General features: G+C 46.1%; 52 protein-coding genes and 2 pseudogenes (1 of these 54 only partly in view). 5 read left to right on the top strand and 49 right to left on the bottom strand.

Going from position 1 to position 57,671, the window contains the following annotated elements:
* Positions 1-87: 87 nt before the first annotated feature.
* A pseudogene (locus tag MHB80_RS05890) lies at positions 88-399 on the bottom strand (glycoside hydrolase family 127 protein); the annotation flags it as partial.
* Between the two features lie 601 nt (positions 400-1,000).
* Here MHB80_RS05890 and MHB80_RS05885 point away from each other — a divergent pair.
* Positions 1,001-3,007 (top strand): M6 family metalloprotease domain-containing protein, encoded by a 2,007-nt coding sequence (locus MHB80_RS05885; RefSeq protein WP_341281302.1) that lies wholly within the window; start codon positions 1,001-1,003, stop codon positions 3,005-3,007.
* Positions 3,008-3,391: 384 nt separating this feature from the next.
* Here the strand turns inward: MHB80_RS05885 and MHB80_RS05880 are convergent, their stop codons facing one another.
* The 7 genes from MHB80_RS05880 to MHB80_RS05850 all read right to left on the bottom strand — a co-directional run bounded on the left by MHB80_RS05880 (position 3,392) and on the right by MHB80_RS05850 (position 13,376).
* Entirely contained in the window at positions 3,392-3,736 is a 345-nt protein-coding gene (locus tag MHB80_RS05880) for a rhodanese-like domain-containing protein (RefSeq protein ID WP_341281301.1), read from the bottom strand.
* Between the two features lie 52 nt (positions 3,737-3,788).
* Positions 3,789-4,433, bottom strand: a complete 645-nt coding sequence (locus MHB80_RS05875) for an SDR family oxidoreductase (protein ID WP_341281300.1) — start codon at positions 4,431-4,433, stop codon at positions 3,789-3,791.
* 471 nt (positions 4,434-4,904) lie between these two features.
* On the bottom strand, positions 4,905-7,172 hold the full coding sequence (locus tag MHB80_RS05870) for a glycoside hydrolase family 95 protein (protein WP_341281299.1): 2,268 nt from the start codon (positions 7,170-7,172) through the stop codon (positions 4,905-4,907).
* Positions 7,173-7,493: 321 nt separating this feature from the next.
* Positions 7,494-7,886: a nucleoside 2-deoxyribosyltransferase gene (locus MHB80_RS05865; RefSeq protein ID WP_341281298.1), complete on the bottom strand. Its 393-nt coding sequence runs from the start codon at positions 7,884-7,886 to the stop codon at positions 7,494-7,496.
* 213 nt (positions 7,887-8,099) lie between these two features.
* Positions 8,100-8,903 (bottom strand): Cof-type HAD-IIB family hydrolase, encoded by an 804-nt coding sequence (locus tag MHB80_RS05860; RefSeq protein WP_341281297.1) that lies wholly within the window; start codon positions 8,901-8,903, stop codon positions 8,100-8,102.
* A gap of 604 nt (positions 8,904-9,507) precedes the next feature.
* Positions 9,508-10,143, bottom strand: coding sequence for a hypothetical protein (locus MHB80_RS05855; RefSeq protein WP_341281296.1), 636 nt, complete (start codon positions 10,141-10,143; stop codon positions 9,508-9,510).
* A 131-nt stretch (positions 10,144-10,274) separates the two neighbouring features.
* Positions 10,275-13,376 (bottom strand): glycoside hydrolase family 2 TIM barrel-domain containing protein, encoded by a 3,102-nt coding sequence (locus MHB80_RS05850; RefSeq protein WP_341281295.1) that lies wholly within the window; start codon positions 13,374-13,376, stop codon positions 10,275-10,277.
* A 141-nt stretch (positions 13,377-13,517) separates the two neighbouring features.
* On the opposite strand from MHB80_RS05850, the gene MHB80_RS05845 reads away from it, so the two are divergent.
* On the top strand, positions 13,518-14,357 hold the full coding sequence (locus MHB80_RS05845) for an AraC family transcriptional regulator (protein ID WP_341281294.1): 840 nt from the start codon (positions 13,518-13,520) through the stop codon (positions 14,355-14,357).
* Positions 14,358-14,464: 107 nt separating this feature from the next.
* Here the strand turns inward: MHB80_RS05845 and MHB80_RS05840 are convergent, their stop codons facing one another.
* From MHB80_RS05840 to MHB80_RS05750, 19 genes are all read right to left on the bottom strand, one after another.
* Positions 14,465-15,175, bottom strand: a complete 711-nt coding sequence (locus MHB80_RS05840) for a helix-turn-helix domain-containing protein (RefSeq protein WP_341282871.1) — start codon at positions 15,173-15,175, stop codon at positions 14,465-14,467.
* Positions 15,153-16,925: a histidine kinase gene (locus MHB80_RS05835; protein ID WP_341282870.1), complete on the bottom strand. Its 1,773-nt coding sequence runs from the start codon at positions 16,923-16,925 to the stop codon at positions 15,153-15,155. The genes MHB80_RS05840 and MHB80_RS05835 overlap by 23 nt, the downstream gene beginning before the upstream one ends.
* A gap of 117 nt (positions 16,926-17,042) precedes the next feature.
* On the bottom strand, positions 17,043-19,394 hold the full coding sequence (locus tag MHB80_RS05830) for a glycoside hydrolase family 95 protein (protein ID WP_341281293.1): 2,352 nt from the start codon (positions 19,392-19,394) through the stop codon (positions 17,043-17,045).
* Positions 19,395-19,462: 68 nt separating this feature from the next.
* Entirely contained in the window at positions 19,463-21,028 is a 1,566-nt protein-coding gene (locus MHB80_RS05825; protein ID WP_341281292.1) for an extracellular solute-binding protein, read from the bottom strand.
* A gap of 63 nt (positions 21,029-21,091) precedes the next feature.
* A complete protein-coding gene (locus MHB80_RS05820; RefSeq protein WP_057304608.1) occupies positions 21,092-21,973 on the bottom strand; it encodes a carbohydrate ABC transporter permease in 882 nt (293 codons plus the stop codon).
* A 15-nt stretch (positions 21,974-21,988) separates the two neighbouring features.
* Positions 21,989-22,972: an ABC transporter permease subunit gene (locus tag MHB80_RS05815; RefSeq protein WP_341281291.1), complete on the bottom strand. Its 984-nt coding sequence runs from the start codon at positions 22,970-22,972 to the stop codon at positions 21,989-21,991.
* Positions 22,973-23,332: 360 nt separating this feature from the next.
* A complete protein-coding gene (locus MHB80_RS05810) occupies positions 23,333-23,632 on the bottom strand; it encodes a glycoside hydrolase family 95-like protein (RefSeq protein WP_341281290.1) in 300 nt (99 codons plus the stop codon).
* A 48-nt stretch (positions 23,633-23,680) separates the two neighbouring features.
* A complete protein-coding gene (locus MHB80_RS05805) occupies positions 23,681-23,941 on the bottom strand; it encodes a DegT/DnrJ/EryC1/StrS family aminotransferase (RefSeq protein WP_341281289.1) in 261 nt (86 codons plus the stop codon).
* A gap of 7 nt (positions 23,942-23,948) precedes the next feature.
* The gene (locus tag MHB80_RS05800; RefSeq protein WP_341281288.1) at positions 23,949-24,758 is read right to left on the bottom strand and encodes a TIM barrel protein; all 810 of its coding nucleotides are present in this window, start codon (positions 24,756-24,758) and stop codon (positions 23,949-23,951) included.
* 11 nt (positions 24,759-24,769) lie between these two features.
* Positions 24,770-25,723, bottom strand: coding sequence for a phosphotransferase (locus MHB80_RS05795; protein WP_341281287.1), 954 nt, complete (start codon positions 25,721-25,723; stop codon positions 24,770-24,772).
* Entirely contained in the window at positions 25,716-26,684 is a 969-nt protein-coding gene (locus MHB80_RS05790) for a hypothetical protein (RefSeq protein ID WP_341281286.1), read from the bottom strand. The genes MHB80_RS05795 and MHB80_RS05790 overlap by 8 nt, the downstream gene beginning before the upstream one ends.
* Positions 26,685-26,731: 47 nt before the next feature.
* Complete coding sequence (locus tag MHB80_RS05785) at positions 26,732-27,025, bottom strand: hypothetical protein (protein WP_341281285.1); 294 nt, start codon at positions 27,023-27,025, stop codon at positions 26,732-26,734.
* A 411-nt stretch (positions 27,026-27,436) separates the two neighbouring features.
* On the bottom strand, positions 27,437-27,643 hold the full coding sequence (locus tag MHB80_RS05780) for a hypothetical protein (RefSeq protein WP_341281284.1): 207 nt from the start codon (positions 27,641-27,643) through the stop codon (positions 27,437-27,439).
* A 268-nt stretch (positions 27,644-27,911) separates the two neighbouring features.
* A complete protein-coding gene (locus tag MHB80_RS05775; protein WP_341281283.1) occupies positions 27,912-28,340 on the bottom strand; it encodes a hypothetical protein in 429 nt (142 codons plus the stop codon).
* A 44-nt stretch (positions 28,341-28,384) separates the two neighbouring features.
* Positions 28,385-28,732 (bottom strand): DoxX family protein, encoded by a 348-nt coding sequence (locus tag MHB80_RS05770; RefSeq protein WP_341281282.1) that lies wholly within the window; start codon positions 28,730-28,732, stop codon positions 28,385-28,387.
* Between the two features lie 58 nt (positions 28,733-28,790).
* On the bottom strand, positions 28,791-29,354 hold the full coding sequence (locus tag MHB80_RS05765; RefSeq protein ID WP_341281281.1) for a thioredoxin family protein: 564 nt from the start codon (positions 29,352-29,354) through the stop codon (positions 28,791-28,793).
* 28 nt (positions 29,355-29,382) lie between these two features.
* Positions 29,383-29,811, bottom strand: a complete 429-nt coding sequence (locus tag MHB80_RS05760) for a MarR family transcriptional regulator (RefSeq protein ID WP_341281280.1) — start codon at positions 29,809-29,811, stop codon at positions 29,383-29,385.
* Positions 29,812-30,061: 250 nt separating this feature from the next.
* The gene (locus MHB80_RS05755; protein ID WP_341281279.1) at positions 30,062-30,919 is read right to left on the bottom strand and encodes an IS3 family transposase; all 858 of its coding nucleotides are present in this window, start codon (positions 30,917-30,919) and stop codon (positions 30,062-30,064) included.
* Entirely contained in the window at positions 30,868-31,212 is a 345-nt protein-coding gene (locus MHB80_RS05750) for a helix-turn-helix domain-containing protein (protein ID WP_341281278.1), read from the bottom strand. Before MHB80_RS05750 ends, MHB80_RS05755 begins: the two co-directional genes overlap by 52 nt.
* Before the next feature lie 422 nt (positions 31,213-31,634).
* Between MHB80_RS05750 and MHB80_RS05745 the strand changes: the two genes are divergently transcribed.
* Both MHB80_RS05745 and MHB80_RS05740 read left to right on the top strand, forming a co-directional pair.
* Entirely contained in the window at positions 31,635-33,038 is a 1,404-nt protein-coding gene (locus MHB80_RS05745) for a DHA2 family efflux MFS transporter permease subunit (protein ID WP_341282869.1), read from the top strand.
* 483 nt (positions 33,039-33,521) lie between these two features.
* Positions 33,522-33,824, top strand: a pseudogene (locus tag MHB80_RS05740) (excinuclease ABC subunit UvrA); the annotation flags it as partial.
* Between the two features lie 91 nt (positions 33,825-33,915).
* Here MHB80_RS05740 and MHB80_RS05735 read toward each other — a convergent pair.
* The 15 genes from MHB80_RS05735 to coxB all read right to left on the bottom strand — a co-directional run bounded on the left by MHB80_RS05735 (position 33,916) and on the right by coxB (position 48,517).
* Positions 33,916-34,707 carry an IS3 family transposase gene (locus tag MHB80_RS05735; protein WP_341281277.1) on the bottom strand — a complete coding sequence of 264 codons (792 nt, stop codon included), beginning with the start codon at positions 34,705-34,707 and terminating at the stop codon, positions 33,916-33,918.
* Positions 34,708-35,325: 618 nt separating this feature from the next.
* Positions 35,326-36,645 carry an ABC transporter permease gene (locus MHB80_RS05730; protein WP_341281276.1) on the bottom strand — a complete coding sequence of 440 codons (1,320 nt, stop codon included), beginning with the start codon at positions 36,643-36,645 and terminating at the stop codon, positions 35,326-35,328.
* A complete protein-coding gene (locus tag MHB80_RS05725; protein ID WP_341281275.1) occupies positions 36,638-37,540 on the bottom strand; it encodes an ABC transporter ATP-binding protein in 903 nt (300 codons plus the stop codon). The genes MHB80_RS05730 and MHB80_RS05725 overlap by 8 nt, the downstream gene beginning before the upstream one ends.
* A 19-nt stretch (positions 37,541-37,559) precedes the next feature.
* Complete coding sequence (locus MHB80_RS05720; RefSeq protein ID WP_341281274.1) at positions 37,560-38,471, bottom strand: ABC transporter ATP-binding protein; 912 nt, start codon at positions 38,469-38,471, stop codon at positions 37,560-37,562.
* Between the two features lie 14 nt (positions 38,472-38,485).
* Positions 38,486-38,881: a GntR family transcriptional regulator gene (locus tag MHB80_RS05715; protein WP_341281273.1), complete on the bottom strand. Its 396-nt coding sequence runs from the start codon at positions 38,879-38,881 to the stop codon at positions 38,486-38,488.
* Between the two features lie 38 nt (positions 38,882-38,919).
* Positions 38,920-39,633, bottom strand: coding sequence for a hypothetical protein (locus MHB80_RS05710; protein ID WP_341281272.1), 714 nt, complete (start codon positions 39,631-39,633; stop codon positions 38,920-38,922).
* Between the two features lie 207 nt (positions 39,634-39,840).
* Complete coding sequence (locus MHB80_RS05705; protein ID WP_338554749.1) at positions 39,841-40,467, bottom strand: FMN-dependent NADH-azoreductase; 627 nt, start codon at positions 40,465-40,467, stop codon at positions 39,841-39,843.
* A 155-nt stretch (positions 40,468-40,622) separates the two neighbouring features.
* Positions 40,623-41,342 carry a response regulator transcription factor gene (locus MHB80_RS05700; RefSeq protein WP_341281271.1) on the bottom strand — a complete coding sequence of 240 codons (720 nt, stop codon included), beginning with the start codon at positions 41,340-41,342 and terminating at the stop codon, positions 40,623-40,625.
* Between the two features lie 3 nt (positions 41,343-41,345).
* Positions 41,346-42,929 (bottom strand): GAF domain-containing sensor histidine kinase, encoded by a 1,584-nt coding sequence (locus tag MHB80_RS05695; protein WP_341282868.1) that lies wholly within the window; start codon positions 42,927-42,929, stop codon positions 41,346-41,348.
* 121 nt (positions 42,930-43,050) lie between these two features.
* A complete protein-coding gene (locus MHB80_RS05690; protein ID WP_341281270.1) occupies positions 43,051-43,515 on the bottom strand; it encodes a DUF420 domain-containing protein in 465 nt (154 codons plus the stop codon).
* Between the two features lie 126 nt (positions 43,516-43,641).
* Complete coding sequence (gene ctaG / locus MHB80_RS05685; protein WP_341281269.1) at positions 43,642-44,538, bottom strand: cytochrome c oxidase assembly factor CtaG; 897 nt, start codon at positions 44,536-44,538, stop codon at positions 43,642-43,644.
* Between the two features lie 80 nt (positions 44,539-44,618).
* Positions 44,619-44,939, bottom strand: coding sequence for a cytochrome C oxidase subunit IV family protein (locus MHB80_RS05680; RefSeq protein WP_341281268.1), 321 nt, complete (start codon positions 44,937-44,939; stop codon positions 44,619-44,621).
* Between the two features lie 4 nt (positions 44,940-44,943).
* Complete coding sequence (locus MHB80_RS05675) at positions 44,944-45,561, bottom strand: cytochrome (ubi)quinol oxidase subunit III (RefSeq protein ID WP_341281267.1); 618 nt, start codon at positions 45,559-45,561, stop codon at positions 44,944-44,946.
* On the bottom strand, positions 45,558-47,399 hold the full coding sequence (gene ctaD, locus MHB80_RS05670) for a cytochrome c oxidase subunit I (RefSeq protein WP_341282867.1): 1,842 nt from the start codon (positions 47,397-47,399) through the stop codon (positions 45,558-45,560). Before ctaD ends, MHB80_RS05675 begins: the two co-directional genes overlap by 4 nt.
* Positions 47,400-47,467: 68 nt before the next feature.
* Entirely contained in the window at positions 47,468-48,517 is a 1,050-nt protein-coding gene (gene coxB / locus MHB80_RS05665) for a cytochrome c oxidase subunit II (protein ID WP_341281266.1), read from the bottom strand.
* 323 nt (positions 48,518-48,840) lie between these two features.
* Here coxB and MHB80_RS05660 point away from each other — a divergent pair, with 323 nt between their 5' ends.
* Positions 48,841-49,548, top strand: coding sequence for a YhcN/YlaJ family sporulation lipoprotein (locus MHB80_RS05660; protein WP_341281265.1), 708 nt, complete (start codon positions 48,841-48,843; stop codon positions 49,546-49,548).
* Between the two features lie 81 nt (positions 49,549-49,629).
* Here the strand turns inward: MHB80_RS05660 and MHB80_RS05655 are convergent, their stop codons facing one another.
* The 7 genes from MHB80_RS05655 to MHB80_RS05625 form a co-directional block, all read right to left on the bottom strand.
* Complete coding sequence (locus MHB80_RS05655) at positions 49,630-50,778, bottom strand: MFS transporter (protein ID WP_341281264.1); 1,149 nt, start codon at positions 50,776-50,778, stop codon at positions 49,630-49,632.
* Positions 50,779-50,890: 112 nt separating this feature from the next.
* Positions 50,891-51,736, bottom strand: a complete 846-nt coding sequence (locus MHB80_RS05650) for a DUF421 domain-containing protein (protein WP_341281263.1) — start codon at positions 51,734-51,736, stop codon at positions 50,891-50,893.
* A gap of 535 nt (positions 51,737-52,271) precedes the next feature.
* Complete coding sequence (locus MHB80_RS05645) at positions 52,272-53,579, bottom strand: arabinan endo-1,5-alpha-L-arabinosidase (protein WP_341282866.1); 1,308 nt, start codon at positions 53,577-53,579, stop codon at positions 52,272-52,274.
* 110 nt (positions 53,580-53,689) lie between these two features.
* Complete coding sequence (locus tag MHB80_RS05640) at positions 53,690-54,532, bottom strand: carbohydrate ABC transporter permease (RefSeq protein WP_341281262.1); 843 nt, start codon at positions 54,530-54,532, stop codon at positions 53,690-53,692.
* A 33-nt stretch (positions 54,533-54,565) separates the two neighbouring features.
* Positions 54,566-55,456, bottom strand: coding sequence for a sugar ABC transporter permease (locus tag MHB80_RS05635; protein WP_341281261.1), 891 nt, complete (start codon positions 55,454-55,456; stop codon positions 54,566-54,568).
* A 144-nt stretch (positions 55,457-55,600) separates the two neighbouring features.
* On the bottom strand, positions 55,601-56,950 hold the full coding sequence (locus tag MHB80_RS05630) for a sugar ABC transporter substrate-binding protein (protein ID WP_341281260.1): 1,350 nt from the start codon (positions 56,948-56,950) through the stop codon (positions 55,601-55,603).
* A 286-nt stretch (positions 56,951-57,236) separates the two neighbouring features.
* On the bottom strand, positions 57,237-57,671 hold the 3' end of the coding sequence (locus tag MHB80_RS05625) for a family 43 glycosylhydrolase (RefSeq protein WP_341281259.1). It continues 543 nt past the right edge of the window; only the last 435 of its 978 coding nucleotides appear in the window; its start codon lies beyond the right edge, outside the window; the stop codon is at positions 57,237-57,239.

Genomic DNA, 57,671 nt, shown 5'->3' with positions numbered 1-57,671 from the left:
GATACGCTCTCCTGTCCTTTTCCTCCTCGTTACCTTGTATCCTTATCGCAAGCTGTATCGGTCCTGCAGCCTATACATTCACCTATTTCAGCTCTGCAGCCAGACGCTCATTTCGCCAGGCTGGCGCTTGCCCCATAAATAATATGGAATGGACTTGAAGCGAACCGCGTTCCTCTGCTTCGTGTAAGGGCGGTAAGGCTTAACATCGGACCATGAAGCTGGATCTGTCATTACTCCATCACCTTCTACAATAACGCAGCCTCCAAGAAGATTTTGAACGGCATACTCTGTCAAGTTTGGTTCCTCGGCCAATTCAAGCGAGGTAATCGGAGCTCCATTGTCGGCTTCCTCCAGGCAATAGACGAGCGGACCACGCTGAATGGCCACTTTGCCAGCATCTGCCCGAAGTCGGCAATACTCCTATCGCAATAGAAAGCGCTAACAACTTTGCGAACTTAACATAATGAACCATGTTTTACCCCATTTCTATACATTGATGGTACAAAGCTAATTATAGGGTCATAGAGCGGCTGTTTATATATTCGGTTTTTAACCTTATATCGAAAATCGTACATTCCTCTTTCCGGTCAGGCTTTCTTTGATGGAATCTAAACGGGCCCCTGCTATAGTTCGAAAAAAGGCTCAACCTATTATACAAAACTAATAGATTGAGCCTTTCGATTTATTAGATTCTTTATACTTGAGCATGCATGGCTAGATGAAATCCTGGGAATCCGGCTATTCATCTGCCCACATTAAGATTATTTCATAAAAATAGAATATACACAAAAAATTAGACATATTGTAAAAATTTACTCATATTGTGATAGGAGGTATTGCAGTCTTCTGTTAGATGCATCTGTCGATTTAATCTATCTATGAATCTGGTGCGATTATCAACAGAATATTCCTCATATCAATGAAAGGGAGGGACGACCTTTATGAATCTATAAAGAAAACGATTTTATCACCAACAAAAAAATCTAAAGGAGGAATATTTATGAAGAATAGTTTCAAGTTTCTGTTCACATCCGTTTTTTCTTTGATTTGTGTTTTGTGCATTCATACGAGCGTTTTTGCCGCACCAGCATACAATGGGGTTGTCGAAATGGAGCAACCGTCAGGCGAGTCGTTTCAAGCTACGTTGCATGGAGATGAATGGTTCCATTGGGCAAGTACAAGCGATGGCGACGTACTTATACAAGATCAGCAGGGGTATTGGAATTACGCTGAACTTACATCAAACGACCTGAAATCGACGGGAGAAAAATATAAAATTGACAAGAGGCCTGCAAAAGCAGTAGATGAGAACCATTTAACCACATGGGTAAACAAATACAATCCTCAAGCTCAGAAAAAACAGGAGCTGATAAATGAGCTGCAAAAGGAATCCTCATCTTCTCTTGAACGTTCAGAATCGAAAGAGTTTACGGGATCACTACAAAATATTGATGGAACTGTCACTTCAGTTTCAGGAACCAAAAAATTACTAGTTTTGTTAATTGAGTTTACAAATATTGATATCGCATATAGCGACAACGATTGGAGCAACAAATTCTTTTCAGCAAATCAAAAGTCAATTAAAGATTACTATAATGAAGTGAGTAATGGAAAAGTGCAGCTCACTCCAGCGTCCGATTTATATGGCACGCAAAATGACGGGGTAGTAAAGGTAAAACTAGACTACGATCATCCGGATACATCGGGAAAAAGCATGGGAACAGTTATAACAGATGCACTTACTAAAGCTGATCTTGCGGTGAATTATGCTAGTTTCGATACCAATAATGATCAGGTCATCGATTCTAAAGATGGTTTCTACATTGTAACTATTCTTGCTGGTAATGAAGAGGCTAGTGGTGGTTCAGCACCAAATGTTTGGGCACATCAGTCGTTTGCTCCCGACACCAATCACGATGGTGTTACAGTATCAGGTATGTTTACGGCACAGGGCGAAAAACAATATGGTCATATGGCAACGATTGGTCTCCTTGCTCATGAATTAGGGCATTCCTTTGGTCTTCCAGATCTCTATGGTTCTAATAATCATGTGGGTGAGCTAAGTATAATGGCTAATGGATCCTGGAATAGTCTTCAAGGAGAAGATTATGGAGCTACACCCACTCATATGGATGCCTGGTCAAAAGTAAAATTAGGATTTGTAACACCTGTTGTAGTAAATACAACAAACAATGTTACTCTGAATAGCATCCTTAATAACTATAATGTTATAAAGATTCCTTTAGCGGATAATTCATATTTTTTAGTTGAGAATCGCCAAAAAGTTGGATATGATGCAAGCTTGCCAACCGTTTCTGGCGGCATCGCGATTTGGCATATTGATGAATCCATGAATAATTTCCAAAATGATCCTCACCCTTTCATCGATATTGAGCAATCCGTCAGTGAATATCAGGACTCGTTCTATTACACGAATAATAATCATGCTGCTTCCTTTGGTCCAGGTACCAATCCAAACAGTAATACCTACACTGGAAATAATTCAGGAGTTACAATTACGACGACAAGTACAAGTAATTCCGCTATGAATACGACAGTAACAGTAGGAGGAGCCCATCTGATTCCGCAAACGAATTGGACGCTAAAATATGTAGACAGCGATGAATTGTACAATGAAGCCCTGAAAGCCTTTGATGGGAACAACAGCACGTTGTGGCACACGAAATGGTCCCCAGTAGCTCCAATGCCGCACGAGATTCAAATTGATCTGGGTGCATCCTATACTCTCTCCAAATTCAGCTATCTGCCAAGACAAGATGGCCAAGTGAACGGAACGATCAAGGACTATGAGTTCTACGTCAGCACTGATGGGGTAAACTGGGGAACATCTGTAGCCTCAGGTGCCTTTACAAATGATACCACTTTGAAAGAAGTCAGCTTTGCAGCCAAGACAGGTCGATATATTAGACTGCGAGCCTTAAGTGAGGTAAACAATAACCCATGGACAAGTGTGGCTGAACTTAATGTATTTGGAGTGACGCAATAATGTATTTGTGAGGGCAGCTATTGAAATGATTGTACGCTAATGCTACCCGAAAGGTTATCATCTGCTGAGAGGTTCGTTCAGCATTTGATAACCTTTTTAAAACAGCATATATCGACTGGGACCAGACTACTCAAATCCTGTTTCTTAACAGAATTGCCAATATGCTGGGGATATAAGTTGTCACTATGCATTTTACTATTTATAGAGGGTGGGAAATGACAAACCGATAACGCACATTGTACGTTCAAGCTAGAGCTGTCGACATTTTTTCTTCTATTCGTTCAGCTCTTAGAATCCAGAAGAATACTGTTTAGGGATATCGGTTTCTTTGCCCAGATTTGATGCGGCTTCCAATGCCCAATAAGTTGAGAAAGACTCCTCTCTTTATTTAACTACATAGAGAAATTCAAATCCTCGCTTTCGCAAAATCCGCGCAGCTTTTTTTGATTTAAATGCCCTAGTAGACAATATGATGACATTATCCTCACGGATAAGATGATTTTTCCATACGTAAGGAAGGCGGCCTAGCGAGATATTGATCGTCCCAGCTGTAGGATCGGCCAAATACTCGAGTGAATCTCGAATATCAATCACTTTATATTCACGAAATTCATCCCGCCGTTTCAAAAAATCTTGATAATCGATATGTTTAAGGTTTGGCATGGGCCATAACTGACGTATAACAACGAACATTGTGATTATAACGGCTAAAAAAATCAACCAGAACATCCCGAAGCCCTCTCTTATTTCATTCGGATTTATACGGTACGGCAGCTGCTTTTTAGACTTTTTTCAATGCATCGGCAATTAAATCGTCACCAGCAATTAAGTCAAACGCACGCTTGTAGGTATGCTTCTCATCCAATGCGGCCAAAATAGCATGAGCTGCATCTTCACGAGGAATACTGCCAGAAGTGATATTCTCAGCAGCAAATACTTTTCCTGTACCCGGTTCATTCAAAAGAATGCCTGGCCGTATAATCGTGTATGTCAACTTGCTGCTTTCCAGTAGTCTGTCTGCATAATGCTTTGCTGCGTAATACGGAACAATCTCAGTGTGCCAGTTCTCACGGTTATTCGCCTGAATGGCACTAATCATAATAAATCTGCCAATGCCTGCTTTTTCAGCCGCTTCAATCGTTTTCACAGCACCATCCAAGTCAATCAACAATGTTTTATCATGACCAGTCTTGCCTCCTGAGCCCGCGGTAAACACAATGGCGTCACAGCCCTCAGCGACTGCGGCAATGGAATCTACCGTTCCTTCCAAATCTGCAAGCACCGTTTCGACGCCCTGCTTCTCATAGGCATCGGCTTGTTCTTTTTTTCGCACCATCGCCCGGACGGTGTGCTCTTGGCTTGCTCTCAACAGTTGAATAAGGCGCTGTCCGATTTGTCCATTCGATCCGACTACTAGCACCTTCATATTCAAACCCTCCTCGTTATGAAATATTGCCAGTCTATTGCGATAGCTCCTACGGATACCAGCAATGCTTGAGTATTGTGGGTAAAGGACGCTTTTGTGCGCAAACGATCTGTGATCAGTTAACAACATGATTGATCCTTACGCCAAATTAATTAAAAGCATGCGCATGCATTTAATTTAGCGTAAAAAACAAATGGTGTCAAGTCATGTATACCATTCATATAATCAGTCATAAATGGAAAATAAGCATTTCTTATCCAATATGGTTCAATGCTCGCAAAGAAGCCAAACAACGATTCCCTCATACACAAGCGTAAATGGCTGTCGCCGTCCTCTGGCGGCAAAGCTACCGTTTCGCGTAGAAATATAGAGAAGGATCGAAAAATCACATCCTTTCTCTATATTTGAGAAATCGCCGTTTGGCTTACTGATTATTGAATTTTGAGGATATGTTTGAGGTTATATACAAGACTATAAATTAATTTCCTTATTCGAGGAGAAGGAATAGGTCTGTCCTGCTTCAGCCATAAATTCAACCCTCGCGAGACCCGGCCCGCTTATTCTGCATAGGCCAGCTTCTGTGCACTCTACCCTGGCCTCTACCACCTTCATTTCCGACCACTGCAGGCTTACAGTAAATCCTCCACGCGCTCTAAGACCACGGACGAATCCACTATCCCAGGCTGCCGGCAGTGCTGGCAGGAGCAGGATTTCTCCGATATGACTCTGCAAAAGCATCTCGGCGATGCCTGCAGCTCCACCAAAGTTGCCGTCTATTTGGAACGGGGGATGATTGTCGAACAAATTAGGCAGTGTCGAATGATCTAATAATGCTAGCACATTGGAGAAAGCTTTCTCCCCATCCTGAAGACGCGCCCAGAAATTAATAATCCAGGCACGGCTCCATCCCGTGTGCCCGCCGCCTGCGCTCAGCCTTCGCTCCAGTGTTACACGGGATGCAGCCGCAAGCTCTGGCGTCTGCTCCAGGTTAAACTCGTCGCCAGGATAGAGGGCAAACAGATGGGATATATGACGGTGACCCGGTTCCGGCTCCTCATAATCCTCCATCCATTCCTGAACCTGTCCATATTGGCCGATCTGCGGCCTCGGCAGCCGTTCCAGCGTCGCGGCAAGCTCTTCAGCGAACGGCTGATCCCGGTTTAGAATTTCGCAGCTTGTTATGCAGGCGCCGAACAGCGCCCTAATGATTTGAAAATCCATAGAGGCACCTACACAGAGTACACCGCTCTCTCCCCCGGGAAGGGTATATCGGTTCTCAGGAGATACAGACGGACAGGTGACCAGCCTTCCTTCTGTATCTTCTATTAAATAATCCAATAAAAACTCTGCCGCCTCCTTCATCGTCCCATAGGCCTGTTCCAGAAAGAAGCGGTCCTTTCCAAAACGATAATGCTCCCAGAGATGCAGGCAGAGCCATGCTGCGCCCATCGGCCAGAAGGAAGCCGGCAAATAAGTATCCTGCGGGGCAGTATCCGCCCAAATGTCTGTATTATGATGGGCTGTGAAGCCTCGGCAGTTATACATTACCCTGGCAGTTCGGCTGCCCGGTTCTCTCATCCGCTCAATCAGCTCAAATAAAGGCTCGTGACACTCCGCTAAATTACAATTTTCCGCCAGCCAGTAGTTCATCTGAGTGTTAATATTAATCGTAAATTTACTGTCCCATGGCGGCAGAAAACTGTCATTCCAGATGCCCTGCAAATTGGCCGGCAAAGAACCGGGACGGCTGGAGGAGATCAGCAGATAGCGCCCATATTGAAAATACAGAGCGACTAAACCATTGTCCTCCTTCCCTTCTTTGATCCTTCCTAGCCTTTCATCAGTTGGCAGCTCGCCCATTTCCCCACCATTACCCGGGAGCTCCAGCTCCACCCGATTGTATAGGGCTCTGTAATCCTGAGTGTGTCGCACAAGTAATTCATTATAGGACAGCTTCTCCAATGTGCTCAGCTGTGATTTGCAGTGTGTCTCGGGGTCGCTGTAACGAAAAGTAGTAGCTGCCATCAGCAATAGAGTTACACTGTCCGCCTTCTCAATAAGGAGATGTTCACCAAGCGTCCGGCAGCTCCCCCCTTCAAGGACAGCCTTAAGCACCACCCGGAACTGACTTCCCCCTTCACCTCCACATTCGCCTCTCATGACCAGTCCGTTATGACCCCATTTTTCTGTCTTCTCCATATACTTCCACTGCTTGCGGTTGAATCGGGCCTTCAGTGATATAGCTCCTGGTGTATCGGCAGTAAACCGCAGCACGATCGTCTGGTCAGGATGGCTGGCGAACAGCTCCCGGGTGCAGCTTACATCACCTAAACGATAACTGACCCGTGCCACTCCGTCAGACAGATCCAGCTCCCGCCGGTAATCCGCAGCCTCTTGGTCATGTCCACCCATAGTAAGGAGCAGGTCACCGAGCGGCAAATAATGCCGCTGGGTTTCCGGCATACCCGGCAGTGTCAGTGCTGCAAGCTCCTCGGCATCCTTCAACCTTCCTTGCATTAGCAGCTCCCGCAGCTGCGGCAAATGAGGAAGCGCGTCTTCATTATTTCTATCCCGTGGTCCGCCGTACCATACCGTATCCTCATTTAGCTGAAGCTTCTCTTCGTATATGCCGCCGAAAATCATCGCACCAAATCGACCATTACCAATAGGAAGTGCCTCATTCCACTCTGAGGCTGGCTCTTTATACCACAATTTATTCTTTTGTTCGTTATTCAACAAAATCCCTCCCTTGTAAATATGGTTGTCTCCGATTATGTATATAGACATTATATAAATAAACGGGATAGAAATAAGCTTGTAATTTACACTTGTTACCGTGTATAAACCTCTCTTTTCAGAAGTGTAAAGCCTATTCACTCCTTAAATGAACGTGCTATAGCTTCTATTAAAATGACTCTTTCATTCTAAGTGAAGCTCCGTAAACAAAGAATGTAGTAAATTAACTTTTGCATGAACAATTCTATCCTCTTGTATGCTGCACTGAGCCTAAACTTGAAAAGCCCTGATAAGATCAACGTTCTTGATCTTATCAGGGTATATTTAAGTCTCATTTATGTTTTTTGGCCATGGTGTCAACTTTATTGAATCAGGGGTAGGAATAAGAATGCCATCAATATGATAAAACGTACAAGTGTTTCCAATTTCATTCAGTTCATTTGTTGAGGAGTATAAATAATTTTTCTTACCAGCCCCCAGCGCAATTCCTAACTCAACATGACTCCCTTTCCCTGCTGGGAACATGACAATTACAACATCTGCATCCATAACCCCTGCTACTTCTTCTTGGCCAATGTTACGGAGTTTTGTTAAGGTGTCTATGCTTGAATGAGTTGTCCAGTCATAAGTATGTTGAAAACCACGTGCCTTCAAACTCTCTGCTACTCGTCGTACATTTTCTATATTTTTGAGACTAGACGCTATGTAAAATTTCATAAAACCCCCCGGCTCAAGCTTTAATCAGAGCAGTTTTATACTAACACATATTGGAAGTATCCTGCCCTTTACTTGAACAAAAGCTGCAGTAGATCCTTCGATCCGCCGCAGCTTTTTTGATTGAACTATCGTTCCTCGTTTGCTTAATTTAAGTTAGAAACGTACTTACTGTTGAAAGAAAATAAAGTATTAGACTGCCGTTGCTTTGTTGATCTAACTGTTTACACCCACCAATCTCTCTAGAGTAATAGCAACACCATCGTTATCATTTGAATCGGTTACATGGGCTGCGCAATTCTTAAGTTCGATAATTGCGTTCCCCATGGCGATCGGGAATCCGCACAATTGGAATAATCCCAAATCGTTATAATCATCCCCGAACACCATTGCATTTTCTGGCTTCACCCCGATCTCGTCAAGTACCCATCGCACTGCTTCTTCCTTTGAAGCTGATTTTTGCATGATTTGAATCAATACTCCTCCATCAGTTGCGATTACGTTCACATGATTACCGAATTGCTCGATAACATCCATCCATGTGCTGTAACCATGAACCAATATTTTGGTTGGGGATAGTGATCTAATAAAATTCTTATCAACAACCAGGGGTTTAGGATCATTTGAACGGATACCGAAATGAGTAAGTTGCGAGTCAGGAACTGGTGTACACGTATAGCATGAGTCATAGACCTCGTAATTAATTATCGATTGAGGTGCATGTAACTCAATGAAATTGTTGATCTGGTGGCTAATCTCCATTGGGATACTAATGTGCCGTTGTGTTTGCTTAGACTTGCATATTGTTTGAGCACCATTGTAATAGACCAAGTAGTCTACAAAAGGAAAATTCTTTACAAATTGATTGGCCGCTCTGGGTGGTCGCGCCGTGGCGACGATAATATGGATTCCGGAATCATAACACCGTTTAACAGCCTCGTAATTTCTAGGCGATATGAATTTGTCGCTGCCGAGCAATGTTCCATCCAGGTCTAATACAATTGCCTGTATGTCCGACATCTGCATCTCTCCTCAAAGCAATTCTTCCAATAATAACCTAATTCCAGGAGAGATGCTAGACTCATTATTGAATTAATCAGCCCGTTACTTTCATAAAAATAGCAGCCGCTTACTTGCGGCTGCTGCTGGCAAGCTCGGCCTCGAATTGGTCGGCAACCAGCCGCAGTTCATCAACCGGGGAGTCGGCGGCAATCGGGTCGCAGATTTTTACGCCCGCTGGGACGATGACGCGATCAGCTTAAATCCGGATCTGATCAGCATCCTGATCGGCGTCAACAACGTTTGCGGATGATGTCGGAGCGTCCGGGCAACCGCATAGAGAGAGCGTACCGGCATTTGCTTGCGGAAACGAAGAAGTTGTTGCCTTCCCAGAATTGGTGCTGTACGAGCGTTTATATTGAAAGTCGGGGAGACAGAGGAAAATGGGAGGAGTGGCTGGCGAGAACGGATCGATGACTGCCGCCGTATCGTTTGTCAGTTGGCCGAGGAAGTAAAAAATTCCGCGAGCCAGTTAGGCTCACGGAATTTAACTTTCTCCAAATCGTACTGACCCGATCCGGTCCCGATGGACTAGATCTTGGCTGCGAATAATCTTAACTAGTTCCTATTCGTTCCAAAGCTTGACGCGATCCTGGATGTATTTCGAAAATCCTTTTTCCATTCTCTCTACACCGGTACTGATCAGTTCTTGTTGATATTCATCCCAAATTTGGTCGAATTTCTCCGGCTTAGCCATAATGGCCTGGGGGAGCCGACTCCAGGTAATATCCTTCACCTTGGTTTGCAGGATCGAGACCTCGTCGTCGGCCGGTAAGGAGAGATTCCAGGCCGCTCCCCAAGGCTTCGCCGGCATGTCGTTCACTGGCGTGAAGAAATCCGCCCAAACCGTGGCGCCATAGGCCTTCAAAGTTTCCTTGTCCGCGGCCGTATACTTGTTCTGAATTTCTTCAGGGTTCTTCTTCGTGAAGAAATTGCCGGTAGAATCCTTGACGCCATCGCCATAGTGGAGTCCCATGGTGACATAGGATTCAACGCCGGATTCCTTCTTGAACGCCTCGTTATCCTCGATGATACGCTTCTGCACGTCTGCCGGAACGACGCGTTTGCCGTTCTCTATTACATAATGCTTTCCTTCAACGCCCCAGTTGATCAGGACTTGAGCCTGTTCGGACGCCAGGTAGTCAAGGAATTGCTTCAGCCCATATCCTTCCCCGTAAGTCAGAATAAGGCGCTGATGCACATTGCGGAGTCCGATCCGATGTACTAGAAGCCAATGCCAATGAATCGTCGTTAATCAATAAAGACCTCTGACTTTGGCCAGTGCCTTTATCAAAAATTCACTTCTATCCTTCGCTTTCGAGGATCTACTATTCAATCCACGATCTCTAAAGTGATCTTGTATACATAGATGCCCTTTTCGATTTTATATTCATCGTGAATATTTTTGGTCCATCCAGTATCTCCACCAAGACCTGCATGTTTGTAATCGATATGAAGGAAAACAGAATCAGATGTGCCAAGCTCGTCCTCATAGGCGGCATTGTCATACTGTCCGATGCTGTACTGATGGATGTCAAAATGGAAGTGACCCGCCGAGGTAACTTTTACCTTGCGCTCATCCGCCGACACATACAAATAACGGACATCTTCCTTGCCCCCGCACTCAACCGGCACGATGTAGGGAACATGCTGTTCTTCAACAGAGCTTTCATATATACCGACGAAGGCAGCCGTTTTACGGTCCGCATAGTTCTCCCATGGCCCGCGGCCATACCATTTGATACTCTTCCAGGCAGCAGGGAAGGTAAAGCTCAGACCGATTCTCGGTAGGGTATCGACATTAGCATTATTCACGACAGTGTTAGTAATTTCAATGCCTTTACCGCCAATCGCATACTCCGTAAGTGTTTCAATGCATCCATGATAAAGAACATGAACCTGAATGATAACTGATGCAGGCGCTGCATATACCCGGATACGCTTGATCTCTTTCTGATCGGAGTCCAGCCCGAGGCTTCTCCAATCATCTGCATAGTTTAGCGTCTCACTAGGCACACCTGCGTCTATCCCCGTTGGCGGCCGATAGAAATTGTTCGCTCCGCCCGTAAAGTAGTCTTGATTATTGTAACTGACAGAAATGAACTCTGCCGTTTCTTTCGAGAAGACCACGTTCGTATTTTCATTATAAATATGAATTCGATCCGCAGCTTCTTCATATACCAGGCTCCCACTTTGAATATCCCCGGTATGTATTTCATATACGGAATCTTTCAACTCGACCTGGCATGCATAGATACAGGTTCCCTTATTTGCATAATAGGTGTCCTCGTTCAGATAAGCATAAAAATTCAGGAACGCTTCCCCAGAGACCTTGGTTGGATCGTATGGTGCCTGAAGACTTTCGATAGCTCCGGCCGGCGTGTGTAATCGGGGTAATGGACCGTTTTCCACAACCTTCCCATCGCAAACAAGTCCCCAACCGATGTCCAGGTGGCTTAAGTCCCGATGCGTATAATGATTATAAATTCGATAACTTTTATTACCGGGAACATCATAAGGCCGTTCAAAATAATCGATCTGGACGGGAGCTTGTATATTTTTAATTTCATAGGCAGCCGGTTTCAGCGTTAAATCCGGAAATACAATGCCGTTCAGGCACATATCGGGCGCGGAATCAATAATCTCTTCCTGGAAGGCGCCGCCATAAACATATTTTTTGTTCCCAGATTCATCATGCCGGACAAGCGCTTTATCCTGGAAATCCCAAATGAAGCCACCCTGAAACCGCGGGAATTTATAAATAAGGTCCCAGAATTCCTTGAAATTCCCGTTGCTGTTGCTTTTCGCGTACGCATATTCACACATAATAAACGGCCGCAAGTCATCGCTGCTCGTCATGCAATCCACGATCCAATCCTTCTGAGGATACATGGGCGCCATGATATCGGAAATATTGGCCGGAGGATTCAAGGACTCATACTGAACATATCTTGTTTTATCATATTCCTTCATCCACCCGTACATGGCAGCATGGTTCGCTCCGTAACCAGACTCATTTCCCAAGGACCACAGAATGATCGAGGGATGATTCTTATCTCGCAACACCATCCGTGCTGCACGTTCCATATAAGCATGCGTCCATTCGGGAGATGCGCTGAGCTGGCCGCCGATGCCATGGGTCTCAATATTGGCCTCATCCACAACATATATGCCTAGTTCATCACAAAGGTCGTACCATTCGACGGCATGCGGATAGTGACTCGTTCTTACCGCATTGATATTTAGCGATTTCATGATCTTGATCTGCTCACTCATATACTCCGTCGACACCACGCGCCCCGTTTCGGGACAAAATGCATGAAGGTTGGTTCCGCGAATTATAAGACGTTTGCCGTTAATTTTCAATATCCCGGTGTTATCGATGCTGATTTCTCGGAAGCCGACATTTGCACTCTCGATGTCAACGACATTTCCGTCAGGGTCGATCATTTCCAATACCAATTTATAGAGGTAAGGAATTTCGTCGCTCCACAATTGGGGACTCTTAATGGTTTGTTTGACTTTCGCCACATAGTTGTCTTGCAGGTAGGATCTGAAATCCGCAAACTTCGGCGTCTCAAATTGCGTAACCAATTTTCGATCGTGATCATAAAGAGACAGACGCACGTGAGCTTCCCCATAACAGCTTGCTTGATTATTAGGATAAACCGTCACGGCTAATTCGGCATTGTCATAATCACCCGGGAAAAGCGTTTCGATTTTATAATCATGAATTCGCATTCGCGGTTTTGCATAAATCAGAACATCTCTGAAAATACCCGATAGATGCCAGTAGTCCTGATCCTCCAGATAAGAACCGGCTCCGAATCGCATCACCTGAACGGCCAAATGGTTTTGCCCCGTTTGGATGTAATCGGTAATATCAAAAGAAGCGTTAAGCTTGCTGTCCTGCGAATAACCGACGAACTTCCCGTTTAACCACAAATAAAAGCAGGATTCCACACCGGCAAAATCGATAAACAAATCTCTGCCGTTAAAATGTTCAGGAATTTCGAACGATAGGACATAACATCCGGTGAGGTTATCCTCCGGCACATAAGGCGGATTCAAAACAAATTCATCTTGCTTCAGTTGAATTTCGTGATGAGAGTCCGCCCCCTTCCGCGCAAAGGGATACTTAATATTAGTGTATATAGGTTTCCCGTATCCGAACAACTCCCAGTTGGAAGGAACAGGGATATCATCCCATTTGGACACATCATATGCAGGATGATAAAACTCATCAGTTACTACATCCGGAGATGAAAACGTTTTAAATTTCCAAGTGCCGTTTAAGCATTTTACGTATTTTGACGCTCTCCGGTCGCCGCTTAGCGCCTGTTCCACGGTTTCGTATATTCCATACGGCTCATGCATGGGATGACGGTTCTTGTGAGCGACATGCGGATTCTCCCAGTCTCTGTTCAGCTTCATACGTTTCGAATAACCCCCTCATAAATTGTCTTAATTGGTTGTGCTATGAAAGTCGATACCCTTATAATATAAGGACAAGTTTTCACATAAAATGTTAGGTCTGGTAATTCATTTATCCATTTTGGTAGGTGCGGTGACGATATGAATTTCGATGCTATAAAAGAAAACGATGTCGTATACCGGTGTATCGGAGACGATTTCGACCAGGGCATTTTGTCATGCGGCTTTATGAGAAAAAGAACGGCAGAGCGCTCCCAGTATGACTTCAGGATCGGATATTACAGCTGTTTGTTGGTCCTGCAAGGCAACGGGCGATTTATCTCAAAGGAAGGCACTGTTATTACAATGCAAGCAGGGGATCTGGTACAACGTTTGCCCGATCGTATGCACTCCACCGAAATCGAGCCGAATGGGGAATGGATCGAGTTTTATATCAGCATAGGTTATCCTGTCTATCATTACCTCAAAACGCTAGGCATCATAAATTCCGACCAAGAGGTGCAGCCGACACGACATACAAGCGATATTTTGAATGAATTTGCCGCCCTGCTGAACTCTCTTAAAGCCGCTGTAGATGAAAGGCTCCCCTATTTGCTGATGAAAGCTCAAGAACTCATTATCCGTTTGCACGGCAGCGTACATCATACTCAGAGAGAGCACAATGATCATAAAATCTCAAAAGCTTGCCAACTAATCGGCGGCGCCAATGATATCCATTACAATATTAAGGAAGCCGCAGCAGCCGTAAATATGGGCTATGAGAATTTCAGGAAGCTATTTAAAGCCACAACCGGAGTTTCCCCTCAGCGGTACCACATTGAACATTTAATGGAACAGGCCAAAATGATGCTCCTCTCCGGACTCCCCATTAAACACGTAGCCGTTAGTCTTGGTTATGGGGATATTTATTCCTTTACCAAGCAATTTACGAAATCGGAAGGAATGCCTCCAGGACGTTATATCCGTAACCGCCACAGATAAGCAAGAAACTAAGCAAAGGGCAGGAGGATCTTGCTTAATAAAAAATCAGAAAAGGAAGCAAGGAATTGTTAAGTTGTTCGCCTGTGAAGCGCGAATGAAGAAAACCTTCAGGTATTAGGCGATTCATGACGTTCGATTTCTTCTTGATTTTCGCGGTAGGTGCCGGGAGTCGTTCCCGTGTATTTTTTGAACACCTTCGCGAAGTAGTGCTTGGTATCGAAGCCGACCTGCCGGCTGATCGCGCAAACGGTCGAATGAGGCTGCGTTTTCAGCAGCTTTTGCGCTTCCCGGATTCGTAACGCATTCAAGTAATTGACGAGGGTGTCTCCCGTCTCCTTCTTGAACAAGCTGCTAATATAATTCGGATGCAGACTCATGCGATCCGCAAGATGGTCGAGGGACAGATCGTTCATATAGTTCATTTGCAAATAGGCCAATATCCGTTCGGCGTGCCGACTGTAATCCGAATCCGATGCGGCGGGGAGCTCCTCCTTCACGCGGCTCAGCAGGGACGCGATTTCCTTTTTGTCCAAAGGCTTCAGCAAGTAATCTACGACGCCCGAGCGAAGGGCCTGACGGACATAGTCGAACTCGTCATAGCCGGTCAGGATAATAAATCGATCGCATACCCCCTCAAGCCTGGCCTCCTGAATTAATTCGAATCCGTTCTTCTCCGGCATATGGATATCCGTTATCGTCACATCGGGCATAAAGCGCTTCATTGTCTCTAATGCCTCCGGGGCATTGAGGGCCGAGCAAATGTCGGAACCGACAGGCGCGACTTCCTCGACGATTTTAACTAACCCTTTCAGAATCAAAGGTTCGTCGTCTACGATCAAGATCTTCAACGTCCGCCACCTTCCTTTTCACGATGATAATGCGCAAGCAGGCTCCTTTGCCCGACTCGCTGAGGATTTCCAGTCGGGATTCTCCTCCGAAGAAGCTTTTGACTCGTTCGTTGACGTTTTTCAAACCTACGCCGACCCGCTCCTCTGCCTTTCTAGGCTCGTCGTGCCTGGACAGCCGTTCGCGAAGCGCGAGAAGCTTCTCCGGCGTAATTCCGTTGCCGCTGTCGGTAACGTCGATCGTAATCTCGCTTTCCGTTTCCGTCGCCTGCAGCGAGATGTGGACGGGTCGAAGGACGGCGGAAGCTCCATGCACGATCGCATTTTCGATAAGCGGCTGCAAAAGGAATCGCGGACAAGCCAGCCGTTCGGCATCCAGCGCAACTTGAATTTCAAAAGTCAGCCTGCTTTGGAGCCTCATTTTGTGGATGTTCATATAAAAGGAAACCATCTCGATTTCCTTCGCAAGAACCGTTTCTTCCCGCGCGGATGACAAGCTGTACCGCATCAGTTTCCCGAACCAGAAGGAAATATCGGCGACTTCCTTGTCGTCGTTAGCCTCGGCGACCATGCGGATCGTCTCGAGCGTGTTATAGAGGAAATGAGGCTTGATCTGCGCTTGCAGTACCTGGTATGCCGCTTCTTTGTTGCGCAATTCAGCTCGGTGGACGTTGTTGATGAGCTCATCCATTCGCCGGACCATCGCGTTATAGGTGACGATCAGGAAGCCGATTTCATCCTTTTCGAACTTGCCGTTTTTGATCGTCAGCTGCCTGAGGTTATTGTCGTTCAGCGTACGCATATGCCGGGCCAACCGAAGAATCCGTTTGGTAATCGTCGAAGCCAGCAGGTAATAGGCGATGGATAAAGCGATCAACAGCAGCACGATCATCGTCACCAAGACGATTTCCTTCTTCTTCACGGAATGGAATACGTCTCCCACCTGACCGGTGACGATGACGCGAACGTCCAGCGGCTCGAGCTTCAGCTGATTGACGATCGTTTGCCGGTTGATAAAAAATTTCCTGTCATCCGCTTGCAGAAGACGCAATGTCTTCTTGTCCAACGCCGGCGCTTCGTTCGTCAACGGATCGCCCTGTCCGGACAACAGCAACGCTCTCCAACTTCCTTCCACACCCGCGGCCGCATAGAAGTTATGGATTAAACTTTTGCGTACCCGAATTTCAAGAAGGCCGATTCGCTCCGTAATTTGCGTATTGTAAATGTACTGGTAATAGATCAGGTCCGGATCCGACGCCGCGGGATCGGCGCGCAGCCATTTCCCCTGTCCGGCTTTCAGGGACGAGACGGTTTGTTCCGTTTGCGGATCCAGCATAGACCGATCGCGAAACAGATTGGTGATGGGCAATACCCGATCCTTCATCTTATAAATGACGATGGATTCGATCTCCGGATTAGCGAACATCGATTGCGTGTTCAGCGGGAGAATATAGCGGGTCAGCGCGTAGATGCTGTCCGCGTCGGATTCGTATACGCCGTCCAGATAATCGGTCAAGTAAGGATTGTATTGCAGCACCCGGTGGACCGACTGAATTCGGGCGAAATCCGTTTTCAGATTGGCGTAAGCCTGCTCCAGGATTTTCTGCCTGCTCTCCACGAATTGTTGCGTCAGGTTGCCGTAGATTTGCGTGTAATAGTGATAACCGAATGCCAGAACAGGGATAAAGATCATAATCACGTAACCAAGCACGATTTTGCGCATGATGCTCAAGGCGGCGTTTCCCTCCGATGTGGAATCCATATATCGTTAACATATCATGTACTAAAGAATTCTGATAGAGGCGCATCCCTTCCAGATTTGCAATTCCGCAAACCCCGGTTAACGTGAGAACGGATCAAATTGAAACGATATCCCAGCCTTCACGGTGTATCGGATCGATCGCTTCCTATAGCGCAACGTACAAGGCATTCCGCAAAGGGAACGGATCTCGGCGCCGATTAAGCTTCCTTCCGCCCAAGTCATGCCGACTTCGAATCCCCCTCTGGCGCGAAAGCCCGAGATGGAGCCTTCCGGCCATGTTTCCGGCAAGGCAGGAAGCAATTCGATTTCGTATTCGGCTTTTCCGTTTCGATAGCGGGATCGGCTTTGCAGCAGCATTTCCGCAATGCCCGCGGTTCCGCCGAAATTGGCGTCGATCTGCATCGGAAACGGCTCATGCTGATTGAGCAGATTCGGATTGGTCGATCCCGCCAAGAGATCGACGAGCCGCTTGCGCGCGCTCTCCCCGTCTCGCAATCTGGCGTGCAGCGCTATCCGCCAAGCAGCCGGCCAAGCCAGGATTCGGTCCTTGCTCCGATGGCGAAGCTCGAGGCTTTTGCGCGCCCCCTCGAACGTTTCGGGCGTATCCTCGGATATCTGATTGCCGGGATATAAGCCGTAAAGGTGAGAAACGTGGCCGTTCGAATCTTCTGGTCGATCCCAATCCTCCGGCCATTCCTGCAATTGGCCGAATCGTCCGATTTGCATGGGGGGGATCCGGTCCAGAACCTTTCGGATTTCGTGTTCGAACGCCGAATTTTCGCCCAGCAGCTCGCTTGCGATCAAACAACGTTCGAGCAAGTCTCGGATCAACTGCACGTCCATCGTGGACGAGATCGTGAGATGCCTTCTTCGATCGTGGCCGTCCCGATACGCGTTCTCCGGCGAATAGGAAGGATTGGTAATCAGCAGACCGGCGAATTTAACGCCTTCGGGAGCCTCCACCAGGAAGTCCATCACGAATCGGGCGGCTTCTTTCATGGCAGGGTAGGCCCGTACCCTCAGAAAGTCAAGGTCGGGATTGTATTCGAAGTGATCCCATAAGTGCTGGACCAACCATACCCCGCCCATCGGCCATATTCCGGCATGGATGTCGACCGGGGCCGCGGCGCGCCATAAATCGGTATTGTGGTGGACGACGAAGCCCTTCGCGCCGTAATAGAGTTCCGCCGTGCGCGCGCCGGTGACGCGAAGATCGTCGATCAGATCGAACAGCGGCAGGTGGCATTCCGGCAAGTTTCCGACCTCCGCCGGCCAGTAATTCATCTGGACGTTGATGTTGGTCGTCCATTTGCTTCCCCATTCCGGCCATTCTTCTTCATTCCATATGCCTTGCAAGTTGGAAGGCTGATCGCCCGGTCTGGAAGACGCAATGAGCAAATACCGGCCGAACTGAAAATATAACGCGGCGAGCGACGGGTCCTCCGTCTCCCGAATGTCGAGTACGCGCCGATCCGTCGGACGCCGCTTGCCGCCAGTTCGCTCGTCCGCCCCGGCTCCCCCCAGCCTTATCGAGACTCGTTCATACAAGGCTTTATGGTCTTCGACGTGTTCGTCCAGCAACTCGCGATAAGGTCGTTCGGAGACGCGCGCCATATACCGATTGTTCAATTCCGAAGGATCGCCCCCCATGTCCCGGTAGTTCAAGAAGCTTGTCGCTCCGGAAAAAACGAGGGTTACGGCACTCGCTTCCGCTATGCGCAGGACGCCGTCGCCGGCCGTGCACGAGCCGCCTTCGCAAAAAGCCGTGAGCCTCCCTTCGAATCGGAGTCCCGGACCTTCCCAAGAGCCGCTCCAATTTCTTGGACCCTTGCGCGTTCCGGTCCGTCCAGTCAGCCGAATCGCACGGCTGCCGTCCGATTGAACGGACGCATCGGGGTGGACGCTGGACAAAGACGCGTCTACGGCGATACTGCCCCGCTCGCCGCACGAAAGCCGAATCACCAGGCAGCCGCTCGGGCGGGAACAGAAGATTTCGCGCGTGTATTCGCATCCGTCGGCTTCATAGGATACGGTCGCCACCGCCCGCCGCAGATCCAATTCACGCCGATATCGCGTAACCTCGCGATGCCCGGGGAACGCCAGATTCAGCTCGCAAAAAGGCAGGTAGGCTTGCAGATGGATCGGCTCGCCCATCATGCGGTCCAGAAACAGCCGCTCCGCCTCCTCGATCCGATCATTGAAAATCAGGCTCCGGACTTCTTGCAAATATTGCCCCGCGTCCGGCCGGTTATAATCGTGCGGCGCCCCCGACCACAACGTCTCCTCGTTGATCTGGATTCTTTCCGTTTCCGCTGCTCCGAACACCATTGCTCCCAGCCGTCCGTTGCCAATCGGAAGAGCCTCTTTCCATGCCGTACCGGGCGAATCATACTCCAGCTTCATCATTTTCCCGCCTTTCCGTTCTCCCATTTGCCTTCACCTGCAATATAGCGTGCAAAGTCCGTCAGGAACGCGCAGCGCTCCTGACGGACCCAGTCTTATTTTTTAAACAAATCCTTCTTCTTCTGATAGGTTTGGTTAGCCCAATCCACCAAGCGATCCAGACCGATCTTCTCGGCGTTCTTCACCATGCTCTCGTAGTTTGCCACGGCTTCTTCCTCCGACTTCGCCAAGTAGATTTTAACCTTCTCGTTTTTGATCATCTCGTCGATCTTCGTTTTGATCGTCTTCTCGTCCGAATCCGGCTGCAGCTGAATCAAGCCGAGCTCCGGCTTGTAAACCGTGAACGCCTTTCTTTCCATCAACGCTTTCGTCTTCTGCGCTCCCGGTACGTAGCTCAACATGCCTTCTGTAACGCCGTCGTTGTACAGGTACCACCATTTGATTCCGTTGCTGTTGACGAAATCGGCGTCGGACGGATCGTATTTCAAATTCGGATGCCCTTCGTCGTTCCAGGTCCAATGCTTGCCCTCGACGCCGAACATCGTTAACTTTTTGCCTTCGTCGCTCGCCAGATATTGAAGGAACTTGATCGACGCCTCCGGATCCTTGTTTTTCTTCGTGATAAACGTACCTGCAAAGCCCAGTCCGGAGCTGACCGCTTTCGCATCTTTCGAAATGGAGCTAGGCAGCATTTGGAACGTATACGAACCGCCGGCGTTTTTGACCTTGATATTGTCCGAGTCTGCTATGCTGACCGTATGCATATGCGCGAATGCCTTCCCGCTGGTCGAATACTGATCGTCGATCTGATCGTTCGTATAGGCGAAGTTCTCCGCCAGAATGTCCCCTTCGCGGTACAGACGGTTCATAAACTTGAAGAAATCCAGCATTTCCGGCTGTCTGATCGCATAGTCCACTTTTCCGTCCCGCTCATACCAGCCGTCCAGAAGGCCCTCGACGCCGAACTGCGTCAGGAAGTATTGCTCGATCCAATCTTTGTCCATGATCAGAGGGATCATGTCCGGATATTTTTCTTTGACCATGCCCAAAACCTTCATAAAGTCGTCAATGGTGTCTATTGACGGATTGCCGAGCTCTTGCAGAATATCCTCGCGCACCGCGATACCCGGGTTGCCGTCGCTGCCGACCGAGTATTTGTTCTGCACCATTTCCTCCTGCGTCGCGAAGGAGTTGCGCACCGTATAGAAATTGCCGTCATCCATCGTGTGGATCGCAATTCGTATCGGATCGATCTTAAAGTCAGGCGCGTATTTCTCGATCAGCTCGTTCCAAGGATAAGAAAGCTTCGAATCGGACATCCGTGCGATGTTCGCGTTAGTAAAAACCAGATCCGGGAGATCGCCGGACGCGATCATGAGCGGAAGCTGCTTGTCGTCCGTGGCTACTGTCACTTTCAGCTTGATTCCCGTCTTTTCGGTAATTTTCTCGGCAACCGCTCCCGTCCATTCCTTCACCGGATACCAGGAGGCATCGATAAACAGGGATAGCTCCTTCACCTCGTTGCTTTTGGCGGGCGGTTCGCTCCCCACCGAGTTATTGACTTGACCATCGTTGTTATTTCCGCATGCGGACATCAGCGCTATCGTCATCATTAGGATGAGCGATAAGAGCAGTGCCTTCTTCCCTTTGTTTCTTTTCAAAATAACCCCTCCAACAAGTGATGTTTATATTAAAGCAAACGCTTTAATATAATGCCAACAAAATCAACCCTTCACGGAACCCAGCATAATGCCTTGAATGAAAAACCTCTGGAGGAACGGATAGACGCACACGATAGGCGCGATAGATATAACCATAGCCGCTACCTGAAGAGAATAGCTGGTGACGCCCGCTGAAGCGCTGTTCGCAACGGCTATAGCGTCCATCGGCGCATTGCTCTTGTTGATAACCTCCATCATCCGGAAAGCGAGCGTCCGCAGACCTTCCGACTGCACGAAGTAAGCGGAATCCAGCCAAGAGTTCCATTGACCAACCCCCAAGAAAAGCGACATGGTTGCGATCAGCGGCATAGAGACGGGAAGGATGATCCGGTAGAAAATAACGAGCTCGGTAGCCCCGTCCATGTAAGCCGACTCCTTGAGTTCACTCGGAATTTCCTGAAAGAACGAAATGGCTATCAGCAGAAAAAACGTACTTAACATGGAAGGAATGACATAGACACCAAACGTGTTCAGCAGCCCCAGTGAGCGCAGAACGACGTAATACGGTATCAAACCGCCGGAAAAGTACATCGCGAATATAATGACCGTGAAATAACCTTTGCGAAACAGAAGATCGCGGTGAGACAGCCCATAAGCAACCAAACAGGTAAAAAGGACGCCTAGGGCGGTTCCCGCAAGCGTTCTCATAATCGTGACCAAAAAAGCACGGTACCAGTGGGGGTCATCCAAAAATCGCGCGTAATTTTCAAAGGAAAAGGTCCTTGGCCATAGATAGACGCCCCCAAGAAGCGAATCGGTTCCTTTATTGAAGGAAAGAATCAGGACGTAATAGAACGGATAAAGCATCGATAACGTCAGAATGGCTAGTAATGCATAAATCATAGCGTCCATGATACGATCTTTTTGTTTTTGGCTGAGCTGCATGCACGCTCCCCTTTCCTAGAATAGACTTGATCCCGAAGTGCGTTTGGCAATGTAGTTGCTGGAGAAAATCAGGATGACGGAAATGACGGATTGGATCAAATCAATCGCTGCCGCATAGGAAAATCTCCCGTCTCTTAATCCGACCTTAAACGCATAAGTTTGCACGATCTCCGAGGTCGAATTGTTGATGCTGTTGCCGAACAGAAACGCCTGCTCGAAGTTGGAGCCCACCAGTCCTCCGCCCAGAATGCTTCCGATCGTCAGAATAAGTACAACGACGATCGTTCCTTTCATTCCAGGGAACGTAATATGGCGAATTCGAGCCAAGCGGCCCGCTCCGTCGATCTGCGCGGCTTCGTATAATGACGGGTTAATGCCCGCTATGGCGGCCAGGAAGATAATCGTCCACCAGCCCATCTCCTTCCAGACGGCACTTCCAGTCGCCAGTCCCCAGAAATAGTTGGGGTTCGTCAATATGTCAAGCGGCTTGTCGATTATGCCTAGCCCTAGAAGCGCTTTATTGACCATCCCGATATCCGTCGACAGAAAGGCGAAAGCGATGCCTGCGACGACAACCCACGAGATGAAATGGGGCAAATAGCTGATCGTTTGGACAAAACGCTTAAACTTCAAATTTTTTACTTCGCTTAATAGAATGGCCAGCAATATGGGGGCCGGAAAAGCAAAAAGGATTTTTAGCAGACTCAATGCCAGCGTATTTCGAACGATTGTTCCAAACTGATAGTCATTAAAGAACTCCTTGAAATGCTTTAATCCCACCCATTCGCTTGTAAAAATGCCCTTAATTCCGGTAGAGATGGAATACTGCTTAAATGCCATTAGAATGCCGAACATCGGCGTATAGGCGAAGACAAGCAAAAATATCATACCGAGCCCAACGAACAGGTGCAGCGTTTTTTGTTTTTTAAACCGCTTCCAAAACTGCGTTCGCTGTTCTGTTTTTCCCTTAATTCCGGTTACGCGTGTATCCAACTCCATATCTGCTCCTCCTTTGTTTTCAGTGTACTCTTCGAATCAGAGCGTCGAAAGCCAACATTCTTAAGAAAGCGTTGTCATTTTTAAAGATCGGATGGCAAGGTGCCCGGACAATAGCATCACGTTGCCGCCGTTCAAATCGGTTTGCGATCCGCATAGAACGCGGCGATATCGTCCCTCGTACGCTTCCGTTTCTGGACAAAAAATAGATGACCCCCGACGAATTGACGAATTCCGAGGGTCATCTACCGGCCAATGCTAGTGCGGCCTAGTTCTGCTTTGATCAAGGATTAAACTGTAGCGACAAGCGGTTTTATTTCACTCTTCCCTGCTTGGGCATTGGCGTTGACGCAAGCAATCGTTTCAATCCGGAAGCACGGTGTAGACGACGCCGGCATCCGCATGAAAGCGGAGAAGGCCGGCCAGCCTCTCGGATTCGACCGGTTTCCCTTCCACTGTAATCGAACAACTGATCGCGCTTCGGATACAGCATGGTCCACTGGCAGTAGAGGCAATTACGGCCTTCGTCAGACTGCCGTCCTTCCATTCCAAGTCGACCGTATAGCCGCCTCTAGCGCGCAGCCCTTGAACGAAGCCCGTTGACCAAGCTGCCGGAAGCGCCGGGAGCAGATGAAGCTCGCCCGCATGACTCTGCAGCAGCATCGTAAAATTATTCCTACCCACTATAATGAAGATAAAAATCACCATTAGTTAAGGGGGAAGTTCTGCACCTAAATATGCAATGTGTAGAGCTGCCGTTCCTGAGTTTACTGCGATTCCATATTCCCGATTAAAGTGTTCGGCATATTCCGCCTCAAATTGATGTACATAGACTCCTCCATAAAATCTTGCCAAATAACCTAAGTCTAAGGCCTTGTTCACTTCAGCTTTAGCCTCACTTGAAATATAAGGTTGTGTACTCTTCTTCTTATTACGTACTGGCATTCCGCCGTGTATTGCTAATTTAGTCATATACTACTCAACTCCTATATTCTGTAATTAGTTGTTTCGTTTGCAGCGCAGCGCTTAAGGAGTCAATTTCAAGTACTGCAGGAACTCCTAAATGAATTAAATTAATTACTGACGTCCAATAGTCGCCATTTACTGAGATATCTTCTCTCGTTAGTGCTCTATGGATATCACTAATCCTATTATTAGTATGCACATGAAATGCTTTAATAGATGATTTCAATAAATTAAAACACTGTTCTGGGTTTTCCCCAATAAGCGCATGCCCAGTGTCAAATATGAGACCACAACGATCCACTAGTCCATCAATGCAATATAATAGATCCGTAGCATCGTCTCCGAGGTAACACTTTAGACTTCCCTCAGGCAATTTCCTCATATTCTCAATTAATAAAAGTGGCCCATCTTCAGTATTTTGGATGATATCGCCAATAGCGTCTTTAGCTATACTTACTCTCTCTCTCTTTTTCGCTGAGTCTTCTGATTTAAATCCAGCCGACCCTAACTCTAGAACCAACCATTTTGCTTCCAGGAACTTACTCGCCAGATAAATTTCTTTCCATAAGCCTATTGATACTTTTCTTAGAGGCACAACCTTCTCAGCAATGCTTATGCCATTAGGTCCAGCTATACTAATAGATAGTCCATATTGAGAACATATATCCTTTGCATAATTTAATTCTTCCACAGAAGGAACTGGTGAATATCCATCGCCACTCCACCTCCAATCCCACTCCAGATGTGCGAAACCATTACATACCAGTTTTTCAACTAGTGGTTCTCTTAGGTCATATCTACGAACCCGATATCCAAATCTCATATGCATACTCCTTACCGATCAAAAATCGACAAAACGAGTTTTAATTGTTCTATCTGTCTAAGATATGTATCTACTGATCCTCTACCATTCAATAATCTTTCACGGTGATAAAAGTAACTATCGAGCTTTTTAGCTAGTATCGCTACTTCTAATAAATCTGGCTCGACCTCGCCTCCCCTATCTTCATAGGTAATAATTATTTCCTTATAAAGTTTTAATGGATCTCTCAGCTTTGATCGTGTGAACAACGTTAGAACAACAGAAGCAAGATCAAAAATCGCTGGGTCTACACTACAGAACTCTAAATCAAGTACACCAGTTAGCTTCGAATGATCTTTATTGATTCGTAGATTCGGATGAGTAAAGTCTCCGTGTATTAATTGAACCGGGAGTTTCTGGATTTTCTCAAAATTTTTAGATAAGCGCTGTGCTGCATCATAAATCAGAATATAATTTTCACTTTCAGTGTCATTTATCACTGATTTATGATTAATCTCTTGAGAATTATTTAAAAATTGATAAACATACCGTTCAACTGCCTGAATCAGTTGATTATTTGTCACCGCGAAACTCAAGGGTACTTCTCGAAGAATTCTATGAAAGTCCCCCAACCCTTTGGAAATAATAGGGTATAGACTTGCATCTTCGGGTGAGGGCATTTCCCCATCCATGTGTTTGCTTAATCTCCACAAATATTTACCATACTTATATATTTTATTGCCTTGACGTGTTTTAATTATCTCAGTAACCTTTAGACCACTAGAATCCGCAACATGTTTATCATTTAAATGTTCTAATAGATTCATTTCGAGACTTACGCGATCTACATCATCTAAAGTATATCTAGTAAGCCAAGCTGAATCTCCAACCTTCCACGTCGTGTTATTTATTCCTATTTCATCTGTCATTACTTTGAGATCAACAGCCCACCCAAATTTCAGTACATCAAGTACCTCGTTAGTCATACTTCATTATCCTTTCTTCTACAAAACTATTAACAAAAACATTCACTAGAGCTTCTAACTCTGTTTTTGTAGTGTATGTCAATATATAATTGCTCAATAATTCAGATTTTTCTATTTTCTCTAATATAGCCATAGCTCCTAAGTTTGCCGGGAGCCTATCATGCCCATCAGCTCTCGTCATGCGTATGCCACCGTTTGGAGATGGTGTTGTAACAAAAACAAGTTGACGATTGGTCAATACAGAAATATCAAACCATTTGGCTGCGGAATAGAAAGCACGAATTTGCTGAATGTTTTCAACATGCAAAATTGAATTAAAGGGACGATTTGAAAGTCTCCTTATTACCTCTGGATGATATGCAAGCAGATTATCATGATAACTACGTATTAATAAATCATTCAGCTGTCTGTCATCAGTGTAATCCAGCGCCCGACTAGGTTGATACAACGTTTTCAAAAATGGCAGAATCTTGTCGTTTAATGGATACACTTTACGCATGTGGTTAAACACATAATCACTTTCCCATATCTGGACTAACTGAAGATCGGCCACTGGATAACCGACTATCCGACAAATACTAAAGACCAGCCTTCGATAGCTTTCTTTAAGCTGATTCCACGTATCTAATGTCTTAACTTCTACCAAACAAGGTGACATTATTAATAGTAATACAGGAACTTGCATTATCTGGGCTTTTTTTATTAAAAAGTATGTCTCCAAGGCAATTTGAAAACTTACACCGCTACTCCCCTCCTCAACCGCATGATCCAAACATGGACCACTGACCAACAAAGTACCCTCATTTTCACTTTTAGTTAAATCAAACGTGGAGCTGGTTGCTAAAAACGGATATTTTTTATCATTAATATAATGATATCCATATGTTTTTATGAACCAGCTAATCGTGCGATCATACATTCGACGAACAATAGAATTTAAATTAATCACTTGCTTTTCCAAAATGTAATTCGCCCCCTTCCTCGTAGTTATCAGAACATTGTTTAAGACTAAGCCTCACTATTTAAGATCTTATCTATAAGGTGTAGTTTATCGTAAGGATGACCATTACCAATTAACTCTAATGATTTAGCTTCTGGGAGTTGTACGGTTACTTTTCCCCACCACCGGTAGGTACGCAACCAATTTTTTTTCAAATCACTTTGTTCATTGAGTTTATTAAGTCTGTTTGATAAATCTTTTAAGGATATTCTCACTTTTCTGTTACCTAACGTATTGTAATCAATTGAAGTAGCGATAAGTTTATGAAACTCAGGAATTAACGATAGAGTTTTCGGTTCCACTTTCATACCTCCAGGCCATCCGTTAATAATTCCCCTTTTCTCGCTATGCTTCACGAACGTGCGATCAGTACTAGCCAACTTATATCCTTTTGCAGGCCTGTTGATTAACCAGAATATGTAACCGAAAGATGCCCGTATTCATCATTAATCATGCGATGTATGCGCAACATCCATTCGATCGGTAAGCCATTCAGATGCAGTAGCCGAGTAAAGATAGTTTCCTTTTTATTAGGATTTCTCGTGCTACTTCTATCTTCATTAATGTCATAAACAGCTAGACACCTAATATGATTATCTACATCTGATTGGCCAGCAGCATTTAGTACATCAAAAAGGATACTACATAAGAACATAAATCTTGCAACGGAATCTGTGTTTTGTAAAGCGGCTTTATATAAACCTTTGTATGGCTCATTTTTCACTACACTTAATTGTCTCACACGGTGGTGTAGCAACTACCTGCATAGGAACAATTCGTATTTCGGAAACAAGATCATGAGCCGCAGGAACAATTATAAAATCCTCATCAAAGCGTAATTCCACATATTCATTTACTTCAACTTCGTATTTAATATCATTAGTCATGGTTCCATCTGCACTGAGATTAACAATGTTCATTTTATCCACCACCAAATACAAAAAATTTTCCTACCCAGAAATTTCACCAAAATCTCCGTTATTCTGCCCAAAAGCTTAACGAGGCTACCGATAAAATCGGCAGCCTCGTCGTGGTTGTCTAATGGAGCTAACGTCTCCCGATAGTTTAATGAGCTACCGTTGAAGATTGGCATACAAGCATTAAAGTTTTTCAGCATCGATACTCAGTTCGGCTCCAAACCTTCGATGAGGTGAATACTCGGAAACCATTAAAAAGCAGATAACTTTATTAAATGAAAACGTTCGGGAAAAGCATAAGCGTAATCATAAGAAAATAAAGCAGACAAGCAAACACACTGAGAGAACGAATCTTCCCCATTCTCTTTAAGATCTCTGATGCGTCGGAATCACGGATTACTTTGCGCATATTACTGCCAAGGATACCTCCAACAGCAGCGATTGCTAATAATAAAAGAATCGCGAGAATCCACCAAAGTGTAGGGTATTCTGCCTGGCTTACAAGATAACCGCCTGACAAGAAGGCAATAACAACAGCCAATTGGCCAAATCGGTTTAAACTGAATAACAATTCAAGCTGGCTTTTCTTTCCCTGTACTTCAAGCTGAGCCGAGATCTTGAATGCCAGCAAGGGTAGAACAAGATAAAAACCCATGAGGACCGCACTTAAAACATGAATATAGAGGAATGTTTGCGTCACTATTAAGCTCCTTCACTGAAAATTGAGTTACTATCTATACACAATTAAGCCATCCATATCACATGAGTCACACTGATAATGACTGACAAGAAGCACAGCACAATAGCCGGTATAGCCTTTGAAAAAGGATCTTTAGCTACCACAACGAGAACAAAAGCTGCGAAAAACATGGTTGCCGCCAGAAGGAGCCCTGCAATAATGGCCGCTATCGAATACCAAATACCTAAAATTAAACCGATTGCGGACGTAATCTCAATAAAACCAGTCAAAAAATTAAAGATGGGAGGCATGCCGAAACGCTTAAATTCTTTAGCCATTTTCCCGGAAATTATTTTGCTCCCCGTAAATATAAAGAATATGCCTACAATAACTTGAAGAATATGAATCACCAAAACAATTTCCTCTTTTCTCGATGATTTTACATGCTATAGCATGTTTTATTTAAAAAATTTATTTATCGCTGATTGCCAAAATCGTTTCCTTAAAGCTGTCGTAAACGTAACTCCAAAGGAACGGATCCTGCGCATATCGATTTCTCAACGAGCCGAAAACCTCTTTCTGTTTATCAGCGAATGAAGGATCCTCTTTATCCGGTAAAATGGCGCGGAGATTATCGACGATCTCTTGGACTTTGGGTGCCCGCGGCCCCCACTTCCCAACTACCTCTCCTTTGGAATCAAGAATAATTACGATCGGAATTGCACGGCCGCCATTGGTTAGATACCGATCTATTAATTCAACGTTTGAATCGCGCAGGGCTACTCTCATTTCCAAATTTGCAGCTTCCGTTATTTTACGAATGATTGGATTAATCATCATGGCATCGCCACACCAGTCCTCTGTAATTACCAAAAAATGGAATTTTGAAACCTTAATCTTTTGAATACATTCATAATCCGATATCTCAAATTGATTGTAAACGGAAAAACTTTCGTTTTTAAGGCTGCTCATTACATCCATATAACTTTGAATTGGCTTACCTTCTTCAAAATATTGCTGTTCAGTTTTTAGCACGGGCTAACACCTCTTCCTCCCTATTGATTTAACTCTCTTCTTTAACGCTAGCGTATAATTTATCTAGAATAATTTTTAAATTCTGAATTTCTTGTTCACTTAAGAACCTTGTTACATAATTGTGCGCTTCATTGACTACGGGCAGAAGCTCTGTTTTAAGCGTTATTCCTTTATTGCTCAAATATAAGTTGTGAGATCTTTTATCCGTGTTATTTACAACCCGTTTGACGATTCCCTTCTTTTCAAGCGAATGGATCATTCGAACAACGGTACTTTGATCTCGGTCAATTGCTTCCGCAAGTTCTTTTTGAGTTGTTGCTCTATCCCTATCTAGGACACTTATAATACTCCACTGCTCTGGTGTCATCTCATACGGCTTCAATTGCTTTGTAAAGTAATTGGTCATCTTAACATCTGTTCGATGGATCAAAAACCCCGTTATATTTTTCAGCTCCATAATTATCCCCAACTTTAAATTCGATTATTTACGAAAACCCCTTGTTTCTAGACTGTAATTTAAATGCTATAGCATATAAGTTAACGCAAACCGAACTCATTGTCAAGACATGCCTTCCTTCAGTCGGCTATGAAACAAAACAATAAGCCGCAAATAATGGCGGCCTATCGTAAAGAATTTAATACGCTATAAATAAAAATCTGGTGGAGGTAGGAACTGACCCCCATTTAGCGGACAATGAAAAAAACACCTAAGCAACATGCTGGCGCCGATACGCAATCGACGTCCATTTTTTTAGTTTTCTTTGCGGTCTAGCGTTGTTATAAAATGTGATATACGTTTCAATTCGCCTTTGTGCCTCTTCGATACTTCGTATATCATAGGGATAGAGTCCTTCCGTTTTGAGATGCGAGAAGAAGCTCTCCATTGAGGCATTGTCATAACAATTGCCTCGGCGAGACATGCTGATTTGGGAGCCAACCTTTGGCAGCATGTCGTGGTAAGCAAGGGACGTGTACTGGAATCCTTGATCGCTGTGAACGATCAATCCCGTCACGTCTTTTTGCTTTTCAAATGCTTTCTCAAAAGTCTGTAGAACAAGCTGATTATCGTTCCGAAGCCCCATGTGGTACGCAACAATTTCGTTGTTATACAGATCCTTGATCGCAGACAGGTACAGCCAAGTATCCGCGACGCGGTACTGCGTGACATCGGTGACCCATTTTTGATTTGGCAATTCGGCATGAAATTCCCGTTTCAGTAAGTTTTCTGCGACGCGGCCACCTGCGGAGGAAGCGTAGTTACAACGATGCTTGCGCCGAATTTTAGAGCGTAGCCCAAGCTCCTGCATGAGGCGCAGAACCTTCTTATGATTGACCCAAATCCCATGCTCCTGCAAGAGAAAGAGCTGTAGCTGCCTGTACCCGTATTTACCGTCATACTTCGCGTATAAGGCTTGGATTTCCCCCATGACTTCCTTATCCCGATCCACAGACTTTCGCTTTAAGTAGGCGTAATAACCGCTTCGTGAAACGTGGAATGTTTTACAAAGTTCAGCTACCGTATACCACTTCGATGCTTGTTCAATGGTTCTGTACTTATGGCGCACGTCTCCCGCATCCAGATTTCCAAACCCTTTTTTAGCATCTCATTCTCCCGTTTAAGGCTTTGAATGTGACGATTCTCGTCGATGTATTCCTCTTGCCGACCACGTCGATCCAATAATCCAAACTCGCCTTGCTTCCGATACTTCCTCATCCACACTTTCATCCGACATACGTCTGCTATCCCTAAATGATTAATAATCTGACGATAGGTCCATCCCTCCACAACATGGAGTCTGATTGCTTCCAATCTCAGCTCATGCGTGTATCGTTTAAACTTCTGTCCCTTTACCGGCATAAAAAATGCACCCCCTAGAATTTCATCGGATAAACCAGGGGTTTATTCCAATGTCCATTCTAAGGGGTGCACTTCACACATCGTTGCGGTTTTTTTGTGAATCTAAAAAAAAGGGGGGTTGACTTTCTCTTTGGTTCAGGGGGGGCCTTGACAGGCGTATGTTATGATCAAAAAGTTGAAAGTTCTCCTACAGATTTTAAACGAGAATCAGATAACTTTTCAAAAGGAGGTTTATATATGAGCAAAACACAATGCCTTTCCTGTTATTGCAGTTCTGGTTAACATATGCAGACAGAGGTATTTTGTTCTACTTAATTTCTAACATGAATCAAAAATTAGAAAGACACTGAGGAGTGAGGGTTTTGCAATCAGGTACTATTTCTGAAAATCAAAAAGTTCCAAATGTTAAGGTTTTCCCTATTATGTTTGCATTGATGCTTGCTGGTATCATAGGTACCTTTAATGAAACGGCAATTAATATTGCTATAAGTGATATTATTAATCAGTTCGCGATTACGGAAGCTAAAGTACAATGGTTAACAAGTGGTTACTTACTTACATTGGGAATTTTAGTTCCTCTTTCTGGACTATTGATACAATGGTTTTCAACACGTCAACTTTTCCTGACATCAGTCAGTATGTCTATCGTAGGATCTGCAATTGGTGCTATGGCGGGAAGTTTTGATATCTTGCTATTAGGGAGGATACTTCAAGCAGCTGGAGCAGGGCTATTATTCCCATTGATGCTTAATACGGCTCTTATTATATTCCCAGCCGAGAAACGCGGAAAAGCGATGGGACTAGTCAGTCTTGTGTTCACAGCGGGACCTGCCTTAGGCCCAGCCATCTCAGGTCTTTTAATTGATTATCTAAGCTGGCATTGGATATTCTGGGTATCGTTGATGGCTCTGGTGCTTGCTTTGTTGGCAGGCGTAGCGTTTATGAAAAATGTAGCACCTATAACCAAACCACGTATCGATATATACTCTCTAGTCTTGTCGACAATTGGTTTTGGTGGACTAGTTTATGGTATTAGTAGTGCAGGAGAGGGAGATCATGGTTGGAGTAACCCTGTTGTTATTGTACCCCTAATTGCCGGGGTTATCGCATTAATCCTATTTGTCATTCGTCAACTGAACATGAAAAAACCTCTTATGAACTTAAGAACTCTACAGAACCCTATGTTTGCTATAGGTACTTTGCTGGTATTCATATGTATGATGGTTTTTCTATCGTCCATGTTCATTCTTCCCATGTTTATGATTCGTGTTCTTGAATTAAGCGCACTGACGACTGGACTTATTCTTCTACCAGGCAGTGTAATTTCAGCTGTACTTTCTCCTGTCGTAGGGGCACTATTTGACAAATTCGGACCTAAGTTTTTGGTAGTACCTGGTCTTATCGTAGTTGCAGCCACTCTATGGTTCTGTTCTGATATTACGGTTGCTTCGTCCATTGCTTTGATTATGGTCTTGCACACCTGTCTGATTGTCGGAATTCTTATGGTATGGATGCCTGCTCAGACAAATGGTCTGAATCAGCTACCTTCTGATATGTACCCCGATGGTGCGGCTATATTGAACACACTTCAACAAATCGCAGGAGCTATCGGTATTGCAATGGCAGTAAGTATCATGACAACCGGAACCGCAGACTTTATTAAGAGTGTGGCTGATCCTACGGAGCCGGGAAATGCAACATTGGCGTTAACGGCTGGTATGCAGAACGCATTATTCTTCACGATGTTTGTAGCCCTTGCCGGACTTGTTCTAGGTGTATTTGTAAGACGAGTGAAAGTCCAGAAGTGGTCTGGAGACTCGGAATAGTCATAATCTAGCTCTGCCAGATCAGTGGACTACTATTATGAGACAACTTTCCCGAATACTGATTTGATGATGATCTAATAAGTTGAGATACAGATCATCTTTTTAAAAGACTAAATTGTACCCTATAAGATAGACACTTTGAAAAAGTCCATCTTGTAGGGTGTTTTTCAAAAGGTTGTAAAACTACCGTTGACCCAATAATCATAGAGTATAACAAAAAGTATATGCTTACAAAATAAGATTACAATGTTGTGATTATCTTATTTGAATTACATCATTGAAACTAGTCATGAAGCATGAATTTTGCATCCTTGCATGTAAAACAATCAATTTAATAACGTAACGTGTTCCCTTATACCTAGTAAAAAAAAGGTATGTTTACTTATCTATAATCTAAAGATTGTTACTGAGTTAATAAAAGTGAAATGATACGACATTTTTTGTTTTTTTTGTCTTTTTATGTTTTAGACAGGAGGAATAATAATGAAAAAAATTATAAATGTCAGAGGTGCAAGAGAGAATAACTTGAAAAATATCAATGTGGATGTTCCCCGAGACCAAATTGTCGTTTTCACAGGGGTGAGTGGATCAGAGAAATCAAGTTTGGCTTTCGATACGTTGTATGCTGAGGGTCTAAAAAGATATGTTGAATCACTGTCAGCCTATGCTCGACAATTTTTAGGACAAGCTACTACGCCAGATGTCGACTCTATTGAAGGGCTATCTCCTGCTGTCGCAATCGAACAAAAAACAACTTCACGAAATCCACGCTCTACTGTAGGCACCGGTTAAACTCCCTTATAGTGGACACTGCACCTCTTATTCGACATTAATCGTAGAATGGCTTTAAATGGCTTTGTTTTTCACCATCTGACGATTAAACCTTAATCTCCTTCGGCTTAACTCTACCTTGCTTCAATGCTTCCATATATTCATACGGGGACAAATCGTAAATGCTGCCATGAATGCGAATTCGATTGTAATCCTGAATAAACTGACTTACGATTTCATAGGCTTGTGGATACGTTTCAAACTCATGTCGCTGGTAGCACTCTGCTTCTATAATCGAATGATACGATTCGATATGCGCGTTTTTATTCGGCGTTTTTGGCGGGATTCGCTCATGAATCATGACAAACTCGTTACAAGCTTCCTCAAACAGGTTGCTGATAAATTGCGGACCGTTGTCCGAACGAATGACTGGCTTTTCTACCTTGTCAAAGAGCTGGCGTTTCATAACCGCTTCCTGCGTGATCTGCACGAGATGCTTGGCTTCGCACGTCAGTCCCAAATGATAAGTGACTACGGCGCGGTCAAATACGTCTAAGATGCTCATCAGAAAGAAGAAACGTTGTTCACCGCTAATCCAGCCATACTTTATGTCGGTCTCCCATAGCTGATTAGAGGCCGTTATGACGCGATTGTTAGCAAGTCGCTTGGGATGTTTCATCTTGCGTGTCCGCTGTGGACGCAGCACCTTCATTTGCTTGCATAGACGATAGACTTTCTTTTTGTTTATGTTCAGTTCATGCCGTCTTCGAAGAAGCACGGTTAGCTTGCGGTAACCGTAGTTCGCGCCTTCGCCCGCTAAGAACGCCATGATCCATTCACAGATCTGCTCATCGCTAACGGGCTTGCCGTCTTTTGTATAAGATTCGATTATTTCCAAACTTTTTCAAATAACTTGTCTTTGCCGGTCAGCTTATCAACTAAGTTCCTCAATACTTATGAATCCTCCAATACTTTTCTCGTTGGCTATCACTTCAAAGTATGACTTCTGAAATAGTTCCATCGTCTTGTAAATATTCACCAGTTGGAGTCTTTTCTCCTGCCTTTTGTAAGTAATAAACGACAAAACTCACATATATAGTCGTACCCGTCATGAAGAGAATTAAAAATGTGCCTCCCGTCTTATGGTTACTACAAGCATTGATTAGCAACTTTAACAATCTTACAAAATAAAAAAGTAGCCCTATTTGGGCTACCCTTGATGAAATATAAAGTTTTAATTTCCTTTTTAGCCCTTCCTATATAGGAGAGAAAAAGAAATCATTACGACATCATTCATCTATTAAAAAAACGTCATTTTAGCATAAACCAACATATTGTTGTTTCTGGGGTTCCTCTTTCCACATAAATAGCTGGTCAATTTAGAAAATCTCAGCAAAATCAGGGGATTCTTGCATTAAGGATAAGTCTGGACGACAAAACAACTTAAAAATACCGACAAAACACCATAAATTTAGCGTCATTATTAAATAAAGTCTACACACAAGAAAATCGTATCCTAAACCTTATAAGCCCGCATCGCCTTGCGCAGCTCTTTAAACGTTGGCCGCTTGCCGTACATCAGGACGCCAGTGCGATAGATTTTCGCTCCCAGCCAGCCGAAGATGTAAATCGATACGAACAAAATGCCCAAGGATAGCAGCACCTGCCATACTGGCGGGTTCGTCAGTCCAATTCGCAGCATCATGACGAATGGCGAGAAAAACGGCACAAAGGAAGCGACTTTCACGAGCATGGTATCCGGATTCGAAATGCTGAATGTGCTAATGTAGAAGCCTGCCAGCGATAAAATCGTAATCGGCATAACCGCCTGTGCCAAATCCTCCGTCCGGCTCACAATGGAGCCAATCGCCGCATACAGCATGGCATAAAGGAAATAGCCTGCCAAGTAGTAGATGACCGCATACATGATCAGCGACGGATCAATTTGATTAAAATCAATATTCCAATTCATAAACGCATTTTTATTTTGCGGCATCGATAAATTAATGATCATCACGGCTCCATACAGCACCAGCTGGAACAAGCCTACGAGGAACATTCCGAACACCTTTCCGAACATTTGTGTCAGCGGCGATACGCTAGTAATGAGAATTTCCATAACCCGCGAGCCTTTTTCCGATGTAATTTCTGTCGCAATCAGCTGCCCCGTCACCATAATAACAAAGAACAGCATAATGACAATAATCGATACAAGTCCCATATTGACCGCCTGCTGCTCAGGCGACAGCCCTTCGGTATTGGACCCTGTTCCCGCTTCAGCAGCAATTTGCATCGTCTCAATCGAAACCGGCGCGAACAGCTGCACCTTCTGCTCCTCGCTCAGCCCGGCTTCCTTGAAAATCATTTCGGTGCGTATGTTTTGCAGCGCCCCCTGCAGCGAACGAGTTGTGGATTCATCCAGCAGCTTCTCAGACTTATAGGTTACAGCTGGCAAGCCATTTGCTTGAACGTCGCCAAAGGTCAAATACCCTTTAATTTTCTGATCGATAATGCCCTGCTTAAGTGCTTGCTCATTGCCCGCATCACTACCCGTATCCGCAAAATCAACCAGTACCACATTCGGCTGCTCCTGCTGCGTGTAGTAGACTTTGAGCTGCTCGGCAAGCTTAGTGCCCTCGGCCGCGCTGCCCGCTTCCGACTGAATATAGCCGATGGAGGCCGTTTTTACACTGTCATTGTTAAACAGAGAAATCAGATAAGGAAGATTAGTACCAATCGTAATAATGATTGCGAAAATCAATGTCATAACTAGAAAGGATTTTGTCCGAAACTTATTGCGAATGGTAAAGCTGACGACTGTCCAAAAATTACTCATGCTTTTCACCCACCAATTTTATAAAGATTTCGTTTAAGGTTGGCTCCATAATCTCAAAGCGCCGAACTTCCGTCTGCTCCATCGCATGGCGTAAAATAAGCCCGCCCGCCGCTTCGTTCTCAATTCGGAGCTCGTAACCTGATTCATTGCGCTGCACATTCGTTACGCCTTCCAGCGTCTCCAGCCCCTTCACGGTGCGCTCGGTTCCCAGCATGACGCGCTCGCGTGGATACTGCCCCTTGAGTTCCTTAAGATTGCCTTGCAGTACCGCGTTCGAGCGGTGCATGATCGTAATATTGCGGCACAGCTCCTCCACATGCTCCATGCGGTGTGTCGAGAACAGCATAGTCGTTCCTTCTTCACGCAGCTCCTTCACCGCCGCCTTCAGCAGCTCCACGTTGACCGGGTCAAGCCCACTAAAGGCTTCATCCAATATGACGATTTTCGGCTTATGGATGACCGAAGCAATGAACTGAATTTTTTGCTGGTTGCCCTTCGACAGCTCCTCCAGCTTCTTATTGTAATATTCCGGCACGCCGAATTTTTCCAGCCAATACTTTAGGCTTTGATCGGCATCCCGCTTCGACATCCCCCGCAGCTTCGCCAAATACAGCAGCTGGTCACTTACACGAACACGCGGATACATGCCCCGCTCCTCTGGCAAATAACCGAGCATTTGCAGCTGATTATGGCTGTAAGGCTTGCCGTTATATAAGATTTGGCCCCCATCGGGAAAAATAAGTCCCAGCACCATTCGCATCGTCGTCGTTTTTCCAGCTCCGTTCGCACCTAGCAGGCCGTAGATTTCGCCTTCTCCTACTTCTAGACTAATGCCATTTACGGCTGTTTTATCGCCATATTGCTTATAAATTTGTTCAATTTTTAATGGGTTCACCGTCGTGTCCTCCTCATTATTATGCTCTAATATGCTGTCTGTCTTGTTCAATTAATACGGCTAAAATATCATCAAGGTCGAGCGTCTGCCGCCCCATGATCTCAATGCTCGCCTGCTCAAGCCAGCGCTCGGTTTCCAGTGCCTGCCGCGTAATGATTCGCATATTTCCGCCGCCTGCATCCTCCATTATGCAATCGCCGGGGATACTCTTGACATCAACACCATCAAGCTCTCTGCCACTCACATAAAACATATGCCAGCTGCTGAGCAGCTCATCCTTCTCGTACATGCCCAGTATGCGGCCCTGCGACATAAAGACGATATAATCCGCGAGACGCTTTACCTCATCCACAATGTGGGAGGCCATCAGAATCGTTCGCTCTCCATCATTCATATAATTGTGCAAAAAGCTCATCATGCTGCGCCAAGCCAGCGGATCGAAGCCAGAGGACGGCTCGTCAAGGAGCAGCAGCTCAGGGCGATGGGCAAGCACAAGCGCGAATTCATATTTGCGCCTCGTCCCTTTGGACATTTTGCCAAGCTTGATGCTGTCATCAACCTCGAATATCCGTAAAATTTCACGATACAGGTTCACATCCCAATTCGGATACCATTTTCGCACAAAGTCCGTCTTGTCCGAGGCTCTCAGCCTATTCTCATGGCTGCCAAACAGCTCAGGCACATAGCCGATTTTGTTCTTCCAGCCAGTATCTTTATGGTCTGCGATGGAATGGCCAAGCATGCTAAGCTCTCCTTTATCCGGCTTGATCAGGCCCAGCAGCATTCGGAAGGTCGAGCTTTTGCCCGAGCCATTCGGACCGACAATTGCGGTGACGCAGCCCTTCGGCACTTCCAATGAATAAGGTCCCAGCTGGAACCGCTCATGCCGCAGCTCTACTTCGTGTATTCGAATAGCAATATCGTTGCTCATGACTTGCCCTCCCTCTAAGCATGATCCTCAAAATGCTTCTCCAGCTGCTCGCGAAAAATCCGTTCCAGTTCCTCGCGAGAGCATTTCACTCGCTGTCCCGCTGTAATAGCCGTCTCGAATGCTTCAACTACAGCATTTAGCCGATAGCGGTCACGATCACCCTGCTCAACCGCTGCAACGTAGGTTCCCGTTCCCTGTCTCGTTCGCAGCAGCCCTTCCGACTCCAGATCCTGATAAACCCGTCGAACGGTAATGACGCTGCATTTCAACGATTGCGCGAACTCCCGAATAGACGGAAGCAGCGTTCCTTCGGCCACTTGTCCACTAACAATCAGCGCTTTCAGCTGTACTTCTATTTGGTAATAAAGCGGTTCTGCGCTTTGCTCATTAATTTGAATCGGCAGCCACACGGCTTCACCTTCTTTGCTTGATTACTGAATGTCTTGCTTTAAAAGCTTCGTGTTTCCAAGCGGCGTTTAAGACTCATATAGCTGACGGCAATTCCAACGATACTTATCAATAGTCCGATTAACAAATACCACCACTCGCCATTTTCCATTCCTCTTAACAAGCTTTGGACAATCGAAATATCATTGACACTAAGCAAGAAGGTGAGCAGCAGATAAAAAATGCAGTATAAGAAACAAACGATCATATACGTTTTTCCGCTGTAGCCGTATTCCCAAATGGCATAGGTTGCTGCCATGCCAAGTGAATATAGAAACCAGAATAGTCCGAATAAAATATAAGGGCCTGGAGAAATCGTCTCTTTCATCCCATCGACCAAAAAATACTGAAGGAGGAAAAAAATAATTTGCATAGGAAGCAGTATAACAACGATTTGCATCAGCCTTCCCCAAATCAACTGAGGCAGCGGTATCGGCAATATGCGCCATTCAGCCAGCTTCCCGCTAAAGGTATCATTACGCCAATAGAACATATTCGTATGGCTTAGCACAAAGCCTAGACAAGGAAGCGTCGTGAGAAAAACAAAATCAATGGCCCAATACTCGGCTGCCAAAACCAGCGGCTCATCTAGACGGAAGAGCATACCTCCGATAATTGCCATATATAAAGCTAAAAAGAGCGAGCCTAGAAAACCCCAACGAGTCTTCCGCAATTCGTAGATTAAAATATGACATGCCCCTTGCCACATACTCACAAGTTTTCCTCCTGTCACTCTGTATACTGTATATATCTTTATACACAGTATAAACACACCTCTTTTCGATGTCAATCCATCGCCAGCAAATTTTTATAAAGCTGCTTCACCCACACCATCGAGCAGGGGCAAAACAAAAAAACCTTGTCCATGAGCTTATTAGGCTCTGGCCAAGGCTTTGCTTCTTTCAATTTATAGGTTGTTGATTTAGAAACGTGCTGCCGCTGCTTTCGCTTCTTCAATTGCATGCGCAACAATCGCTTCCGCTTCATTTGGCATCTGGTTGTGGCCTTCTGCAATAACGATTTCGAAATTCGTTACGCCGAAAAACTGCATAATATTGCGGACATAATTGAGGGACATTTCAGCTGCCGCTGCTGGACCTTCTGAGTACACGCCGCCTCTTGCATTAAGCAGAGCAACCTTTTTATCAGGAATAAGGCCAACTGGACCTTGCTCGGTATATTTGAATGTTTTGCCTGCTTGGTAAATGTAGTCAATATAAGTGTGCAGCACAGCAGGAATTGTCAAATTCCACAGTGGGAAACCGAAAACAACTTTGTCCGCCGCAAGAAATTGATCGATATATTTGCCGGAAACGTCAACCGCTGCTTGCTCTTCAGGTGTCAGCTCATAGCCGCGTGGCGCTTTGAAATTGCCATTAATCATATTGGCATTCATATACGGAAGCTCTTCTTGGAACAAATCCAGCTCCGTAACGACATCATTCGGATGTGTTTCTTTATAAGAATCGAGAAAAGCTTGATAAAGCTTTACGCTAACCGCTTGGTCTAATCCACGATCATTTGCTTTTACAAAAAGTACAGTGCTCATAATAAATATTCCCTCCGAAAAAAAGCGCTCTATGCGGGCAGCTTCTCTATTGTGTATTTGTGATAAGCTTTATTTTACAAGCCTTCTGCTCACAAAACATCGGCCAATAGCATGAAAGTCGCCAGCTTGGAGGCGCGGAGGGCTTAGGTCTAGCCTTACGCCTCTGGGCCCAAATAATGAATGCCGCGCAGCGCCGCTTGTGTTCGATCGGTTACATCAAGCTTGCTAAGAATGCTGCTGACATGAGTTTTCACTGTTTTCTCAGCAACGACTAATGCCCGGGCAATATCTTTATTGCTGCTTCCTCTCATCAATTGCCTAAGCACCTCCATTTCACGGGGTGTCAGCGAAGCGAAAGCTATTTGATCTGACTTGGAGCGTGATGAATCGCGTTCCGAGTCTGCTTGCAGGGGCGAATGGAATAAGCGATCCTCTGTCCCATCGCGCCGGGAAGAGGCTGCTCCCGTACCGATTAACACGCTGGTAATATCGGGATGCAGCTGAATATTGCCTTTATAGGCGCTGCGTATCGCCTCCGCCAGTTGATCCGGTGCGACATCCTTCAGCATGTAGCCAATCGCCCCCGTCTGCAGAGCAGGTACAATATGGCTGCGGTCTGCGAAGCTAGTCAGCACCAGCACCTTTATCGCCGGATGCTGCTCGGCAATAATTCGGCTTGCCTCTATGCCGTCCATGACAGGCATTTGCAAATCCATCAAGATCATATCCGGCTGCAGCTCGGCCGCTTTCTCCACCGCTTCCTGGCCATTGGCTGCCTCCCCGACAATTTCGAAATCCGGCTGCAAGCTCAGAAAAAAAGCAATGCCCTTCAAAACAATTTGATGATCGTCAACGAGTAAAAGCTTAATTTTCACCGCTTACCCTCCCTCCTCTAATGCCAGCGGTATGCTTGCCCGAATAATGGTTCGCTGCCCCAGCTCGCTATGAATAATAAATTCGCCGCCGAGCGCTTCTGCTCTTTCCCGCATGGACAGCATTCCCATCGTCTGTTCGTGCAGTTGTTTAGGCGAAAAGCCTCGCCCATGATCCTCGATCTCCAGCGATACTGCCCGCTCCGATTTCACCAGTCGAATATAGGCCTCATTCACGCCGGCATGCTTTCGAATGTTGTTGAGCCCTTCCTGGCCAATTCGCCACAGCCCTTCCTCCAGCGTTCGGGGAAGCTCCTTCAGCCCTTCTGCCTTCGTATGTACGGTAAGCTCCATCCTTTCGCCGTATTGCTTAAGCGCAGGCAGCAGCCCATTCTCCAGGCCAGCGGGATGCAGCTGCCAAATAAGGGTACGCATCTCGCCTAGCGTCTCCTGCGACAAGCTGGCAATTTCCTGAAGCGAGCGCTCCACAATCGGCTCTTTCCCGCCAAGAATCTTTTCTGCCCCTTTGGCGATAAAGGACATCGAAAATATTTTCTGCATCACCGAATCATGCAAATCCCGTGCCATTCGGATTCGCTCCTCCATGCGGGCAAGCTCCCTACGCTGCTCAATTACTCTCAAATTATCAATGCTGAGCGTCAAATGCTCGCCGAGCGCATACATAAACTCCTCATGATAATGATCGAAATGCCCATTATCCATACTGCTAATGAACAGAACACCATATGGACAGCTTCCCCTTCGCAGCGGAATCGCCACGGCCGATGAGAATGCCTTTAGACCCGTTGCTGTTAGCGGCACAACCGCTTCCTCCTTGCTATCCACAACAACGACGAGACGATTATGGTGAAACGCTTCGGCAACAAGCCCTCCATTTTCACAATCGAGCTGCTGCCAGCCTTCCCTCGTCTGCCGTCCATCATAATTGGCACGAAGCGAGAGCTTATCCTGCTCATAGACGAATAAAGCAATTTGCGGCCAGTCGAATGCTTCAGCGATATGTTCTACGGCTTTAAGCGGAAGCTCGCTAATGTCCTGCACTGCATGGATTCGGGTAATGACGTCGCCAAGCTTCGCATAGAGCAGCGCACTTCGCTCCTGTGCCTGAAATAGCCGGATACGCTTAATCGCTGTTCCTATCTGGTAGGCAACCGCCTGCAGCAGGGCCAGCTCCTCATTCGAAAAAAATTCCTTGCCCGCCTGCGCAGCATTCAGCAGTCCAAAGCTCTCTGTGCCTGCTTTCAGCGGCACCGTCGCATGATGCGTCAAGCCGCCTTTATCGCCGGCGTTGTATTCCGCAGCATATACGATTCGCGAGCATTCAATAATGTTGACCGCGCGATTCAGCTTGTTCTGACGATAGCTTTCGGTGCACCAGCAGCCTTCTCCGCACATCGCTGCATTATCGTTTGCCGCAAGGGTTGAGGGGAGATTTTGCGCGGCCGCACATATGCTGTCTGAATGCTCATCGAGCAAGAAAATCCAGCCTGTTGTAAAGCTCGTGACCTCAAGAAGCTTTACTAGCACCGCATTCAGCATGACCTTCATATCATTCATCGAATTGAGCATTTCGGCAATTTCCTTGAGCGCCGCCAGCTCATCTGCGTGAATCTCTCTTGGCAAAGCAAGACCCCCTTAATACAGCAAAGCCGCGAATCAGCTTCGCGGCTTCCTTGTCGTGATTTTAACCTTATAGACCAAATATAGCATCAATCATCGGCTTCGTATGGCCGCCCGGATACAATAAATAAAGCAGCACATAAACAATAACTCCCGTAATCGCTGTGAAAAACCAGATGATCGACGTCACACGGCCCCATTTGCGATGCTTGTCATATTTGCTCCTAAAGCCCAGCACCAGCGTCGTAATTCCGAATACCGCTGCTACCGTTGCGAGCGTAATATGGAAAATCAGAAAGATAACATAATAGAGATGCATGCTGTCGGGTCCGCCCCATGTCGTATTGCCGACAACTATTGTTCGTGAGGAGTAAATAATAAAGAAGATGATGGCTGCAATTGCAGCTGCAATCATCACTTTCTTATGCGCCTCAACCTTCCGCTTAATAATCAGTCCCCAACCAATCGCAACCAGTATCGCACTAATAACGATAAACGATGTGCTTATTGTAGGGAGAATAAAATACCAATCCAATGTCGATCCCACCTATATCGGTAAAATAGTAAATCCGCATGACTATTACAGAAGTTGAACTAATGAATGGCATGGTAGCAAAGGTCGTCATTGCTCCATAACCACTTAGGTTCAGCTTATATAAGTTTATGCCGTACCTGTATTGGTATTAGGCAAATCGTCTTCCTTATTCTCACGCTTGTACCAATGAGAGAATATATACGCCAGTATAATGCCGTACATCAGCTCTTGCAATAGCTTCATGACGATGCCGCCCAGCTGCTGGTCCTCTACCACTTCCATCAAATTGAAAAATTGAGGACCGTCGAACATCGTAAGCAGCCTTGTCGGATCACCCGATACACAATAACCCATCGCCAGAACCCAAACATTTGGATCATTATATACCGCATACAAGGGGCTGCTTGCAAATATAATTAAGGCGCACGCGGGAGTCAGCAAAATGCCATTCGCGAAAACATACGCCATCTTCTTCAAATCTGTCAGGCGATTCCATTCCGGCACGGGACATGCAATCTGCCACCACATCATAATCGCAGCAATTAGCATAACAAAATAATAGATACGGTGAATCGTATAGTGAGTCATGACAAAGTCATGTATGCCTGGAACATGGTAAAAAGAAAACAATAGATTAAACAGCAGCAGCGATAAAATAGGATTCATTAAAAAATTGAGCGAACGCCATTTTGTCGAAGCAAACAGCTTGCGCCACATAAATGCAGGGATTGATAAAATAAGCATTGGCGGCACAATGAGATACGAAATCGACATATTGAACATATGGAAGGTGAACATTAAATGTCCCAGGAAATTAAGCGGCCCGCCATTGCACAAATAATAGAGAATAGCTGAAACAACAAACATAAACCGCTGCTTGCCTGTTGCAGACGCCTCAAGCGGTGCGTGCTTCTCCCGCCATGGTCCGTTCAAATAAAAATACAAAATAATAACTGCAATTGTACCGAACATATACCATGGGGTCCACAACTCTTCAAAACTGAAATATTCCAGGCCAAGCATGGCTGCAACCTCCCTTTATCTTCTGCAAAAGAGGAGGGAACCCACCCGGGAACCCTCCTCTGTGCAATTGTAAATCTGTATTACCACCAAACCCAATATTCCGCCATAATGATACACGTGAATGCAATGAATACACCCATAAGAATGCCGACCGTAGCGAAAACGTGGCCGCGGTCTTTCATATGCATCCAGAATGCCATTTGTACGAATACTTGGAGCATAGCGCAACCCATGATAATGATATAGATGAAGCTTTTATTGATTTCGCCAGCCGCTACCGCAGCGAATGCCACGAGTGTTAGCAATATGGAGAAAATGAAAGCAATAATGTGCTTCTTCGGTCCTTCTGAGTTGTGGCGAACTGGACGCTGGTCTTCAGCTGTCGAGTGATTGCTTGCCATTTGGCTAGACCACCTTTCCCATCAAATAAACGACGGTGAAGATAAATACCCAAACTACGTCGATAAAGTGCCAGTACATACCTGCAACATACACTTTAGGAGCTGTAACAACCGTAAGGCCCTTTTTCATCAACTGTCCGATAATGCTGGAAATCCAGAAAATACCGAACGCAACGTGAGCACCGTGGAAACCGACTAGCGTATAGAAGGAAGAACTGAACGCACTTGTCGTAAAGCCATGTCCTTCATGCACATAGTGGTAAAACTCATAAATTTCGAGTCCAAGGAATCCAAGTCCGAGCACTACGGTTACGATCAACCAGTTGATTAACGCTTTTACATTATGATTATGCAGCGCTTGGATAGCAAATACGCTAGTCAAGCTTGATGTAAGCAAAATAGCAGTTGCTGCTGCAACGAGCGAAAGCTTAAACAGCTCGCTCGGCTGCGGTCCATCCAGCACTTGATGGCGAAGAGCAAGGAACGCCGAGAACAGCGTTCCGAACAAGACCGTTTCACCACCAAGAAATAGCCAGAAGCCTAATACTTTATTGCGGCCCTCAAGAGTGGCTTTCTCGGGCTCATGAGGAAGATGCCCATCTGCATGTGAATGTGTACTCATGCTTTAACCCCCTTGTCTTCCAACTCTTCCGGCTCAATGTGGAAACCATGATCATCATATACCGAGCGAAGGAACATGCTTCCGAACGTAATGAGCAGGCCAAGACCGGCAACATAGAAGCCGATATGCTCTGTAATAAACGTCCAATCCCTCGAATACATCAGGCCAAAGCCTGTAATGAACAAGCCAAGCGACATTGTGAACGGCAGAATAGAAGGAGATGGCATATGGATCGAGCCAATTGGCTCAGCAGGTGTCATGCCTTTGTGTCCATCCATTTTTTCTTTCCAATAAGCATCGTAGCCGCGAACAAGCGGAGTTTGCTTAAAGTTATATTCCGGAGGCGGCGATGGAATGGTCCATTCCAGCGTACGGCCATCCTCCCAAGGATCATCCGCTGCATTTTGTGGTTTTGCATTCGTAATAACTACGTTCAGAATGAACATAATCGTACCAATACCCATCATAATCGCACCGATTGTACTAATCAGGTTCATTTCATTGAATCCAAGGCCGTCCAGGTACGTCCAAATACGACGCGGCATACCGAGCAAGCCGAGGAAATGCTGAATAAAGAATGTCAGATGGAAGCCGATATAGAATATCCAGAACGTCCATTTTCCAAGCGTTTCATTCAGAATGCGACCGAACATTTTAGGCCACCAGTAGTGAAGACCGGAGAAAATACCTAAAATCAGACCGCCGACGATAACGTAGTGGAAATGGGCAACTACGAAATACGTATCGTGATACTGGAAATCCGCTGGAGCAGCTGCAAGCATAACGCCTGTAACGCCACCCATAACGAAGGTTGGAATGAATCCAACAGCATACAAGTTAGCGCTCGTAAACTTGATCGAGCCGCCCCACATCGTAAAGATCCAGTTGAAGATTTTGATACCTGTTGGTACCGCAATCAGCATCGTTGCTATTGAGAACAAGGCGTTTGCAACAGGGCCTAGACCCGTCGTAAACATGTGATGGGCCCAAACCATGAAGCCCAAAAAGCCGATCAGAATGGTCGCGAACACCATCGAGCTGTAACCGAACAGGCGTTTACGCGAGAACGTACTGATTACCTCGGAAATAACACCGAAGGCAGGCAGGATGAGGATATATACCTCAGGATGTCCGAAAATCCAGAAAATATGCTCCCATAATACAGCGTTACCGCCATTATTAGGGTCGAAGAAGTTGGCATCGAATATCCTGTCGAACATCAGTGCTGCCAAGCCTACAGCAAGTGCAGGGAAAGCGAACAAGATAAGCGCCGACGTAATGAACGAAGCCCATGTAAACATCGGCATCCGCATGAAGGTCATGCCTGGAGCACGCATATTAATAATCGTTACCAGGAAGTTAATGCCTCCGATTAGCGTACCAATACCGGCTATCTGGAGACCCAGGACATAATAATCCATCCCATGGCCAGTACTGAACGCCGGCCCCGAAAGTGGTGCATAGGCCGTCCAGCCTGCTGCTGGCGCACCTGTACTCGTGAACCAGCTGACATTCAATAATACCGCTCCGAAGAAAAACGTCCAGAAGCCTAGTGCATTTACAAACGGAAAGGCAACGTCGCGTGCGCCGATTTGCAGCGGAACGACCGCATTCATTAAAGCAAACAGCATCGGCATCGCAGCCAAGAAAATCATCGTCGTACCGTGCATCGTAATCAGCTCATTGTATGTATCCGCACTAACGAAATCATTTAGCGGCTTCCAAAGCTGAATCCGAATAAGAAGTGCTTCCAAACCACCGACTAGAAAGAAAAAACCGCCGGCGATCAAATATAAAATACCGATTTTTTTGTGGTCAACCGTTGTTAACCAGTCCATCAGACCAGAGTAACGCTTAACCGCGTGTCCTTGAGCCAAGTTGGTACCTCCTTTTCATCACCGATGATCTATTTTTCGTAGTCCAATGTTAATTCCGATAAGTATTTCGCAATACCATCAAGCTCTTGCTGCGTCAGATCGATCTTGCCCATCAGATTGCCAGGTTTAATGTCATCTGGATTTTCGATCCAACGATGAAGATTTTCGTAAGTGGAAGCTTCATTGGAGTACTTAGGATCGTCTGTATTAATCAGGATACCACCAACGGAATCACGGCTTCCGATACCGGTAAGGTTCGGATACAATGGTCCGCCTTTGTCGCCAACAGCGTGGCAAACGAGACATTTGCTTTCGAAAGCAGCGGCAACTACCGGATCGCTTGGCATTGCTACTGGTTCTTGAAGCGCGGCTGCCCAACGGTCGAACGAGGCATCATCAACCGATTTCACCTTAAAGTCCATCAAGCCATGGGAAGGTCCGCAAAGCTCGGCGCATTTGCCCAAGTAAACGCCTTCTTTTGGTGCCGAGAAGAACATTTTATTTGTAGAACCACCAGGATTAGTGTCGATTTTACCTGCAAGAGAAGGAACCCAGAACGAGTGAAGCACGTCTGCTGTCTTCGCTTCAATTGTAATGATCTTGCCTTTAGGAATAACCAGTTCCTGCGCAGTCTTAATGCCCAGCTCCGGATATTCGAATTCCCACCAATACTGGTGTGAAGTTACGATTACTTTAACCGCATCTGGATCGTTTGAATAATCCTTTGACAGGTTAAACACGGACTGTACAGTAGGTACACCTAAAATAATCAAGAGAATAATAGGAATTACGGTCCAAATAATCTCTAGCTTGTGGCTACCTTCGACCTGCTTGGGAATCGACTTATCCCCCTTGCGTCTGCGAAAACGAACAATGACAAACAAACAAAGCGCGAAGACAATCACAACTACACCGATCATGATTGAAAATGCGAGCTTCATCAATCCGAATTGCTCTTGCGCTACGGGCCCCTGGGGATTCAGCGCGGATAGATCTGCTCGTCCGCATGCTGACAGCACCAATACCATCAAGGCCAGAAGCGGCGTAAGCCGTTTTAAAAACTGCCACCGATTCATCAATAATCAACCCCACTTTTGACGTTTTTGCAGCTGTAAACACCCCGAAATTGTGGCAAACTGCTTGTTTTTAAGCTAATAAAAAATGACAACTTCTGCGACCTTAATACCTTATTAAATATAAAGTTGAAGCCCTTATTTGTCAATGTTCCACAGAGAGTTCACAAATTGTTCGCAAAGCTGTCAAATTCGTTATTTTAAAGCGCTTTTTTCGAGAATCGCGGGCTTTCCGTTCACAAAGTCAAATCTGTATAGCTTTTCCTGTGTATATTTAATCGTTCCCTACAAACCCTATTCTTATTACAGCAGGAATGGAGGACATCCAAATGCCTAAAAATCGAATGCTTAATGCGTTATTATGCGCCGCCCTCCTCGTTAGCTCATCCACTGCCTGCAACTACGAGCAGCGGGTACAAAACAGCGACTACGATTATGGCAGCAGGAAAGCCGGCGATCCAAAAATGCTGGGCAGCAAAATGTATGGAACGACGACAAGCAACCCGCATCAGCATGACAATGCTTTTTTTGAATACAGCAATACCCTCTCGAAAAAGGTGACGGATTTAAATGGCGTCGCCTCGGCGAACGTCATGCTGACGGACAAAAACGCTTATGTCGGCATCGTGCTTGATTGGACCGCTGTTGGCACAAGAGGCGCTGGAGGCAATCGGGAGCAGTTGAACGGCGGACAGCCTGAGGACGCCTATAACACGAGCCGTGTCAGCCCGCTTGAGGACAATCGGCTGCTCGTCAGGCCCTATCAGTCGTATTTTTCAGTCAACGACCACAATGAGCTGTCTCCTGAGCTTAAACAGACTATCGCCAAGCGTATTCGTGAGCTTGCCCCTATGGTGCAGGAGGTGCACATATCCGCCAATATGGATTTTGTGAACCAAATGAATGATTATGCGGTGGAATCTTGGGGCGGACGGCCGCTGACCCCGCATGTCGATGCTTTTAATACTTTGGTGAAATATCAATTTATCGGCGGCAAGGAAATGCCTAAGCCTATTCAATCCAAAAAGACACCATAAAGTCGTGCCTCGCCTTTGTGTATCAAAAAAACTCTTCTATTATATATGCTGATGCAACGCAATAATGAAGAAAGGGGACCGTTAAGCAGGGTCCCCTTTCTTCTGTTTCAGCATAATGAACAGACATAGCAGCATGGCAGCAAGCGACCAGAACGCCATTGCCCCGTAAAGCTTCGACCCGCCGTACTGATCAATGAACCACCCTCCGACGGTTGCCGATACTATGCTGGATACCCCAAACAGCAATACCGCCAGCACCGTCTGCCCCGTTGCCTTCCATTCCTCAGGAATAATCGCATACAAATACTGAATCGAAGCCGCATAAAAAAGCACAAAGGAGACACCCTGCAGCAGTTGCAGCCACATGAGAGATGCAGGATCTGTGACGACAGCAGACAGCGCAAAGCGCAGCACATAGAAACTAGCAGCAGCAGCGATAACAGCCAGCTCTTTTCCCGGTTTAATAAAATAATGGCTAATGGCAAAAAAGACAACTTCAATAATCGTCATAACGGTCCAGGCTTGCCCGACCAGTTGGACATCACCGCCTAAACTTTTGATGTAGAGGCCAATATAATTATCATTCAACCGGTGCGGCACGGCGAGAAACAGCACAAGCCCGAGAAACCATAGCGTCTGCTTGCTTTTGATAAACAAGCCGAAATCCCTGATCGCAATCGGTTTGGAGGCTGCTGGCACTTCTGCAAGCAGACTGCACAGCAGCAAGGTAATGATCCCATAAACGAGAAATAATACCGCCAAGCTGCCGATGCCATAGTGCTTGCCCGCATAGCCGATGATGGAGGAGGCCATCGCAAAACCAAGCGCGCCATACATCCGAATCGAGCCAAAATGGACCTTGTAATGACGGGACACACGATAATTGAAACTTTCAACAAGAGGGTCGGTCGGCATGAAGAAAAAATACATCAAGCTTATCCCTACAAACAACGGCACCAGCTCTGTTGAGCGATAGAGCAGTCCGCCGATTACGACGGATATCGCAATTAGCAGCAGTAAAACCTTTTTGACTACTTTATATTTGTCGCTAATCATGCCCCAGAGCGGCTGAGATACGACGCCTATGAGACTGCCCAGCCCCAGCATTAACCCAATATTCGTCGCACTAATATCGCGTTCAGCCAAATAAATCGGCAGAAAGGAGAGAAATAATGCAAACAGCGAGAAATAGAAGTAATTGTATGCGCGCAAAAATAAAACCTGTCTCATAGCTCGCCCCTTATCGTTATGTATATCCACCTCCGTATATTTTAAAATACATCGTCTGCGTTGAACAGCCGATTTTACAGCATTTATGACACAGCGCCAGTGGCCGCCCGGCCTATTTTTTATTAATTAGCGCTTGCAGCTTATTTATCGCGCTTTGATAATCGGACCTGTCCTTCTCATCGAGAAACAGCTGATCCTGAAGCTGCAGTTGAACCTCAAATTGCTTCATTATTTGAAGAAGCTGCGTTTTGGGATTTTTAGGCTTTGCTCGCTCAATGGATTTACTGCTTGTCTGAAGCATGAGTCCTCCCTGATCATCCACCTGTCCCAAAAAAATGTCCTTAAGTTTCATTTGCTGCTCACGTAGCTTTTTGTTCAGCCAATTTTCATCAAGGCCTGCCGCTTTCAGCTCCGGCAGGAGCACCTTTCCATCCATGATAATGGTCTTGGCTTCTGCCTGCTCCGGAACCTGGATACCTAGCATTTCGGCGGTGAGCGGGTGCTGCTCCTTCTTCAATAGAACGTTGATCTCGCCGCTCTGCTCCATGATCGCAAATTCCACATCCGCTACTTGAAAAACATCCTTTTTGCGCAGCTGCTCCAGCAGCTCATCCAAAGTCAAACGCTCCTTGCTTAAATTTCTCTCCAGCAGCTTTCCTTTTTTAATAAGCACCGTTCCTCTTCCATCTATAAAGTCGCGCAGCTTTTTGCTTTTCATCGTCGCGAACTCAAACCCTACAGACACAATCACCCACACCGACAAAGCGACAATACCTAAATACCAGTCATTATCGAGGTCAAGCGAAATATACGAAGCAATGTTCCCCATTGTAATTCCCGTAATATACTCAAATAACGACAGCTGCGAAATTTGCCGTTTGCCCAGCAGCTTCGTCATGATAAACAATATAACGACCGAGGACAACGTTCGCAGCGTAATTTCCAACCAATCCTGCATAAAAGGTTACGCCTCCTGCATTTGTTTGCTCTTACCCGGGTAAGCGGACTGAAACGCCGCGTGCCGCTAGAGGACGGCGACAGCTGTTTCACCTTAAAATAGCGTATCCAGATAGGCAAAAGTCATGCATATAGAGCCATCTTTTTGCCTCCCCTTGCAATTATTCTATATATGGGCTATAATAGACTTTGATGTGTTATATTTAACCCCCAAATATCCCTCCTAGAGATTCAATGTTTTCCACAGATCTTAATCTTCTTTTCTGGATTTTCTTTTCTGTTATTTCTGAATTCTCACGTTCGTGCTGTACGAGCTTTGATTCACACTGGCGCGGTCTAGGAGCCGCAAGGATGGAAGAGAGGTAGGGCTTCCGTTGTTTTGGAGTTAGGTTACGAGGCAAGATTATGCTGTCTTGCAAGATTAACAAGGGATATAACGGCCGTCTTGTTGCAGAAGGCCCGGTTAAATATACGATACACAAACAGCGGCACCCATTATTAGGGTGCCGCTATCCAATTTTATAGAGGTATTTTGGCTATTTGATCTGTTTTCCCCAGACAGCAAGCCCTTTGTCGTCCATGCCGGTAAATACGAGCGTAGGCTCGTTCAGCTCCCAGTCCCATGCTGGCAGTACCAGCACCGTTTCGACCGCCGCCTCCGTCTGATCCTCTTCTTGAAAGTACAAGCGCAGCGTATGCTCGCCGTCAAACTCCCAATAGTCTACAACATCTTTTGCGTCTTTGGCGCCAATCTTACCGTCTTTTCTCAGCTCGACCCTTTCCGAATCAATAGGCCCGTCTATATATTTCTCGTGTACAATGCGCTCCCATGTTCCCACAAGCGCAGCCTTAGGTAGCGTCTGCACCTGTTCCCCCGCGAATCGTTCCGGCGACACCACCGGCCAGCCGTCGCCAGTCCAAAGCAGCTTGCGCACATGCAGGTACATCCAGTTCGAATCCTGCTCGGGGCGAGCATGATGAACGATATAATCGCTACCGCCATCCTGCAAAATCGAATTATGGCCGGGAGCAATCCAGCCGTCTCCTTCAGCAAATCGGTAGCCGCCCATAAGCTTGTTGCCGACATCGAAGGTTGGATCATAGGCGGTATCGAGCAGATCCCGCCCTAGAGAATCCAGAAAAGGCCCTGTTATCGACGCCGAGCGTCCTACTCGCACATTATAATCCTGGCTGAGCGAATCATAGGAAACGAACAAATAATATTGCTTCTGCTCAGCATTATAAATCATATAAGGGCCTTCCACGGCACCCGATTCCAAGGCAGCGCGAGCCGCGATTTTCGTCCCGTAGCCCTGCTCCTTAAGCTTGCCCGCAGCCGGATCAAGCGGAGATACATAGATGCCTCCGAAAAAAGAACCATACACAAACCAAGGCTTGCCTTCGGCATCCTTTACGATGTTAGGGTCAATGGCATTCGGTTCATCACCAGGTCCCGTCTTGACGACTTCCCCCTGATCCGTCCACGGTCCTTCGAGCGAATCGCTTGTTGCGACGCCAATAAACGAACGATTCGAGCCGAAGGTTGACGCGGAATAATACAAATAGAAGCGCTCACCAAGCTTCGCCACCTCCGGCGCCCACATGCCCGTTGCCCCCGTCCAAGCCTCTGCTTCCGCAGGAACACCATCGAGCGCATAGCCTACCCATTCCCAGTTCATTAGATCCTTCGATTTTCTGACCATGAGCCCCGGCTTTGCTACTCCGCCAACCTTAACATCCGTGGAGAAAATATAATACGTATCCCCTTCCTTAATAATAGAAGGATCATGCACATTGCTTATATTCCAGCCCTGCTCATTGTCTATCGTTGAAGTATCGTACATCGGGTAGCTAGGCGGCGCCTGCGGATAAATCACTTTCTCGCCAGAGCAGCCAGACAGCCATACCGTTGCAACAGCCGTTATCGTTAACAAATATCTTTTCATAGGCGCCTCTAACCTTTCACGCCAGAAATGGCAACTGATTCAATAATTTGCTTCTGGAACACGAGAAAAATAATAAGCATCGGCAGCAGCGCAATGAAAGAGGCCGCCATAATAAGCGCATAATCGGTCTGAATCGCATAAGTCGCGTTAAAATTCGCAATAACGAGCTGGAGCGTCTGCTTCTCCGGCGAATTCAGATAAATAATCGGGGCCAAATAATCATTCCATACCGCCATAAACCATAAAATAAGCTGCGCCGCCACAGCTGGACGGATAAGCGGGAAAATGATTTTGGAGAAAATGCCGAAATACGAGCTGCCATCAATTTTTGCCGCTTCAATAATTGCCCCTGGCACGCTCGTCAAATACTGCCGGAGGAAAAAAATCATCATAATGTTGCCGAATAGTCCCGGCACGATCAGCGGCTTGAGCGTATCAACCCAGCCAAATTCAGAGAACAGAATAAACTGCGGAATCATAACCGCCGGGTAAGGAATCATTAGGGCGGAAAGCAGCAGCAGGAAAATCATATTTTTGAAAGGAAACCGCAGCTTGGCGAAGGCAAACGCCGCCAGACTAGAGGTGAATGTGCCGATAATCGTCACGCACACCGTAATGATCAGGCTGTTCTGAATGCCGCTGAGCAGCGGGCCCTTTTCCCAAATTTCGATATACTTCTCAAAATGGAACGTTTCCGGTATCCATACCGGAGGCAGCGCAAAAACCTCCGCCTTCGACTTAAAGGAGGTAGACAACGTCCACAGCAGCGGGGCAATCATGAATACGGCACCGATACTGATGACGATAAAAGCGAGCAAATCGGTCAGATTGAATCTTTTTAACGATAGCATAAGTCAGGCTTCACTCCTTTCCTGCCGGCAAGTTTATTCCATATCCTTCGAGGAACGTTCATTCATGCGGAACTGCACGAGTGTAATGACGAAAATAAACAGTCCCAGCAGCATCGCCATCCCCGAGGCATAGCCCATCTGCAGGTTCTCGAACGCTTTCTTCCATACATAGAAAACGACCGTTGCCGAGCTGTATTCCGGTCCGCCCGTCGGCGTCATAATGTTAACCTCAGTGAAAATTTGCGCTCCCCCGATAATTTTCGTGACGACGATAAAGAAGGTTACAGGCTTCACCATCGGGAACGTAATGTTCCAGAAAATGTTCCAGCTATTCGCGCCGTCCAGCTGCGCCGCTTCATAATAGTCCTTCGGCACGCTTTGCAGAGCAGCCAAATAAAGCAGCATGGAATACCCGATATTTTTCCAAATCATCATGAGAATAAGAGCAGGCTTTACGGTGTACTTATCCGTGAGCCAGTTCGGCCCCTCAAAACCAAACAGCGCTAGAAACTGGTTCACCAGACCATAGTCGCCGTTATAGGCCCACTGCCACAAAATCGATACAGCCGCGAGTGAAGAAATAACCGGCACATAATAGATGACCCGGAACGTTGTCGTACCGAACATTTTCCGATTCAGGCCCATCGCCAGCAGCAGCGCTAATGTAATTTCAATCGGAATGCCAATCATCATAAAAATCGTATTAAAGCTCGCTTTATAAAAAAGCTCATCCGCGAGAATATCTTTGAAATTGTCCAGCCCGATAAATGTCATTTGCCCGAGCCCATCCCAATCGGTAAAAGAACCATATAGGGAGTACAGCAGCGGATACATCGTAAACAAGAGATAGCCAACAACGGGGGCCAGCACGAATAAATACCCGTAGTAGCTTTCCTTCCGGTAGAGATTCGATCTTACTTTCATGTTTCACCCCTCAAAATGACCGGAGGCCAGAGGAACAGACGCTCTTTGCAGCTGCCCCTTGAAAGCCAAGGAGCCGCAGCTTCGCCTGCCCTCCACCCTGCCGGTACTGAGATCACCTCTGAGATTAGCTGCTGCTTTCAACCTTTATTTCTTGGATTTCGCTTCCTGCTCAATCGCTTTATCAAGCAGCTTCTGCATCTTCGGCTGCTCTGCCTTCACATAGTCGGCAGCTGTAACCTTGCCATCAAGCACAGGCTGAATGTCGGTGAAAAATAGCTGATACCATTCCGAGTTGTACGTCAGCGTGTTAGGCATTGGCTTGCCGTAATCCTCGACGATACGGAGAAACTCTGCTTTATTTTCAGGCTTCGTCGTCGTGTCTGCTGCCCATTTTTCCGCCATATCAATCAGGTTCGGAATTTGCACCTTGGCATCAACGAGCTGCTGCATGCCTTCCGGCGATGCGGTGAGATACGTTACGAGCTGCGCCGCTTCTTCCGGATTTTTCGAGCTGCTGGATACGCCAATGCCAAGCGAGCCAAGGAATGTCGCCGATTTGCCCGTCGAGCCAGCGGGGTAAGGAATCAAATCATAATCGAAAGGCAGCGTCTCATACGTCGCAAGATCCCACGGACCTACCGGGAAGAAAGCAAGCTCGCCCTTCATCCAGCGCTGATACGTATCCAGCGTCGCCGCATCTTCAATGGAAGGCGTAATTTTATGTACATTTTGCATATCGGCAAAATATTGCAGCGCCTCCGCGAACTTCGGATCGTCAATCGTCACCTTCGTATTCGTTGCGTCCAGCCAGTCCGCGCCATTGCTCCAGACGAAGGCCTGCAGCGCCCAGTTGACATTAAAGCCCGTTCCGTACTGGTCGATTTTCCCATCGCCATTCGTATCCTTCACCAATTGCTGATTGACCTTGATGAATTCGTCCCATGTATACGGCTTTTCCTTATCCGGCAATGGGATTCCCGCCGCTGTGAACATGTCTTTATTGTAGCCGAGCGCAAATGGGCCAACGTCCTTCGGCAGACCATAAATGCTGCCTTGGCCTACGTTATTGCCATCATAACGGTAAATATCGACGCCGCGCTTCCATAGGTTATCGAAGTCGACATCCTTCACATATTCGGTAATATCTTTGAGCACTCCCGCATTCACATAAGCTCTTAAATCGCCTGGGTCAAAATAAAAGACATCCGGCACGCTTTTGCCCGTAATCGCTGCTTTCAGCTTCGTCGCGTATTGGTCGCCCGTCGTCGTAATGATTTTCACCTTTACACCAGGATGATCGGCCTCAAATTTCTTGACCGTCGCCTCATACGCCTTCTGCTCCTCCGGCCCGCCGCGGAACATAAAGCTAATTTGCTTCGTGCCACCCTGCCCAGCCTCGGTGCTTCCTTCTGTTTGCGAATTGCTGCTGCAGCCCGCGATAGCGCCCCCAAGCACAATCGTCGCTGCCATTGTTGCAAGTAAACTTTTTTTCATCCTCAAGCCCTCCTCCATAAAATGAAACCGCATACACAATTTAAAAATGTTGATGTGCATCATGATGGTATAAGTGCTGGCTTACGCGACACACCCGTTTGCAAGCCAACTGGCCTTTCAACCGTTGTATGGCTCCTTATGATTCCATATTGCTTAGTAAACATTAATAACAAATTTATTAATTATTAATGTTTTTATTATTTATGATAATAGTTCAAAGCGCTTACATTGTCAACTATATTTGTTTAATTATCGGAGACCCGTTGTGCTGCTGCCAGCCTCCTGCCTACTTGCCGTCTCGCACCGGAACACCAAAGCTAGGCCTGCCATCCGCTGCCCAGCCGAATACTTGCGCTCTAGTGTGGCGGTTTGGATCATAAAGCGGATCTCCTGTAATTTCCTTGTAATTGCGGGCATGGTAAATCAAAATATCCTGCTTGCCATCCGGTGACACCGTAAAGCTGTTATGTCCAGGGCCATATTGCCCGTTCTCTTCACTCGTTGAAAAGACAGGCTCAGGTGCTTTGCTCCATGAGGCCGGATCGAGCAAATCGCTGTCCTCCGACGCGCTCAGGAGTCCCATACAATAATGATGATTCGTTGCGCTCGCCGAATAACTAATAAATATCGTTCCACCACGCTTCAGCACCGCGGCTCCTTCGTTGACGTAAAACCCGATTTTCTCCCATTCGTATTCGGGCTTGGAAATCAAAATCTGCTT

It is taken from the genome of Paenibacillus sp. FSL H8-0537, from assembly GCF_038051995.1.
Classification (GTDB): domain Bacteria; phylum Bacillota; class Bacilli; order Paenibacillales; family Paenibacillaceae; genus Pristimantibacillus.
Note: the sequence above shows the minus strand (reverse complement) of the source record. Positions and strands in the feature narration are given on the sequence as shown.

Coding starts and splice junctions, on each gene's coding strand:
- MHB80_RS05820 (WP_057304608.1), bottom strand. CDS start 21,973: ATGCAGCTCAGCCAAAAACAAAAAGATCGTATCATGGACGCTATGATT.
- MHB80_RS05680 (WP_341281268.1), bottom strand. CDS start 44,939: ATGGCAAGCAATCACTCGACAGCTGAAGACCAGCGTCCAGTTCGCCAC.
- MHB80_RS05800 (WP_341281288.1), bottom strand. CDS start 24,758: ATGAGATTTGGATATCGGGTTCGTAGATATGACCTAAGAGAACCACTA.
- MHB80_RS05885 (WP_341281302.1), top strand. CDS start 1,001: ATGAAGAATAGTTTCAAGTTTCTGTTCACATCCGTTTTTTCTTTGATT.
- MHB80_RS05875 (WP_341281300.1), bottom strand. CDS start 4,433: ATGAAGGTGCTAGTAGTCGGATCGAATGGACAAATCGGACAGCGCCTT.
- MHB80_RS05860 (WP_341281297.1), bottom strand. CDS start 8,903: ATGTCGGACATACAGGCAATTGTATTAGACCTGGATGGAACATTGCTC.
- MHB80_RS05650 (WP_341281263.1), bottom strand. CDS start 51,736: ATGCAGGATTGGTTGGAAATTACGCTGCGAACGTTGTCCTCGGTCGTT.
- MHB80_RS05810 (WP_341281290.1), bottom strand. CDS start 23,632: ATGCTGCTGCAGAGTCATGCGGGCGAGCTTCATCTGCTCCCGGCGCTT.
- MHB80_RS05645 (WP_341282866.1), bottom strand. CDS start 53,579: ATGTACGATACTTCAACGATAGACAATGAGCAGGGCTGGAATATAAGC.
- MHB80_RS05705 (WP_338554749.1), bottom strand. CDS start 40,467: ATGAGCACTGTACTTTTTGTAAAAGCAAATGATCGTGGATTAGACCAA.
- MHB80_RS05835 (WP_341282870.1), bottom strand. CDS start 16,925: ATGCGCAAAATCGTGCTTGGTTACGTGATTATGATCTTTATCCCTGTT.
- MHB80_RS05695 (WP_341282868.1), bottom strand. CDS start 42,929: ATGCTCAATTCGATGAATGATATGAAGGTCATGCTGAATGCGGTGCTA.
- MHB80_RS05635 (WP_341281261.1), bottom strand. CDS start 55,456: ATGAAAGTAAGATCGAATCTCTACCGGAAGGAAAGCTACTACGGGTAT.
- MHB80_RS05630 (WP_341281260.1), bottom strand. CDS start 56,950: ATGAAAAAAAGTTTACTTGCAACAATGGCAGCGACGATTGTGCTTGGG.
- MHB80_RS05805 (WP_341281289.1), bottom strand. CDS start 23,941: ATGACTAAATTAGCAATACACGGCGGAATGCCAGTACGTAATAAGAAG.
- MHB80_RS05675 (WP_341281267.1), bottom strand. CDS start 45,561: ATGAGTACACATTCACATGCAGATGGGCATCTTCCTCATGAGCCCGAG.
- MHB80_RS05655 (WP_341281264.1), bottom strand. CDS start 50,778: ATGAGACAGGTTTTATTTTTGCGCGCATACAATTACTTCTATTTCTCG.
- MHB80_RS05880 (WP_341281301.1), bottom strand. CDS start 3,736: ATGTTCTGGTTGATTTTTTTAGCCGTTATAATCACAATGTTCGTTGTT.
- ctaD (WP_341282867.1), bottom strand. CDS start 47,399: ATGGACTGGTTAACAACGGTTGACCACAAAAAAATCGGTATTTTATAT.
- MHB80_RS05640 (WP_341281262.1), bottom strand. CDS start 54,532: ATGCTATCGTTAAAAAGATTCAATCTGACCGATTTGCTCGCTTTTATC.
- MHB80_RS05730 (WP_341281276.1), bottom strand. CDS start 36,645: ATGAGTAATTTTTGGACAGTCGTCAGCTTTACCATTCGCAATAAGTTT.
- ctaG (WP_341281269.1), bottom strand. CDS start 44,538: ATGCTTGGCCTGGAATATTTCAGTTTTGAAGAGTTGTGGACCCCATGG.
- MHB80_RS05830 (WP_341281293.1), bottom strand. CDS start 19,394: ATGGGAGAACGGAAAGGCGGGAAAATGATGAAGCTGGAGTATGATTCG.
- MHB80_RS05780 (WP_341281284.1), bottom strand. CDS start 27,643: ATGAACATTGTTAATCTCAGTGCAGATGGAACCATGACTAATGATATT.
- MHB80_RS05745 (WP_341282869.1), top strand. CDS start 31,635: ATGTTTGCATTGATGCTTGCTGGTATCATAGGTACCTTTAATGAAACG.
- MHB80_RS05760 (WP_341281280.1), bottom strand. CDS start 29,811: ATGGAGCTGAAAAATATAACGGGGTTTTTGATCCATCGAACAGATGTT.
- MHB80_RS05660 (WP_341281265.1), top strand. CDS start 48,841: ATGCCTAAAAATCGAATGCTTAATGCGTTATTATGCGCCGCCCTCCTC.
- MHB80_RS05815 (WP_341281291.1), bottom strand. CDS start 22,972: ATGGAGTTGGATACACGCGTAACCGGAATTAAGGGAAAAACAGAACAG.
- MHB80_RS05750 (WP_341281278.1), bottom strand. CDS start 31,212: ATGCCGGTAAAGGGACAGAAGTTTAAACGATACACGCATGAGCTGAGA.
- MHB80_RS05720 (WP_341281274.1), bottom strand. CDS start 38,471: ATGAGCAACGATATTGCTATTCGAATACACGAAGTAGAGCTGCGGCAT.
- MHB80_RS05795 (WP_341281287.1), bottom strand. CDS start 25,723: ATGACTAACGAGGTACTTGATGTACTGAAATTTGGGTGGGCTGTTGAT.
- MHB80_RS05865 (WP_341281298.1), bottom strand. CDS start 7,886: ATGAAATTTTACATAGCGTCTAGTCTCAAAAATATAGAAAATGTACGA.
- MHB80_RS05850 (WP_341281295.1), bottom strand. CDS start 13,376: ATGAAGCTGAACAGAGACTGGGAGAATCCGCATGTCGCTCACAAGAAC.
- MHB80_RS05845 (WP_341281294.1), top strand. CDS start 13,518: ATGAATTTCGATGCTATAAAAGAAAACGATGTCGTATACCGGTGTATC.